52 protein-coding genes and 1 CRISPR repeat array (1 of these 53 running past the window's edge) are annotated in these 55,802 nt (G+C 72.7%); of the genes, 21 read left to right on the top strand and 31 right to left on the bottom strand.

The window, feature by feature from the left end; genetic code table 11:
- Positions 1 to 279 carry the 5' portion of a TIGR03086 family metal-binding protein gene (locus AB0J21_RS17120; protein WP_363146798.1) on the bottom strand. Its footprint begins 369 nt before the window's first position, so 279 of the gene's 648 nt are visible here — the first part of the coding sequence; its start codon is at positions 277 to 279; the stop codon falls past the left edge of the window.
- 132 nt (positions 280 to 411) lie between these two features.
- Here AB0J21_RS17120 and AB0J21_RS17115 point away from each other — a divergent pair, with 132 nt between their 5' ends.
- The 3 genes from AB0J21_RS17115 to AB0J21_RS17105 all read left to right on the top strand — a co-directional run bounded on the left by AB0J21_RS17115 (position 412) and on the right by AB0J21_RS17105 (position 1,852).
- A complete protein-coding gene (locus tag AB0J21_RS17115) occupies positions 412 to 747 on the top strand; it encodes a YnfA family protein (protein ID WP_363146797.1) in 336 nt (111 codons plus the stop codon).
- Positions 748 to 869: 122 nt separating this feature from the next.
- A complete protein-coding gene (locus AB0J21_RS17110; RefSeq protein WP_363146796.1) occupies positions 870 to 1,643 on the top strand; it encodes an SDR family NAD(P)-dependent oxidoreductase in 774 nt (257 codons plus the stop codon).
- Between the two features lie 5 nt (positions 1,644 to 1,648).
- Positions 1,649 to 1,852, top strand: a complete 204-nt coding sequence (locus AB0J21_RS17105) for a hypothetical protein (protein ID WP_363146795.1) — start codon at positions 1,649 to 1,651, stop codon at positions 1,850 to 1,852.
- Between the two features lie 58 nt (positions 1,853 to 1,910).
- Here the strand turns inward: AB0J21_RS17105 and AB0J21_RS17100 are convergent, their stop codons facing one another.
- A complete protein-coding gene (locus AB0J21_RS17100; RefSeq protein ID WP_363146794.1) occupies positions 1,911 to 3,275 on the bottom strand; it encodes an MFS transporter in 1,365 nt (454 codons plus the stop codon).
- Positions 3,276 to 3,772: 497 nt separating this feature from the next.
- Here AB0J21_RS17100 and AB0J21_RS17095 point away from each other — a divergent pair, with 497 nt between their 5' ends.
- Positions 3,773 to 5,071 carry an ester cyclase gene (locus AB0J21_RS17095; protein ID WP_363146793.1) on the top strand — a complete coding sequence of 433 codons (1,299 nt, stop codon included), beginning with the start codon at positions 3,773 to 3,775 and terminating at the stop codon, positions 5,069 to 5,071.
- A 237-nt stretch (positions 5,072 to 5,308) separates the two neighbouring features.
- Positions 5,309 to 6,091 carry a DeoR/GlpR family DNA-binding transcription regulator gene (locus AB0J21_RS17090; RefSeq protein ID WP_363146792.1) on the top strand — a complete coding sequence of 261 codons (783 nt, stop codon included), beginning with the start codon at positions 5,309 to 5,311 and terminating at the stop codon, positions 6,089 to 6,091.
- A gap of 44 nt (positions 6,092 to 6,135) precedes the next feature.
- Here AB0J21_RS17090 and AB0J21_RS17085 read toward each other — a convergent pair whose 3' ends face one another.
- The 4 genes from AB0J21_RS17085 to AB0J21_RS17070 all read right to left on the bottom strand — a co-directional run bounded on the left by AB0J21_RS17085 (position 6,136) and on the right by AB0J21_RS17070 (position 11,979).
- Positions 6,136 to 7,431, bottom strand: coding sequence for an FAD-dependent oxidoreductase (locus AB0J21_RS17085; RefSeq protein ID WP_363146791.1), 1,296 nt, complete (start codon positions 7,429 to 7,431; stop codon positions 6,136 to 6,138).
- 5 nt (positions 7,432 to 7,436) lie between these two features.
- Complete coding sequence (locus AB0J21_RS17080) at positions 7,437 to 8,987, bottom strand: NAD(P)/FAD-dependent oxidoreductase (protein WP_363146790.1); 1,551 nt, start codon at positions 8,985 to 8,987, stop codon at positions 7,437 to 7,439.
- Positions 8,984 to 10,444, bottom strand: coding sequence for an FGGY family carbohydrate kinase (locus AB0J21_RS17075; RefSeq protein ID WP_363146789.1), 1,461 nt, complete (start codon positions 10,442 to 10,444; stop codon positions 8,984 to 8,986). The genes AB0J21_RS17080 and AB0J21_RS17075 overlap by 4 nt, the downstream gene beginning before the upstream one ends.
- Before the next feature lie 341 nt (positions 10,445 to 10,785).
- Positions 10,786 to 11,979, bottom strand: coding sequence for an RtcB family protein (locus tag AB0J21_RS17070; protein ID WP_363146788.1), 1,194 nt, complete (start codon positions 11,977 to 11,979; stop codon positions 10,786 to 10,788).
- Between the two features lie 310 nt (positions 11,980 to 12,289).
- On the opposite strand from AB0J21_RS17070, the gene AB0J21_RS17065 reads away from it, so the two are divergent.
- The 3 genes from AB0J21_RS17065 (at position 12,290) to AB0J21_RS17055 (ending at position 16,264) form a co-directional block, all read left to right on the top strand.
- Positions 12,290 to 13,285 carry a DUF3558 domain-containing protein gene (locus AB0J21_RS17065; RefSeq protein WP_363146787.1) on the top strand — a complete coding sequence of 332 codons (996 nt, stop codon included), beginning with the start codon at positions 12,290 to 12,292 and terminating at the stop codon, positions 13,283 to 13,285.
- 166 nt (positions 13,286 to 13,451) lie between these two features.
- Positions 13,452 to 14,447, top strand: coding sequence for a DUF3558 domain-containing protein (locus AB0J21_RS17060; RefSeq protein WP_363146786.1), 996 nt, complete (start codon positions 13,452 to 13,454; stop codon positions 14,445 to 14,447).
- A gap of 215 nt (positions 14,448 to 14,662) precedes the next feature.
- Positions 14,663 to 16,264, top strand: a complete 1,602-nt coding sequence (locus tag AB0J21_RS17055; RefSeq protein WP_363146785.1) for a DUF2637 domain-containing protein — start codon at positions 14,663 to 14,665, stop codon at positions 16,262 to 16,264.
- Between the two features lie 82 nt (positions 16,265 to 16,346).
- On the opposite strand, the gene lysS is transcribed toward AB0J21_RS17055, so the two are convergent.
- The gene (gene lysS, locus AB0J21_RS17050; RefSeq protein WP_363146784.1) at positions 16,347 to 18,107 is read right to left on the bottom strand and encodes a lysine--tRNA ligase; all 1,761 of its coding nucleotides are present in this window, start codon (positions 18,105 to 18,107) and stop codon (positions 16,347 to 16,349) included.
- Positions 18,108 to 18,346: 239 nt separating this feature from the next.
- Between lysS and argS the strand changes: the two genes are divergently transcribed.
- Positions 18,347 to 20,131, top strand: a complete 1,785-nt coding sequence (gene argS, locus AB0J21_RS17045; protein WP_363146783.1) for an arginine--tRNA ligase — start codon at positions 18,347 to 18,349, stop codon at positions 20,129 to 20,131.
- Positions 20,132 to 20,346: 215 nt separating this feature from the next.
- Here the strand turns inward: argS and AB0J21_RS17040 are convergent, their stop codons facing one another.
- Positions 20,347 to 21,129: an IclR family transcriptional regulator gene (locus AB0J21_RS17040; RefSeq protein ID WP_363146782.1), complete on the bottom strand. Its 783-nt coding sequence runs from the start codon at positions 21,127 to 21,129 to the stop codon at positions 20,347 to 20,349.
- A 265-nt stretch (positions 21,130 to 21,394) separates the two neighbouring features.
- Between AB0J21_RS17040 and AB0J21_RS17035 the strand changes: the two genes are divergently transcribed.
- Both AB0J21_RS17035 and AB0J21_RS17030 read left to right on the top strand, forming a co-directional pair.
- On the top strand, positions 21,395 to 23,053 hold the full coding sequence (locus tag AB0J21_RS17035) for an OPT/YSL family transporter (RefSeq protein WP_363146781.1): 1,659 nt from the start codon (positions 21,395 to 21,397) through the stop codon (positions 23,051 to 23,053).
- Between the two features lie 102 nt (positions 23,054 to 23,155).
- Complete coding sequence (locus tag AB0J21_RS17030; protein ID WP_363146780.1) at positions 23,156 to 24,220, top strand: DUF917 family protein; 1,065 nt, start codon at positions 23,156 to 23,158, stop codon at positions 24,218 to 24,220.
- A 197-nt stretch (positions 24,221 to 24,417) separates the two neighbouring features.
- On the opposite strand, the gene AB0J21_RS17025 is transcribed toward AB0J21_RS17030, so the two are convergent.
- A complete protein-coding gene (locus tag AB0J21_RS17025; protein ID WP_363147208.1) occupies positions 24,418 to 25,596 on the bottom strand; it encodes a PLP-dependent aminotransferase family protein in 1,179 nt (392 codons plus the stop codon).
- A 318-nt stretch (positions 25,597 to 25,914) separates the two neighbouring features.
- Positions 25,915 to 27,312: a helix-turn-helix transcriptional regulator gene (locus AB0J21_RS17020; RefSeq protein WP_363146779.1), complete on the bottom strand. Its 1,398-nt coding sequence runs from the start codon at positions 27,310 to 27,312 to the stop codon at positions 25,915 to 25,917.
- Between the two features lie 240 nt (positions 27,313 to 27,552).
- On the opposite strand from AB0J21_RS17020, the gene AB0J21_RS17015 reads away from it, so the two are divergent.
- Positions 27,553 to 28,365 (top strand): DUF4232 domain-containing protein, encoded by an 813-nt coding sequence (locus tag AB0J21_RS17015; protein WP_363146778.1) that lies wholly within the window; start codon positions 27,553 to 27,555, stop codon positions 28,363 to 28,365.
- 109 nt (positions 28,366 to 28,474) lie between these two features.
- Here AB0J21_RS17015 and AB0J21_RS17010 read toward each other — a convergent pair whose 3' ends face one another.
- On the bottom strand, positions 28,475 to 28,885 hold the full coding sequence (locus tag AB0J21_RS17010) for an ATP-binding protein (RefSeq protein WP_363146777.1): 411 nt from the start codon (positions 28,883 to 28,885) through the stop codon (positions 28,475 to 28,477).
- Positions 28,886 to 29,004: 119 nt separating this feature from the next.
- On the opposite strand from AB0J21_RS17010, the gene AB0J21_RS17005 reads away from it, so the two are divergent.
- From AB0J21_RS17005 to AB0J21_RS16990, 4 genes are all read left to right on the top strand, one after another.
- A complete protein-coding gene (locus tag AB0J21_RS17005; protein ID WP_363146776.1) occupies positions 29,005 to 29,919 on the top strand; it encodes a helix-turn-helix transcriptional regulator in 915 nt (304 codons plus the stop codon).
- Positions 29,920 to 30,034: 115 nt separating this feature from the next.
- Entirely contained in the window at positions 30,035 to 30,232 is a 198-nt protein-coding gene (locus tag AB0J21_RS17000; RefSeq protein WP_363146775.1) for a DUF397 domain-containing protein, read from the top strand.
- A gap of 32 nt (positions 30,233 to 30,264) precedes the next feature.
- A complete protein-coding gene (locus AB0J21_RS16995) occupies positions 30,265 to 30,795 on the top strand; it encodes a hypothetical protein (RefSeq protein ID WP_363146773.1) in 531 nt (176 codons plus the stop codon).
- Positions 30,796 to 30,824: 29 nt separating this feature from the next.
- Positions 30,825 to 31,175 (top strand): VOC family protein, encoded by a 351-nt coding sequence (locus AB0J21_RS16990; protein WP_363146772.1) that lies wholly within the window; start codon positions 30,825 to 30,827, stop codon positions 31,173 to 31,175.
- A gap of 22 nt (positions 31,176 to 31,197) precedes the next feature.
- Here the strand turns inward: AB0J21_RS16990 and AB0J21_RS16985 are convergent, their stop codons facing one another.
- Positions 31,198 to 31,509, bottom strand: coding sequence for a DUF4190 domain-containing protein (locus AB0J21_RS16985; RefSeq protein ID WP_363146771.1), 312 nt, complete (start codon positions 31,507 to 31,509; stop codon positions 31,198 to 31,200).
- Between the two features lie 233 nt (positions 31,510 to 31,742).
- A CRISPR array of direct repeats spans positions 31,743 to 32,136; the repeat unit is 28 nt; unit sequence GGACCATCCCCGCACGCGCGGGGAGCAG.
- Positions 32,137 to 32,231: 95 nt separating this feature from the next.
- Positions 32,232 to 32,618 carry a type I-E CRISPR-associated endoribonuclease Cas2e gene (cas2e, locus tag AB0J21_RS16980; RefSeq protein WP_363146770.1) on the bottom strand — a complete coding sequence of 129 codons (387 nt, stop codon included), beginning with the start codon at positions 32,616 to 32,618 and terminating at the stop codon, positions 32,232 to 32,234.
- Between the two features lie 141 nt (positions 32,619 to 32,759).
- On the opposite strand from cas2e, the gene AB0J21_RS16975 reads away from it, so the two are divergent.
- Positions 32,760 to 33,062: a hypothetical protein gene (locus AB0J21_RS16975; RefSeq protein ID WP_363146769.1), complete on the top strand. Its 303-nt coding sequence runs from the start codon at positions 32,760 to 32,762 to the stop codon at positions 33,060 to 33,062.
- A gap of 105 nt (positions 33,063 to 33,167) precedes the next feature.
- Here the strand turns inward: AB0J21_RS16975 and AB0J21_RS16970 are convergent, their stop codons facing one another.
- Positions 33,168 to 33,797: a histidine kinase gene (locus AB0J21_RS16970; protein WP_363146768.1), complete on the bottom strand. Its 630-nt coding sequence runs from the start codon at positions 33,795 to 33,797 to the stop codon at positions 33,168 to 33,170.
- Positions 33,798 to 33,977: 180 nt separating this feature from the next.
- On the opposite strand from AB0J21_RS16970, the gene AB0J21_RS16965 reads away from it, so the two are divergent.
- On the top strand, positions 33,978 to 35,795 hold the full coding sequence (locus AB0J21_RS16965) for a BCCT family transporter (RefSeq protein ID WP_363146766.1): 1,818 nt from the start codon (positions 33,978 to 33,980) through the stop codon (positions 35,793 to 35,795).
- Between the two features lie 66 nt (positions 35,796 to 35,861).
- On the opposite strand, the gene AB0J21_RS16960 is transcribed toward AB0J21_RS16965, so the two are convergent.
- The 9 genes from AB0J21_RS16960 to AB0J21_RS16920 form a co-directional block, all read right to left on the bottom strand.
- Positions 35,862 to 36,365 (bottom strand): GNAT family N-acetyltransferase, encoded by a 504-nt coding sequence (locus AB0J21_RS16960; protein WP_363146765.1) that lies wholly within the window; start codon positions 36,363 to 36,365, stop codon positions 35,862 to 35,864.
- Between the two features lie 96 nt (positions 36,366 to 36,461).
- Positions 36,462 to 37,445, bottom strand: coding sequence for a hypothetical protein (locus AB0J21_RS16955; RefSeq protein WP_363146764.1), 984 nt, complete (start codon positions 37,443 to 37,445; stop codon positions 36,462 to 36,464).
- Positions 37,442 to 37,801, bottom strand: a complete 360-nt coding sequence (locus AB0J21_RS16950) for a hypothetical protein (protein WP_363146763.1) — start codon at positions 37,799 to 37,801, stop codon at positions 37,442 to 37,444. Before AB0J21_RS16950 ends, AB0J21_RS16955 begins: the two co-directional genes overlap by 4 nt.
- 322 nt (positions 37,802 to 38,123) lie before the next feature.
- Entirely contained in the window at positions 38,124 to 39,116 is a 993-nt protein-coding gene (gene hemB / locus AB0J21_RS16945; protein WP_363146762.1) for a porphobilinogen synthase, read from the bottom strand.
- Positions 39,113 to 40,777 carry a bifunctional uroporphyrinogen-III C-methyltransferase/uroporphyrinogen-III synthase gene (locus tag AB0J21_RS16940; protein WP_363146761.1) on the bottom strand — a complete coding sequence of 555 codons (1,665 nt, stop codon included), beginning with the start codon at positions 40,775 to 40,777 and terminating at the stop codon, positions 39,113 to 39,115. The genes hemB and AB0J21_RS16940 overlap by 4 nt, the downstream gene beginning before the upstream one ends.
- Positions 40,774 to 41,757 (bottom strand): hydroxymethylbilane synthase, encoded by a 984-nt coding sequence (gene hemC / locus AB0J21_RS16935; RefSeq protein WP_363146760.1) that lies wholly within the window; start codon positions 41,755 to 41,757, stop codon positions 40,774 to 40,776. The genes AB0J21_RS16940 and hemC overlap by 4 nt, the downstream gene beginning before the upstream one ends.
- Positions 41,754 to 43,124 (bottom strand): glutamyl-tRNA reductase, encoded by a 1,371-nt coding sequence (locus AB0J21_RS16930; RefSeq protein ID WP_363146759.1) that lies wholly within the window; start codon positions 43,122 to 43,124, stop codon positions 41,754 to 41,756. Before AB0J21_RS16930 ends, hemC begins: the two co-directional genes overlap by 4 nt.
- Positions 43,121 to 43,948, bottom strand: a complete 828-nt coding sequence (locus AB0J21_RS16925) for a redox-sensing transcriptional repressor Rex (protein ID WP_363146758.1) — start codon at positions 43,946 to 43,948, stop codon at positions 43,121 to 43,123. The genes AB0J21_RS16930 and AB0J21_RS16925 overlap by 4 nt, the downstream gene beginning before the upstream one ends.
- Positions 43,949 to 44,338: 390 nt before the next feature.
- Positions 44,339 to 44,626 (bottom strand): glutaredoxin family protein, encoded by a 288-nt coding sequence (locus AB0J21_RS16920; protein WP_363146757.1) that lies wholly within the window; start codon positions 44,624 to 44,626, stop codon positions 44,339 to 44,341.
- Between the two features lie 83 nt (positions 44,627 to 44,709).
- Between AB0J21_RS16920 and AB0J21_RS16915 the strand changes: the two genes are divergently transcribed.
- From AB0J21_RS16915 to AB0J21_RS16905, 3 genes are all read left to right on the top strand, one after another.
- Entirely contained in the window at positions 44,710 to 45,663 is a 954-nt protein-coding gene (locus AB0J21_RS16915; RefSeq protein ID WP_363146756.1) for an HAD-IB family hydrolase, read from the top strand.
- 451 nt (positions 45,664 to 46,114) lie between these two features.
- Positions 46,115 to 46,888: an ECF subfamily RNA polymerase sigma factor, BldN family gene (locus AB0J21_RS16910; RefSeq protein ID WP_363146755.1), complete on the top strand. Its 774-nt coding sequence runs from the start codon at positions 46,115 to 46,117 to the stop codon at positions 46,886 to 46,888.
- Between the two features lie 275 nt (positions 46,889 to 47,163).
- Positions 47,164 to 48,480, top strand: a complete 1,317-nt coding sequence (locus AB0J21_RS16905; RefSeq protein WP_363146754.1) for a DUF5667 domain-containing protein — start codon at positions 47,164 to 47,166, stop codon at positions 48,478 to 48,480.
- Between the two features lie 92 nt (positions 48,481 to 48,572).
- On the opposite strand, the gene AB0J21_RS16900 is transcribed toward AB0J21_RS16905, so the two are convergent.
- From AB0J21_RS16900 to AB0J21_RS16865, 8 genes are all read right to left on the bottom strand, one after another.
- Positions 48,573 to 49,622 carry a lysophospholipid acyltransferase family protein gene (locus tag AB0J21_RS16900; protein ID WP_363146753.1) on the bottom strand — a complete coding sequence of 350 codons (1,050 nt, stop codon included), beginning with the start codon at positions 49,620 to 49,622 and terminating at the stop codon, positions 48,573 to 48,575.
- A gap of 13 nt (positions 49,623 to 49,635) precedes the next feature.
- On the bottom strand, positions 49,636 to 50,703 hold the full coding sequence (locus AB0J21_RS16895; protein WP_363146751.1) for an NAD-dependent epimerase/dehydratase family protein: 1,068 nt from the start codon (positions 50,701 to 50,703) through the stop codon (positions 49,636 to 49,638).
- A 224-nt stretch (positions 50,704 to 50,927) separates the two neighbouring features.
- The gene (locus tag AB0J21_RS16890) at positions 50,928 to 51,026 is read right to left on the bottom strand and encodes an AURKAIP1/COX24 domain-containing protein (protein ID WP_003948845.1); all 99 of its coding nucleotides are present in this window, start codon (positions 51,024 to 51,026) and stop codon (positions 50,928 to 50,930) included.
- A gap of 153 nt (positions 51,027 to 51,179) precedes the next feature.
- Positions 51,180 to 51,392 (bottom strand): helix-turn-helix domain-containing protein, encoded by a 213-nt coding sequence (locus tag AB0J21_RS16885; protein ID WP_363146750.1) that lies wholly within the window; start codon positions 51,390 to 51,392, stop codon positions 51,180 to 51,182.
- Positions 51,393 to 51,520: 128 nt separating this feature from the next.
- Complete coding sequence (locus AB0J21_RS16880) at positions 51,521 to 52,354, bottom strand: phosphatase (RefSeq protein WP_363146749.1); 834 nt, start codon at positions 52,352 to 52,354, stop codon at positions 51,521 to 51,523.
- A 241-nt stretch (positions 52,355 to 52,595) separates the two neighbouring features.
- Complete coding sequence (locus AB0J21_RS16875) at positions 52,596 to 53,768, bottom strand: acetoin utilization protein AcuC (RefSeq protein ID WP_363146748.1); 1,173 nt, start codon at positions 53,766 to 53,768, stop codon at positions 52,596 to 52,598.
- Positions 53,737 to 54,945, bottom strand: a complete 1,209-nt coding sequence (locus tag AB0J21_RS16870) for an MFS transporter (RefSeq protein WP_363146747.1) — start codon at positions 54,943 to 54,945, stop codon at positions 53,737 to 53,739. The genes AB0J21_RS16875 and AB0J21_RS16870 overlap by 32 nt, the downstream gene beginning before the upstream one ends.
- Before the next feature lie 41 nt (positions 54,946 to 54,986).
- On the bottom strand, positions 54,987 to 55,640 hold the full coding sequence (locus AB0J21_RS16865; RefSeq protein ID WP_363146746.1) for an HAD family hydrolase: 654 nt from the start codon (positions 55,638 to 55,640) through the stop codon (positions 54,987 to 54,989).
- Between the last annotated feature and the right edge of the window lie 162 nt (positions 55,641 to 55,802).

The following is a 55,802-nucleotide window of genomic DNA, read 5'->3' as shown; positions in this document are numbered from 1 at the left end:
CTCACCCGTACGGTCGGGCGCGGGCGCGGCGAAGTCGACATCCCGCCGGGCGGCCATGGCCTGGAAGTCCACCGTCACGCGGTACAGGTGGTTGAGCAGCCCCCGCACGTCGTAGTCCCGGCACGGCGTCGGGTCCCCGAAGCGCGCCTCCCCGATCCCGCGCACCACGGGAACCGCCCGCTCGACGGCGCGCGCGAGCAGATCACTCACCGGCGAGTCCACGGTGTACGGCTCCCGCGTGTACGGATCGCCGGTCTGGGCTTCTGTCGTGTTGTCCATGGCGTCACGGTAGGGAGGAAGCACGGGCCGGGACGGGAGAGACGCGCGGTACGGCGGGACTACGGCGAGGCGGACGGGCCACCCCGGAAACCGCCTACCACAGGGCCCAACCGCCATGACAGGCTCTCCCCCATGTCCGTAGTGCGTTCCGTCCTGCTCTTCGTCGTCGCCGCCCTCTTCGAGATCGGCGGTGCCTGGCTCGTGTGGCAGGGCGTGCGCGAGCACCGGGGGTGGGTGTGGGCCGGGGCCGGGGTGATCGCGCTCGGCCTCTACGGCTTCGTCGCGACCCTTCAGCCCGACGCCGAGTTCGGGCGCATCCTGGCCGCGTACGGCGGGGTCTTCGTCGCCGGGTCGATCGCCTGGGGCGTCGTCGCCGACGGGTACCGGCCGGACCGCTGGGACATCACCGGGGCACTGGTCTGCCTGGCCGGAATGGCCGTGATCATGTACGCGCCCCGGGGGCACTGACCCGTCGGGCCCCGGGGACTGACCGGTCGGGCCCCGAGGGCACTGGCCCGTCGGCGAGCGCGCGTGCCTATCCTGAAAGTCCCGGCGCCGTCCGGCCGGGACCACCCTCAGGAGGACCGCTCATGACCGCCGCCGCCCCCACCGCCGTCGTCACCGGAGCGAGCGGGGGCATCGGCGCCGCCACCGCGCGGCAGCTCGCCGGGGCCGGGTACGACGTCGTGCTCACGGCCCGCCGCAAGGACCGGGTCGAGGCGCTCGCCGCCGAACTGCGCGCGGCCGGGCACCGCGCCGAGGCGCACGCGCTGGACGTCACCGACCGGGCCGCCGTCGACGCCTTCACCACCGCGCTGACCGCCGCCCACCCCTCCGTGGACGTGCTGGTCAACAACGCGGGCGGGGCGCTCGGCGCCGACCCCGTCGCGAGCGGCGACCCCGCCGAGTGGCGCGCGATGTACGAGGTCAACGTCCTCGGCACCCTCCACGTGACCCAGGCCCTGCTGCCCGCCCTCACCGCGAGCGGCGCCGGCACCGTCGTCGTCCTCACCTCGACGGCGGGCCACGGCACCTACGAGGGCGGCGCCGGGTACGTGGCCGCCAAGCACGCCGAGCACGTCCTCGCCGAGACCCTGCGCCTGGAGATCGTCGGCACCCCCGTGCGCGTCATCGAGATCGCGCCCGGCATGGTGCGGACCGAGGGCTTCGCGCTGACCCGTTTCCACGGCGACGAGGAGAAGGCCGCCAGGGTCTACGCGGGCGTCGCCGAACCCCTCACCGCCGAGGACGTCGCCGACACGATCGCCTTCGCGGTCACCCGCCCCGCACACGTCAACATCGACCTGCTCGTGGTCCGTCCCCGCGCCCAGGCCTCCAACACCAAGGTGCACCGGGAGCAGTGATCCGCATGACACCCACCGACCCGCCCGCCCACGACGCAGGGGACCCGCTCGCCGACCCCCTCGTCCGGCTCTCCAAGGAGTACGACGACGCACGTCTCGCCGAGGAGACGAAGAACGAGCGCTACATGTGGTGGTACCTCGCGTACTTCCTCTTCGGCATCCACCTCGTCGCCTTCGTCATGATCCTCGCGGTCGAGCACGCGAAGTGAGCGGCACGTGTAGTGAACGGCATGTGAGGACCGGCTCCTGAGGTGACCGGGGGCGGCCTCAGGAGGCCCCGACGGTCGCAGGAACGGTGCCCGCGACCGGCTCGCCCTCGCCCGAGAGGTCCTTGCCCGCGCTCTCCCGGTAGCCGAAAAGCACCGCGAAGAAGGAGACGACGGCGAGTCCGCCCAGGTAGCACCAGACCGAGTAGAGCGAGCCGGTCCAGCCGACGAGGGCCGTGGAGATCAGCGGGGCGGTGCCCGAGAAGAGCGCGAAGGGCACGTTGAAGCCGAGCGCCGTCGCCGTCACCCGCACCCGGGTGGGCACCATCTCGGGCAGGCTCGCGGTCGCCGGTACGGCGATGCAGAACTCCGGCACCAGGTAGACGAGTTGGGCGAGAACCGCCCAGCCCCAGGTGCCGTTCTGGGCGAGGCGGAAGGAGAGCGGGACGAGGACGACGCAGGCGACGCAGCCGGCGAGCAGCATCGGTTTGCGGCCTACCCGGTCGCTCAGCAGCCCGGCGAGGGCGAGCAGCGGCAGGTACGCGGCGAGCGAGAGCATGTTGCTGGAGAACGCCGCCGAGCGGCTGAGGCCGCCCTCGTCGCTGAGCCACTGCGGGAGATAGGTGACCCAGACGAACGAGAGCACCGCGTTGGTCATGGCGTACCCGCTGAAGGTGAGCAGCGGACGCCAGTAGCGGCGGATCGTCTCCATCACGGGCGACTCCTCGGGCACCGCGTCCCCCTCGACCGCCGCCAGGAAGGCGGGCGTCTCGGCGACCCGGCGGCGCAGCAGCAGGCCCCCGGCGGCGAGCGGGAGGGCGACGAGGAAGGGCAGCCGCCAGCCCCAGGAGGACATCTGGCCCTCGGTGAGCAGCGCGGTCACGAGGGAGGAGAGCGCGGCGCCGACGAGCAGCCCGCCGAAGACCCCCATCGAGGCGTAGCCCATGAAGAGCCCGCGCCTGCGCCGGGGGGCGTACTCGATGATGAAGGTGAGCGCCCCGCCGTACTCGCCGCCGTGCACGATGCCCTGCACCACCCGGATCAGGAGCAGCAGCACGGGCGCGGCCACGCCGACCTGGTCCCAGGTGGGCAGGACACCGACGCAGGCGGTGAAGACGCCCATCAGGCTGATGGTGAGGGTGAGCATGGCCCTGCGGCCCACCCGGTCCCCGATGCGCCCGAAGAAGACCCCGCCCAGCGGCTGCACGAGGATGCCGATCGCGAAGGTCGCGTAGGTACTCAGCAGCGAGAGCGTGTGGTTGCCGGACGGGAAGAAGGAGTCGGCCATGACCGGGGCGAGGAAGCCGTAAAGGCCGAGGTCGATCTGCTCGACGAAATTGCCGATGCAGCCGGCCACCACCGCCCGGGACATGCCCTGCGGGGGCGGGTCCTCGGCCTTGGCGGTGAGGGGCGCTGGAGGGGCCATGGTTCTCTCCTACGGGGAGGGAGGGCGGGACGGGGACGCGACCGCTGGGTGAGGACTGGACCGGGGGGCCGCGTCGGGGGCCTGCCGGGGCGTCGGCGGGCGGGACGGGGAGACAGGCCCCGGCAGACGGGGGCCCGCCCCGGAGCGCTGTCCGGTTCCCGGATGTGCATGCGTATGCACCGAGCCGTCAAGCTAGACCCGGGCTGCCCGTCCGTCAACATTTCTGACCAGAGGTGCCCGTTCTTGACCGGAACTCTTGCCGCGACGCCGGGCGCGGGCGTACGTTCCTCCGTGAGTCCCGCACCCGGCGAGCCGCGCCGGAGCAGTGCGGTCCCTTTCCGTACGGGGCCGCCGGGCCGGGCGTCCACCGCCCCGGGTGGTCCGCACCGGCCGCCGTGCCGAGGCGGCGTGCACCACGTCGGGAAGCGCCCGGCCGTGGCCCGCCCGCCGGCCGGCGCATCCCGGCCGGTCCCGTCTCCCCTAAGGAGTGCACCCTCATGAAGGAACCCGAGCTGCGGCCCGCGCCGGCGGCCGACGCGGTCGAGCGCGGCCGGGCGAGCGCCGGGGCCGAGGAGCGTGCCGAGTCCCGGCCGCCCTCGCCGGGGAGCGGGTCCCGCCCGCGGACCCCGGGGGCCGGCGGCCCCTTCGCCGGAGCCGGGCGCGTCCCCGCCGCCCGGCGCCACATGCCGTCCGACTTCTCCCTCGCCCTCGCCCCCGGCCGGGGCGCCGACCTCCCCGGGCTGCGGGGGCCCGAGCCGATACCGGGCTCCCGGGAGCGGCGGCAGTCGCTGCGCGGCTTCGAGGAGGGCTACAGCGACATCGTGGACTGGATCGTCCGGATCACCCATCGCATCTGGGAGGACCAGGACGTCGGCTACATCTACGACACGTACGCGCCCGGCGCGCGCATCCACGACGACACCGGACTGAAGACCGGCGTCGAGCAGCTCATCGGCAGCACGCTGCAACGTATCCACGCGTTCCCCGACTGCCGTCACTACGCCGACGACGTGATCTGGGCGGGCGACGACGAGCAGGGCTTCGTCACCTCGCACCGCGACGTGAACGTCGGCCACCACACCGGTCGCTGGAACTGGGGCGAGCCCACCGGCCGGCGGCTGGACACCTGGGTGATCGCCAACTGCGTGGTGCGCGAGAACGAGATCTACGAGGAGTGGGTGCTCTACAACACCGGCTCCGTGCTGCGACAGACGGGCTTCGACGTCCGCGAGGCGGCCCGCGCGCACGGCAACGCGCTCACCGGCCCCGTCCTCGACGACCGGCAGGCGGGCGAGGCGGAGCGGCTGCTCGGCGGGCGCAAGCCGCTGCCCTACCCGCCCGCGCCGGAGGGCTCCGGCTTCGACGTCGAGCACACCGTCCGGGCCCTCTTCCACCACCTCTTCAACCGCCGCGACCTGAGCGCCGTCGACCGCGCCTACGCGCCCACCGTGCGCTGGTACGGGGCCTCGGACCGTACGGCCTACGGGCGCGGGGAGGTCCGGGCCTGGTTCCGTTCGCTCGTCTCCACCTTCCCCGACCTCGGGGCGCAGGTGGACGAGGTGTACTGGATGGGCAACGACCGGGACGGTTACCGGGTGTCGGTGCGCTGGTCGGCGGTGGGCACCCACCGCGGCTGGGCGCTCTACGGCGAACCGACCGGGCGGCGGGTCCACCTGTGGGGCATCTCGCAGCTGTACTTCGTGGACGGGCTCGTCGTGGAGGAGTGGAATCTCTTCAACGAGTTCGCGGTGCTCGGCCAGTTGCTGCGGGACGAGCCGGGGAAGCTGACCGGCTGACGCGGGGAAGCTGACCGGCTGGCGGCCGGATGGACGGCGTGCCGACGGCGGCGGGCGCGGGAGGGCTCCGGGAGACCGGGGCGCCCGCGCCCGCCGCCGTCGTACCGCCGTCCGGGGGCGCGCGCCCCGCCGTACCGCCCGCAGGGCCCCGCTTGACCAGGGACGGGGGGCGGCCCACAGTTGCCGTCGAAAGCAGTCACGAGCAGTCACGGCCACAGAAGGAGCGAGAGCAGCGCGATGTTGCCCGCCGAGCGTCACCAGCGGATCGCCGCCGCCCTGCGGCAGACGGGGATGATCAGCACCGAGGAACTGACCGAGCGGCTCGGGGTGTCCGCCGAGACGGTGCGCAGGGACCTCGGGCTCATGGAACGCGAGGGGCTGCTGCGCCGGGTGCGCGGGGGCGCGGCGACGCCGGGCGCGGTCCGTGACCCGGCCGGTGAGGAGCCCTCGTTCTCGGAGCGTTCGCAGGCGCGGCAGACGGCGAAGCACGCGATCGGGCGGGCGGCGGCGCGGCTGGTGGAACCCGGGATGACCCTCGTCATCGACGTGGGGACGACGGCCGAACAGGTCGCGCGCTGCCTGCCGGAGGACTTCCGGGGCTTCGTGGCGACGCCCTCGCTGCTGGTGGCAGGGCTGCTGTCGGGGCGGGCGGAGATCGAGGTGATGGTGCCCGGGGGCCGGGTGCGCGCGGGTGACCAGGTGTGCAGCGGCCCGGGGACGGTGGCCTTCTTCGAGGACCTGCATCCCGACGTGGCCTTCGTCGGCTCGGGCGGTGTGGACGCGACGGCCGGGGTGACGGACTTCCACTTCGCCGAGGTCGCCACGAAACGCGCGATGGCCGCCCGCGCCGCGCGCTGCTGGGTGCTCGCCGACGCGGCGAAGCTCCAGTCCGTCGCCCCGCACCGGGTGTGTTCCCTGGACGAGGTGACGGGTGTGCTCACGGACGCCGCCCCCGCCGAGCCGCTGGCGCGGGCGGCCCGCGAGGCGGGGGCGGAGCTGGTGGTGGCGCCGGAGGGGTGAGGAGCCCCGCGACGCGGGGCGGGGCCCTGCCTCCCGCGGACCGCTCAGTCCAGGCCGATCGTGACCGGTCCCGCGTCCGGGCGGGCCTCGGCGACGAGGGACCAGGGGAGGCGGAAGACGCGGCCGGGGGCGGCGGGCCAGGGCAGGGTGCGGCGGTGGAGGACACGGCCGTCCTGGCGGGCGGTCACCTTGGGTGCGGCCACGAAGGTGTCCGTCCACAGCGAGAGGCGTTTACGCGGGGGCGCCGGGTCGCCGGGGTGCAGCAGTCCGGGCGCGATCCAGCGCAGCGGGGCCTCGGTCAGCAGCCGCACGCCGTCCCCCTCGGGCGCTCCGGCCCCCGTGCGCAGCCACGACTCGACCTGTGCGGCGACGTGTGCGCCGTCGAGGGCGGCGATGTCGGCGGTGTCCACGGGGTGCAGCAGGTTGCCCGCGGCGAACACGCCGGGGGCGCTGGTGCGCAGCGCGGTGTCCACGAGCGGGGCGCGACTGGCCGGGTCCATGGTGAGACCGGCCAGGCGGGCGAGTTCGTGGTCCGGGATCCAGTCGCCGGTGAAGACGACGGTGTCGCAGGCGACGCGGGTGCGGGCGCCGGTGTCGAGGTGGGTGAGTTCGACGGCCTCGACCCGCCCCTTGCCGATGACGCGGCTGACCTTGGCGCGCCGGGCGACGGGCAGGTTCAGCACGGTGCGCCCGGCGAGGTTGACCAGGCCGTAGGACTCCGGCCTGGGATGGGAGCTGACCATGAGCGCGGTGCGGCAGCCCGCCTCGCGCAGCGTCAACGCCGCCGAGTAGCTGACGAGTTCGGCGCCGACCACGACGGCCCGTTCGCCGACGGGCTGGTGGTGGAGGTGGACGAGGTTCTGCAACTGCCCGGTGGTGAGCACCCCGTGCGGTCGGTCCCCGGGTACGAGGCGGGCGCTGCGCGGGCGTTCGCGGGCGCCGGTGGCGAGGACGACGGCGTCGGCGGTGACCCGCGCGCGTCCCTGCGGGCCGGTGATCTCGACGGTACGCGGGCCGGCCCAGCCGGTGACGGTGGTGGCGGTGCGCAGGACGGCCCCGGCGGCGGTGGCGCGGTCGGCGAGGAGACGGGCGTAGGCGGGGCCGCGCAGGACGCGGCGCAGGTCACGCAGTCCGTAGCCGGTGTGGTCGCTGTGCCGGGGGATGCCGCCTGGCCGCTGCTCGCGGTCGAGGACGAGGACCTCGCCGGGCAGCCGGCGGGCGAGCCGTTCGGCGGCGGTGAGTCCGGCGGGCCCGGCGCCGATGACGAGGACCTGCGGGGTGTGGACGGGGAGGGTCACGGCCTCGTCGGGCGGGGCCGCGGGGTGGACGGGGATGGTCACGGAGGTCACCTCTGCTGTGCGGTCCCGGCGGGGCGGGCGGGGGCTGCGGCCTGGGCGGAGCCGGGGGCCGGGGTGGCGAAGCCGATGGCGTGCGCGGCGGCGGCCGGTACGTGCGGGGCCCGGTCCCCGGCGCTCTCGGCGCCCGCCGCCGCGCAGCGGGCCCGTACCTCGGCCCCGCAGTAGAAGCCCTGGCAGCGGCCGTTCATGGCGCGGGTGCGGCGGCGCAGCCCCTCGGGGGTGCGGGCGGGGACCTCGGAGTGGAGCGCGTCGCGGATCTCGCCCTCGGTGACGCGTTCGCAGAAGCAGACGACGGTGCCGTAGGCGGGGTCGGCGGCGATGAGCCCGGCGTCCTGGTACGGGCGGGTGCCCGCCTCGCCCAGGTTCGGCATCCTGGGCGGCTCGGGCAGGCCGGTACGCGGGGCCAGGGACAGGCCGGTGCCGGCGAGCAGGTCGCGGACGTGTTCGGCGAGGGCCATGCCGGAGGTGAGGCCGGTGGAGCGGATTCCGCCGACGAGGACGTACCGTCCGTCGGGCTCGGCCTCCACGAGGTAGTCGGGGTGGTCGACGGCGGCGCGCAGTCCGGCGTAGCTCGCGGTGACCTCTTCCTGGAGCAGGCGCGGCATGAGCTTCTCGCCCTTGCCGAGCAGGAAGGCGAAGCCGTCCTCGGAGGTGCCGGTGGCGCCCCGGTCGGTCAGGTTCTCGGAGGTGGGGCCGAGCATGACGTTGCCGTAGATGGTCGGCGAGATGAGCACGCCCTTGCCGCGTTTGCTGGGCACCGGCAGCACGATGCGCGGGGCGAGGGGCCGGGCGAGCTTGTCGTAGACGAGGAGTTCGCCGCGCCGGGGGGTGACGGTGAAGCGGTCGTGGCCGAAGAGCCGGTCGACGTGGTCGGCGCCGAGCCCTGCGGCGTTGACGACACGGCGGGCGCGGACGGGCCCGGCGGGCGTGTCCAGCACGGTGACGTCGCCCTCCTCGGTGCGTACGGCGGTGACCGGGTGGTCCAGGAGGAGTGTGGCCCCGCGGCGGACGGCGTCGGTGGCGAGGGCGAGGCTGGTGGTCCAGGTGCAGATGATCGACTCGTCGGGGACGGTGAGCCCGCCGCGTACGCCCTCGCCGAGGCCGGGCACGAGGTGCCTGACCTCCTCGGCGGAGATGATCCGGCAGTGCTCGTAGCCGTTCGCCCCGGCCTTCTCGCGCAGCCCCGGCAGGGCGTCGAGTTCCTCGTCGTTCCAGGCGACGAGGACGGCCCCGGTGCGTTCGACGGGGATGCCGGTCCGCTCGGCGTACGCGGAGAGCAGGGCGTAGCCGCGCCGGACGAGACGGGCTTCCAGGGTGCCGGGGGTCGCGTCGAAACCGGTGTGCAGGATCGCGGTGTTGGCCTTGCTCGTGCCGTCGCCGACGTCGGAGCGTGCCTCCACCAGGGCCACCGTCAGCTCGTGCCCGGCGAGTTCGCGGGCGATGGCGCACCCGACGATGCCGCCGCCGACGACGGCGACGTCGTGCACAGGCGTGTCCTGGCCCGGGGTGGTGGGGTGACCGGCCGGGATGGTGCTCATGCGGTTGCTCCTTGGGCGTACGGGGCCGGGTGCGGGGAGGCGGCCGAGGCGGCCCCGGCGGCGGCCTGCCAGCGGGCGAGGTGGTCGGCGGCGCGGTCGGCGCTCCAGCGCGGGGTGACGACGGCGGAGGGCGGCCCGGCGGGGGCGGCACCGGCCAGGCCCAGCCCCGGGTCGAGGGCGAGCCGGGCGAGCGCGGCGGCGCCCAGCGCGGTGGCGTGCTCGCTGGCGTGCACCTCGACCGGGATCTGGGCGAGGTCGGCCTGGGCCTGGAGCAGGGCGCGGCTGCGGGTGAGGCCGCCGTCGGCGCGCAGGCTGCCGATGGGGGCGCCGGTGTCCCGGGCGACGGTGGCGCACAGGGTCGCGACCTGGGCGGCGATGCCCTCCAGGACGGCGGCGACGAGGTGGCCGGGGCGGGTGGCGAGGGCGAGCCCTTCGAAGCGGGCGCCCGCCCCGGGGCTCCACCAGGGGGCGGCGAGCCCGGCGAAGGCGGGTACGCACAGGGCGCCCCCGCTGCCCCCGGCGGCTGCCGTGTCGAGGTCCGCGGCGGAGGCCAGCAGGCCCATGTCGGTGAGCCAGCGCACGGCCGAACCCGCGGTGTACACCTGCCCGTCAAGGCAGTACGCGCTCTCTCCCGCGGTCCGCCAGGCGCAGGACAGCGCGAGCCCGCCGGCCGAACGGACGGCCTCGGCCCCGGTGTTCGCGAGGAGGAAGGCGCCGGTGCCGTACGTGCACTTGGCGGTGGAGGGGGTGAGGCAGCCCTCGGCGAGGAGGGCCGCCTGCTGGTCCACGACGAGTCCGGCGACGGTGGCGGGCGGCCCGAAGGCGCTGGTGGTGCCGACGGGTTCGTCGCAGCGCACGAGGCGGGGCAGGCGTTCGCCGTCGAGCCCGAAGAGGCCGAGCAGGTCCTCGTCCCAGTCGAGCCGGTCGATGTCGAGGAGCAGGGAGCGGCTCGCGGTGGTGACGTCGGTGACGAAGGCCCCGGTGAGGTGGTGCAGGAGCCAGGAGTCGGTGGTGGTGACGACGCCCCCGGTGGTGACGTGGGCGCGCAGCCAGGCCATCTTCGGCGCGGAGAAGTACGGGTCGAGCGGCAGCCCGGTGCGGGCGGCGACCTCGGCGGCGCGCGGGGCGAGCGGCCCGGTCACGCTCCCGGCGCGCCGGTCCTGCCAGACGATCGCCGGGGAGAGCGGGCGGCCGGTGTCCGGGTCCCAGGCGAGCACGGTCTCACCCTGGTTGGCGAGGGCGACGACGTCGGGGGCGCGTCCCGCCTCGGCCACGGCCTGCCGCCCGGCGCCGAGCACGGAAGCCAGGAGCGCGGCCGGGTCCTGCTCGACCCCGCCACCGGGCAGGTAGCGGGGACGTACGTCGTGCAGGGCGACGGCGAGCGGTTCGAGCCGCTCGTCGGTGAGGACGGCCTTCGTCCCGGAGGTGCCCTGGTCGATGCTGAGGATGGTGGTCATGGCCGGGTCCTTCTGCGGTGCGGCTGGTGCGGGGCCGGTGTCCAGGGGTCGGTCGGCGCCGGTGCCGCCGCCCGGGGCACCGCCCCGGGGCCGTACCGCCGCACGCCGAACGAAGCGCTGACCGTAGATGACCGCTACTGTGGCTTTCTGACCGCACCCGAGTCAAGGGGGCGGGAGGAATTCGCACTCCACCGGCAGCCGGGACACCGGACGGCCCAACGCCCGGACAACCGAACGGCGGAGGCCCCAGACCCCCGCCGCTCCACCCGGCACGCGCACCGCACCACTCGGCCCGGCACGCGCACCACCCACGGGCGGCCCGCACACCGCCCCCTCGCCCCTCACCCCTTCACGCACACCACCTGCTTGAGCTTGGCGACGACCTCGACCAGGTCGCGCTGGCGCTCCATGACCTGCTCGATCGGCTTGTAGGCGGCCGGGATCTCGTCGACGACGCCCGAGTCCTTGCGGCACTCGACGCCCCTGGTCTGCTCCTCCAGGTCCTTCGCGGAGAACCGCCGCTTCGCCGCGTTGCGGCTCATGCGGCGACCCGCGCCGTGCGAGGCCGAGTTGAAGGCGGCGGAGTTGCCGAGGCCCTTCACGATGTACGAGGCGGTGCCCATGGAACCGGGGATGATGCCGAACTCCCCGGCCCCGGCCCGGATCGCGCCCTTGCGGGTCACGAGCAGGTCCACGCCGTCGTACCGCTCCTGCGCGACGTAGTTGTGGTGGCAGCTGATCTCCGCCTCGAAGGAGGGCTTCGCCTTCTTCAGCTCCTTGCGGACCGCGTCCTTGAACAGGGCCATCATCACGGCCCTGTTGTGCTTCGCGTACTCCTGCGCCCAGTACAGGTCGTTGCGGTAGGCCGCCATCTGCGGGGTGTCCGCGACGAACACCGCGAGGTCCCGGTCGACGAGCCCCTGGTTGTGCGGCAGCCTCTGCGCGACGCCGATGTGGTGCTCCGCCAGCTCCTTGCCGATGTTGCGCGAACCGGAGTGCAGGACGAGCCACACCGCGCCGGACGTGTCCACGCAGACCTCGGCGAAGTGGTTGCCCGAACCGAGCGAGCCCATCTGCTTCATGGCCCGCTCCTCGCGGAAGCGCACGGCCTCGGCCACACCGCCGAACCGGGACCAGAACGCGTCCCAGCCCGCCGTCGGGTAGCCGTGCAGCCGGCCGGGGTCGACCGGGCTGTCGTGCATACCGCGCCCCACCGGGATGGCCTGCTCGATGCGGCTTCGCAGGCGGGAGAGGTCGCCGGGCAGGTCGTTCGCGGTCAGTGAGGTGCGGACGGCCGACATCCCGCAGCCGATGTCCACGCCCACGGCCGCCGGGCACACCGCGTCGCGCATCGCGATGACCGAACCGACCGTGGCCCCCTTGCCGTAGTGCACGTCGGGCATCACGGCGAGGCCCGCGATCCACGGCAGGGTCGCGACGTTCTGCAACTGGCGCAGCGCCACGTCCTCGACCTGGGCCGGGTCGGCCCACATCCTGATGGGGACCTTGGCCCCCGGAATCTCCACGTACGACATACGTCCCCCATGAGCTGGAAATCGGCGACGGGCGGGCGGTGGGCGGACATCGATTCCTCGTCCACCACCCGTTTCCGCACAAAAACGAAAGCGCAAATACCGGATCCATGGTCAACAAAGCGGACAGCGGACCGGCATCCGGAGCGGCGCGTGCGGTACACATTGTCTGCATCGGCCGCATACCGGCGGCAACTGGATTACCGAGTCTCCGGACTACCGGACTACCGGACTACCGGCGGGAAGACCCGGCGGCGCGGTCTGCGCACCGCGCCGGCCGGCGGCGCGCGGCCACGAGGGGAGCCCTACCACCATGCGGCGAAAGGTCTACGTACCGGGCGCGGCGGCGCTCCTTGCCGTCGTCCTGTGCGGCTGTACCGGCGGGTCGGCCGACGAGGGCGGCGCCGCGGACGGCAAGCCCGGCACCCAGGACACGACGGCCGCGGCCGCGCAGCCCGGGAAGTACGGCACGCTGCCGGAACCCTGCGGGGTGCTCGACCACGGCACGCTGGACTCGCTGCTGCCCGGCCTCAAACAGCTGGACGAGGACGAGCGGGACAAGGCGTACCAGGGCACGATGTCGCTGACCTACGACAACGAGCGCCGGGTGGGCTGCCACTGGAAGGCCGAGGACACCGACGGTTCGGACGCCCTGCGGATCGACCTGGAGCGCGTCGTGTCGTACGACGCCGGCGTGAGCGACGACGAGAGCGCCACCTCCGTCTACGAGAAGCTGGAGACGGCCGCGGATCTGCCCACGGCCCCCGGCACGGCCCCGGTCGTCACCCCGTCCCCGACCGACGGCCGGAAGAGCACGGACAAGAGCACGGACGGGGACACGGGCGGGGACGAGGGCGCGGACTCGCGCTCGGGGAAGGACGCCGCGGAGGGCACCGGCCCGGACGGCGACAAGGGCCGCGAGGAGTCCCCGGACGCCTCCGCCACCGCCGGCTCCCCGTCCGCCCCCTCGGGAGCGGACGGGAAGAACACAAGCCCCTCTTCCACCACCAATCCCGGCAATGGTGACTCCGGGGGTGATTCGGGTGTTCCGGGCACTCCGCAGCCCGAGTTGCAGCCCCGGCTGCTCTCCGGACTGGGGAACTCCGCGTTCCTCGACGACCAGCTCGCGAAGGCCGGCGCGGCCACCGGGCGGCGCACCGTGACTGTGGTGTTCCGCACGTCGAACGTCGTGGTGAGCGTCGAGTACGAGCAGCAGCCGGCCCGGGCCGGGGAACTGCCCGACAGCAAGGAAATGCAGGACAAGGCGCAGAAAGTGGCCCGGTCGGTCGCCGGCTCCTTCGACGAGTGAGCGCCCCGCAGGCCCCCGGCCCCGGGCTGCGCGCGGGCTCCGGCCCGGTCCGGTGGGCGGCCGCTTCGGCGTACGGTGACTGACCGGACCTGTCGGCGGTGGCCCGCCGACACCTGCCCGGCCCGGGGCCCGTGGCCCCCGGCTGCACGACCTGAGCGAAGGAACCATGCACCGACCAGTACAGCGACTCTCCCGCATACTCGCCTGCGCAGCCGTTCCGGTGATCTTCGTGGCCGCCGGCTGCTCCTCGGACTCCGACGACTCCGCGTCCGCCGCGCAGAGCGGGAAGCAGAGCCCCTCGGCGTCCGGGGGCGCGAGCTCCGACGCCGGGAGCGGCAAGGCGACCGTCAAGGAGGAGCAGACGCCGAAGGCGAAGTTCGCGAAGCTGCCCGAGGCGTGCAAGGCCCTGTCGGAGAAGACGGTCGAGGACCTGGTCCCCGCCGCCAAGGACAAGTCCGGCACGGCGGGCACCTCGGACGAGGCATCGACGCGCGGCACCTGCTCGTGGAACGGTCTCAAGAGCAACGGGGTCGACGGTTCGCAGTACCGCTGGCTGAGCGTGTCCCTCGTCCGGTTCGACTCGGACCCGACGCTCGGCACGGGCGACAAGCGGGCCGCCTCGTACCAGGAGAAGCAGCTGCGCTCGACGCAGGCCACCGAGGGGGCGACCGGGCTGAAGACGGCGAGCGTCGCGGGCGTCGGCGACTCCGCCTCGGCGGTGCGCTACGACCTGAAGAAGAAGGAGGGCTCCTTCAAGCAGCAGACCGTCCTGGCGCGCACGGCGAACGCCGTGATCACCGTGGACTACAACGGCGCCGGCCTGGCGGGCGACAAGGCCCCGGACGCCGACAAGCTGCTGAAGGACGCCGAGAACGCCGCGAAGGAGGTGGCCGCCTCCATCGCCGCCGCCAACAGCTCGGGTTCGGGCGCGACGGGCTCCACCGGCTCCGGCGACAGCTCCGGCAAGGGCGGCGCGTCCGCCTCGCCGAGCCAGAAGTCCGACGACAAGTCCGGTGACAAGTCCGGCGATTCCAAGGCCGGAAGCGACGACAAGGCGAGCGAGAAGCCCTCGGACGAGAAGTCCTCCGACAGCAAGTCCTCCGACAGCAAGCCGGACGAGGACAAGCCCTCGGCGAGCGCCTCCGCCACCTCCGCCGAGTAGGCACCGCGTCTCCCCGGGCGCCCCGCGCCCGGCCCGCACCAGGCGTTTCCCGCCCGGTCCTGCGCCCCCACGGCCTCCGCCGTGGACCGCCGGGCCGGGCTTCTCGCTGTCCGCGCGGCCCCGCTCCCGTACGACCGCGTCCGTCACTCCCGTCCGCGTGTGCCAGTCTGGTGTCGCACGGAAATCGAACAGGGAGGGGATCGCGGGTGGCCGCGATGCAGTTGACACGGACTCACCGGATTCTGGTCGGTGTGGTCATCGCGGGCGCGGTGGTCATCGCCGGTATCGGTTTCGCGGGGTCCTACGCGGCGGTGCGCGAGCTCGCGGTCGAGAAGGGCTTCGGGAACTTCAGCTACGTCCTGCCGATCGGCATCGACGCGGGCATCTGTGTCCTGCTCGCCCTGGACCTGCTGCTGACGTGGATTCGCATACCGTTCCCGCTGCTGCGCCAGACGGCGTGGCTGCTGACGGCGGCGACCATCGCGTTCAACGGCGCGGCGGCCTGGCCCGATCCGCTGGGCGTGGGCATGCACGCCGTCATCCCGGTCCTGTTCGTGGTGTCCGTGGAGGCGGCGCGGCACGCGATCGGGCGGATCGCGGACATCACGGCCGACCGGCACATGGAGGGCGTGCGGCTGACCCGCTGGCTGCTGTCCCCCGTCCCCACCTTCGTCCTGTGGCGCCGGATGAAGCTGTGGGAGCTGCGCTCCTACGAGCAGGTGATCAAGCTGGAGCAGGAGCGGCTGGTGTACCGGGCGCGGCTGCGTTCCCGCTTCGGCCGGGCCTGGCGCCGCAAGGCCCCGGTCGAGTCGCTGATGCCGCTGCGGCTGGCCCGCTACGGGGTGCCGCTCGCCCAGACCGCCCCCTCGGGCCTCGCTGCGGCCGGTATCGAGCCGACGGTGATCCCGGGCCTGACGGGCGTGACCGGCACCGCCGGACAGCCGGCCGCCGTGGCACCGGCCGCCGCGGCACAGCAGGAGGTGGCCGCGCGGGAGACCCGGCCCGAACTGGCCCCGCCCGGCCTGCGGCAGCCCGCGCCGCGCCCCGCGCCCGGACCCGCGCAGCAGTCCCCGCCGCAGCCACCGCACGCGGAGGTGCAGGACCCGGCGGCGCACACCAGTCCGTGGTTCGCGGCGCCGCTCCAGCCCACCGAGGAGTACGCGGGCGGCTACGACCCGCAGTTCGAGCCGCCGTACGACCCGCGCGAGGAGCAGGGCGGCGAGGAGCGGGACGCCCGTTTCAACCCCCGTTTCGACGCCCCGTACCAGCCGCGCCAGTGGTACGAGCAGGAACCGCCGTACGATCCGGCCGCCGAGGAGGAGCAGGTCGCACTGGCCGACCGCGCCGAGGTCCGCGTCCCCTCCGGCCCGCACCGCACACGTCCGCTCGGCGAGGTCGGCGCCCAGGGCCGCATCCCCGGGCAGCGCACGGAGCAGAACCCGGCGGAGCAGAACCCGGCGGAGCAGCCCGGGGAGGCCGGACAGCCGGAGCAACTGCCGCAGGGCTACGGCGAGTACGGCGAGAACGAGGAGTTCCCCGGCCAGGACGAGGAGTCCGCGCCGGCCGGCCGGCAGGCGGCCCGCACCGGACTGCCGGAGGACATGTCGCGCGAGGACGCGTACTACGGGGCCTTCCGGCAGTACCGCAAGGAGGTGGGCGAGTACCCGAACGCGCGTCAGTTCGGCCTCTACCTGATGGAGATGTACGAGGTGACGGGCCGCTCCGGCGGTCCGCTCTCGGAATCGACACTCGTGCCCCAGCTCAAGAAGTTCCGGGCGCGCCACCAGGAGGAGCTGGACGCCGAGTTCTCGGCCTGAGCGCACCGCCCGCACCGCACGCGTGGGGCCCGCCACCCGGATCACCGGACGGCGGGCCCCACGTGTCGCGTACGTCCCCCGGTCAGTGCCCCAGCAGGGCGCGGACCCGGTCGGCGCCCACGGCGAGCAGCAGGGTGGGCAGGCGCGGGCCGGTGTCGCGGCTGACGAGGAGCCGGTAGAGCAGCGCGAAGAAGGTGCGCTGGGCGACCTTCAGCTCCGGGGTCGGCTTGGCGTCCGGTTCGAGTCCGGCCATGACCTTCGGCACGCCGTAGACGAGGGTCGTGAGCCCGTCGAGCGACCAGTGCTCGTCCAGGCCCTCCACGAGGCGGCGCAGCGACTCGCGGTCGGTCTCGCCGAGGGAGCCGAGCAGTTCGGCGTCGGGCTCGGCGCGTACGACGGTGCGCTGGTCGGCGGGGACGTAGGTGCCGATCCACGCCTCGGCGCGGTCGAGGCGGGGCCGCACCTCGTCCAGGGAGTCCAGCGGGTGCGCCGGGTCCAGTTCGCTGAGGATGCGCAGGGTCTGGTCGTCGGCTCCGGCGGTGATGTCGGCGACGGAGGCCAGGGTGCGGTACGGCAGCGGGCGCGGGGTGCGCGGCAGCTCCCCGGCGGCGGTGCCGACGGCCCGGGTGTACGCGGCGGTGTCGGCGGGCAGCGCGGAGCCCTCGGCGACCTTCGCGGCGAGCTTGTCCCACTCGTCGTAGAGCCGCTGGATCTCCTGGTCGAAGGCGATCTTGAAGGACTGGTTGGGGCGGCGGCGCGCGTACAGCCAGCGCAGCAGCGGCGCCTCCATGATCTTCAGCGCGTCGGCCGGGGTGGGCACCCCGCCCTTGCTGGAGGACATCTTGGCCATGCCGCTGATGCCGACGAAGGCGTACATGGGCCCGATGGGCTGCACCCCGCCGAAGATCTCGCGGACGATCTGGCCGCCGACGACGAACGAGGAGCCCGGCGAGGAGTGGTCGACGCCGGAGGGCTCGAAGACCACGCCCTCGTAGGCCCAGCGCATCGGCCAGTCGACCTTCCACACGAGCTTGCCGCGGTTGAACTCGCTGAGCTTCACGGTCTCGGCGAAGCCGCAGGCGGTGCAGGTGTAGGCCAGCTCGGTGGTGTCGTCGTCGTACGCGGTGACGGTCGTGAGGTCCTTGCCGCAGGCGCCGCAGTACGGCTTGTACGGGTAGTAGCCGCCGGCGCCGCCGCTGCCGTCGTCCTCGGCGGCCGCCCCGGAGCCCTCGGCGGCCTCCAGCTCGGCCTCGTCCACGGGCTTCTGCGACTTCTTGGCCTGCTGCTTGGGGTCCTTCTTGGTGCGGTACTGGTCGAGGATCGCGTCGATGTCCTTGCGGTGCCGCATCGCGTGCAGGACCTGCTCGCGGTAGACGCCGGAGGTGTACTGCGCGGTCTGGCTGATGCCGTCGAACTCGACGCCCAGCTCGGCGAGCGCCCCGGTCATCGCGGCCTTGAAGTGCTCGGCCCAGTTCGGGTACGCGGAGCCGGCCGGAGCGGGCACGCTGGTGAGCGGCTTGCCGATGTGCTCGGCCCAGCTCTCGTCGACGCCGGGGACACCGTTCGGGACCTTGCGGTAGCGGTCGTAGTCGTCCCAGGAGATGAGGTGGCGCACGGTGTACCCGCGCCGCCGGATCTCGTCGGCGACCAGGTGCGGGGTCATGACCTCGCGCAGGTTGCCGAGGTGGATGGGCCCGGACGGGGACAGCCCCGAGGCCACCACGACGGGGGCGCCCGGCTCCGTTTTCGCGCCCTCGGCACGACGCTCCGACTCGGCGATGACCTCGTCCGCGTAACGGGAGACCCAGTCGGTGGTCTCTGTGCTCTGAGCCACGATCGGCACGTCCTTCTTCCGGGGGTGGGGTGTGGTTACCGTCCTCCCATTCTCCCAGTTCCGTGAGGAACCACGAAAACGGGTTTGAGCGGGCCGGGCGGCGGGGTCCGGGAGCGCGCGGGGCGCGGCCGGGCGGCGGGGGCGGGGAGGAGGCCCGGGGCGCCCGATATCCGTTTTACGGACGGCACAGCCCGGATGGGATACTGGGCGGAGTCTCTGCACCCACGAGGAGAACGGCTCCCACCCCTATGGCCTCGGTCACGTCCCTCACCGCTTCCGTCGAGCAGCAGCTCAAGAACGCCCTCGTGGCCGCCCTGCCGGGTGCCGAGGGGGCGGACCCGCTGCTGCGCCGAAGCGACCGGGCCGACTTCCAGGCCAACGGGGTCCTCGCGCTCGCGAAGAAGGCCAAGGCCAACCCGCGGGAGCTGGCCGCCCAGGTCGTCGAGGCGCTGCCGGACGGCGAGGTGATCAAGGACATCGAGGTCTCGGGCCCCGGCTTCCTCAACATCACGCTGTCCGACCGGTCGATCCTCGCCAACCTCGCGGCCCGCGCCGAGGACGGCGCCCGGCTCGGCGTCCCGTTCACCGGGCACCCCGGCACGACGGTCATCGACTACGCCCAGCCGAACGTGGCGAAGGAGATGCACGTCGGCCACCTGCGGTCCGCCGTCATCGGGGACGCCGTGATGCGGCTCATGGAGTTCACCGGCGAGAACGTCGTGCGGCGCCACCACATCGGCGACTGGGGCACCCAGTTCGGCATGCTCATCCAGTACCTGATCGAGCACCCCGACGAGCTGTCCGGCGGCCACGGCGACGTGTCCGAGGAGCAGGCCGGCGAGGAGGCCATGTCGAGCCTCAACCGGATCTACAAGACCTCGAAGCTGGCCTTCGACCAGGACGAGGAGTTCAAGGACCGGGCCCGGCGGCGGGTCGTGGACCTCCAGGCCGGCGACGAGGAGACGCTGCGCTACTGGCACCGGTTCGTGGACGAGTCGAAGATCTACTTCAACTCGGTGTTCGGCAGGCTCGACATGGACATCCGGGACGAGGACGTCGTCGGCGAGTCCGGGTACAACGCGATGCTGGAGGAGACCTGCCGGCTCCTGGAGGAGTCCGGGGTGGCCGTGCGGTCCGAGGGCGCGCTGTGCGTGTTCTTCGAGGACGTGCTGGGCCCCGACGGCAACCAGGTCCCGCTGATCGTCAAGAAGTCCAACGGCGGTTACGGCTACGCGGCGACCGACCTGTCCGCGATCCGCGACCGGGTCTTCCACCTGAAGGCCGACACCCTGCTGTACGTCGTGGACGCGCGGCAGGCCCTGCACTTCAGGATGGTCTTCGAGACGGCCCGGCGGGCCGGCTGGCTGGGCGAGGACGTCCGGGCCGTGCAGCTCGCCTTCGGCACGGTGCTCGGCGCCGACGGCAAGCCGTTCAAGACCCGGTCCGGGGAGACGGTCCGGCTGGTCGACCTCCTGGACGAGGCCGTGGAGCGGGCCACCGCCGTGGTCCGCGAGAAGGACGTCAAGGGGCAGCTCGGCGAGGCCGAGATCGTGGAGCGGGGCGCCCAGGTGGGCATCGGCGCGGTCAAGTACGCCGACCTGTCGACCTCCGCGAACCGGGACTACAAGTTCGACCTCGACCAGATGGTGTCCCTCAACGGCGACACCAGCGTCTACATCCAGTACGCGTACGCCCGTATCCAGTCGATCCTGCGGCGCGCCGAGGGCCAGTTCACCCCCGCCGCCCACCCCGAGCTGGAACTCGCCCCCGCCGAACGGGCCCTGGGCCTGCACGCGGACGCGTTCGGCGAGGTGGTCCGGGAGGCGGCCACGGAGTACGCCCCGCACAAACTGGCCGCGTACCTCTACCAGTTGGCCTCGCTGTACACGACGTTCTACGACCAGTGCCACGTGCTGAGCGAGGACAACCCGCCGGCCGTGGTCGAGAACCGGCTGTTCCTGTGCGACGTGACGGCCCGCACCCTGGCCAAGGGCCTGTCCCTGCTGGGGATCAGGGCGCCGAAGTCGCTGTAGTGACGCGTCACCACCGCACGCACGGCCCCTCGGCCGTGGTGTCGTAGCCGTAGCCGCGCCCGTGACCGCCCGGCCCTCGTGGCCGTCGCGCTCACGGGCGCGGCTACGCCGCTTCGGAACCCGTGTCCATAATCCGGAACTCCGCCGGAGCGCCGGACCGCTGACGTGACGCCGGGTGCGCGCACCGGCCGCCCTCCGGCCCGGCTGAGTGCGCGTCAGCGGCCGTCGCCGGTCTCCGCGTAGCGCAGCCAGTACGGGTCGCCGATGCGTTTGCCGACGCGCAGGGCGGTGTCGCGGACGGCCCGGCCGTAGCGGGCCGCGTTGTCGTCGCGCACCTCGGGGGCGGGCAGCGCGATCCCTATGCCGAAGACCTGGCCGGTCTCGCCGTCGAGGACGGCGGCGGAGATGCCGGCGACGTTCGGCACGTACTCGCCGCGTGAGGACTCCCAGCCGTCGGCCCGCACCCGGGCCAGTCCCGCGACCAGTTCGCCGGGGGTGCGCGGCGCGGTGCCCGTGCTCTGCGCGAGATGGGGGCCGACGAGCCGCAGCACCTGCGCGTCATCCAGCCGGGCGAGCAGCACCCGGCCCATGGAACTCGCGTAGGCGGGCGCCCGGGTACCGGCCGGGGTGTACACCTGGAGGGCGCCGACCGTGCCGATCCGCATGTGGAGCACGAGCGACTCGGCACCGTCGAGCACGTCCACGTACCCGGTGTGGCCGAGGTCGGCGACCAGCCTGCCCAGCTCCTCCTCCAGGAGGGAGGCGGTGCCGCGCGAGGCGCGGAAGTGGTACGAGGCCTCCATGACGAGCCCGCCGGGGCGGTAGGCGCGGCTCACCGGGTCGCGGTCGAGGAATCCGTACTCGGCCATCATGCTCAGCGTCCGCGAGACGGAACTCTTGGGCAGGCCCAGCCCTCCTGCGACATCCGTCACGGTCAGGTCGCGCTGCATGCGCGCCATCAGCCGCAGGACGTCACGCGCGTTGGCGAGTGTGCTCACTGTTCTCCCGCCTCCCCCAGGCTCCCCCGAGTCGTCTCGCTCGATCGTAAGGGGCGGCCGACGCCCCCTGTGCGGGCCCCTCACCCCCTGTCCACGGCTGCCCGCATGGTGAGATGCCGGGCCTCACCCTTGACGGCACGGTACGCCGTATGGATGATCCGAGTGGTCCATATATTCACACATGGTTCCAGATTATGGAACTCCTCGCGGCGTCAAAGACACCGGATCCGCACAGGAGCACAGGAGTACGGGAGCACCACAGACCATGAGTACCGACGCCGCGCCCCGGGCGGGCACCGAGACCTCGCACCCCGCGGGCGAGGGAGGCCGCCATCCGCGCGCCCTCGCGCCCGGCAACCTGATCCTCACCGTGGTGCTCAGCGTGTTCGGCGCCGTCGTGGGGGTGCAGTTGCTCGCCACGCTCGGCGTCACGCCCAGCACCTCGCTGATCGGCGCGCTCGCCGCGATGACGCTGGCCCGGGTGCCGCTGCTGTGGTTCCGCGGCTTCCGCTCGGTGCACGCCCAGAACCTGGCGCAGACCAGCATCTCCTCGGCCACCTTCGGCGCCGCGAACAGCCTGTTCCTGCCCATCGGCATCCCGTTCCTGTTCGGGATGGACAACATGATCATCCCGATGCTGATCGGTGTCGCCGCCGCGATGCTGGTGGACGCCTGGCTGCTGTACCGGATGTACGACACCCCGGCCTTCCCCGCGAAGAACCCCTGGCCGCTCGGGCTCGCCGCCGCCGAGGCCATCAAGGCGGGCGACGAGGGCGGCCGGCGCGCGAAGGTCCTCGGCCTCGGACTGCTGACCGGTCTGGCCGGCTCCGTGCTCACCCTGCCGATGTCGGCCTTCGGCGTGGCCCTGATCGGCGGGTTCGGCGCGATGGCCGCCTTCGGCATCGGCCTGCTGTGCTCGCAGTACGCCGACCCGCTGTTCGGCCTCGACATCAACTCGATGTACCTGCCGCACGGCATGATGATCGGCGCCGGCCTGGTCGCCCTCGTCCAGGTCGCCCGTACCATCCTCGCGGCCCGCAGGACCGCGGCCGACGAGGCCCGCGCCGCGCGGGCCGCCGCGCCCGCCGGTACGCCCGAGGACACGCAGGACGGCGCGCGGCGCCTGGGCCGCTCGATGCGCCTGGGCTTCGGCGCCTACCTCGTGATCTCGGTCCTGCTGGCCTTCGGCACCGGCGCCGCCACCCACATGAGCCCCGGCATGCTGATCGGCTTCCTCCTGTACGCGACCGTCGCCGCGTTCCTGCACGAACTGCTCGTCGGCATCGCCTCCATGCACTCCGGCTGGTTCCCGGCCTTCGCCATCGCCCTGATCACACTGCTGCTCGGCATCCTGATCGGCTTCCCGCCCGAGGCGCTCGTCGTCCTGTCCGGCTTCACCGCCGCGACCGGCCCGGCCTTCGCCGACATGGGCTACGACCTCAAGGCGGGCTACCTGCTGCGCGGCGAGAACGCCGACCCGGCCTTCGAGCTGGAGGGCCGCCGCCAGCAGCTGATCGCCGCGATGATCGGCTTCGGCGTCGCCATCGTCGTCGTCCTCGTCTCGTACCGGATGTTCTTCGACAACGGGCAGACCGCCCCGATCGACGCCGCGTACGTCGCCGCGATCAAGGCGGGCCCGTCCGTGGAGACGGCCCAGCACCTCGCGCTGTGGGCGATCCCCGGCGCGATCGTGCAGTTCCTCGGCGGCTCGAAGCGCCAGCTCGGCATCCTGCTCGCGACCGGACTGCTGATCACCACGCCGATGGCCGGCTGGATGGTCGTCGCGGGCCTGGCCGTACGGGTCCTCGCCCCGCGCGTGCTCGGCCCGAAGGTCAAGGACGACCTGGAGATCTTCGCCGGCGGCGCGATCGCGGGGGACGCCCTCTACTCCTTCGGCAACGGCGTCTTCAAGGCGGTCAAGTGACCGCTCGCCGCGGCCCGGGGCGCCGCCCCGCCGTCGGGTGACCGGCCGAGCCGCCCCCTTCCCTCGTACACACCCCCCACAGACCCACCCTGGGAGACCCCCGTGAAGCGACAGTTGACCCATGACGACATCCGCGCGGCCGTGTACGGCGGTGCCGTGCTGGGCGGGGGCGGCGGCGGGTTCGTGGAACGGGGACTGCGCACCGCCGAACTGGCCCTCCAGGTCGGCACGCCCGAGCTGTGGACCGCCGACGAGTTCGCCCCCGAGGACCTGACCGCGACCGTGGCCCTGGTCGGCGCCCCCGCCGCGCCCGACCCGCAGGTGCTGCCGACCCACCTGCTGCGCGCCCTCGAACTGCTCCGCCGCGACCTGCCGCGCCCGCTCGTCGCGCTGCACACCAACGAGAACGGCGCCGAGACGACGGTCAACGGCTGGTTCCACTCGGCGATGACCGGCCTGCCCGTCATCGACCTGGCCTGCAACGGCCGCGCCCACCCCTCCAGCGTGATGGGCGCGATGGGCCTGCACCAGGAGGCGGACTACCGCTCCTACCAGGGCTACGCGGGCGGCAAGCCGCACGCCTACGTCGAGGGCTCGGTCTCCGGCCGCCTGGAGGCCACCTCGAACGTGGTGCGGCGCGCCTCGGTCGAGGCGAACGGCTGGGTCGGCGTGGCCCGCAACCCCGTCGAGGTCGGCTACGCGGTGAAGAACGGCGCCCCCGGCGCCATCGGTTTCGCCATCGAGCTGGGCCACCGTTTCCTCGCGGACGGCCCGGTGGGCGCCGCCCAGCAGCTCGGCGGCGAGATCACCACGACCGGGACGGTGCGCGAGTACCGCTGCGAGCAGCGCGAGGGCCTGGACGTCGGCGTCGCCGTCCTCGACGACGCGGCCGGCACCACGCTGCACTTCGTCAACGAGTACATGGCGCTCGACCTGGCCAGTGGCCGCCGGGCGGCGTTCCCCGACCTGATCACGACCTTCGACGCGGCCGGGCAGCCGCTGGCCTCCGCCGACGTCGAGGTCGGCAGGCGGATATCCGTCCTGGTCGCCCCCGCCGCGAACCTCCTGCTCTCCACGACGATGTACCAGCCCGAGGTGTACGCCCCGGTGGAGGACCTCCTCGGCCTCACGTTCGCCCCGGAGGCGAAGGTGCTCGCCGACGCGTGAGCGGTTGAGGGCTCAGTGGACTGACGGCTCAGCGCGCTGACGGCTGAGCCGGCTGACGGCTGAGCCGGCTGACGGCTGAGCGGGCCGCGCCCCGGCCGGGCGCCCGGTGTCCAGCACCCGGCGCCCGGCCGGGGCGCGGCCCCTTGCGACACCGCAACAACACCGCCTCAGCGGGCGGAAGCTGAGGACAGGAGCGGCTAGGCCACGGCCGCGAACCCCTCGGCCAGCCTCCGCAGCCCCTCCCCGATCACGCCTTCGTCCTCGGTGACGAAGCACATCCGCAGCGTGCGCGGGTCGCCCTCCCCCGCGTAGAACGGGACGCCCGGCACGTAGGCGACGTCGTGCCGCACCACCTCCGGCAGGAGCCGCGCCGCGTCGAAGCCCTCGGGCAGCCGGACCCACACGAACATCCCGCCCTCGGGCCGCGTCCACTGCGATCCGGCCGGAAGCGCCCCGGGCAGGCCCGCGAGCATGGCGTCGCGCCGCGCCCCGTAGACCCGCGCGACGGAGGCGACCCGCTCGTCGAGGTCGTGGTCGGCGAGGTACCTCGCGGCGGCGAGCTGCGTCACGGTCGGCGTGTGCAGGTCCGTGGACTGCTTCACCACGGCGCAGGCCCGCCGCAGCGCCGCCGGTGCCCGCAGCCAGCCCAGCCGCAGCCCCGGCGCCAGCACCTTGGAGAAGCTGCCGAGCAGGACGGAGCGGTCGCGGGCACCCGGGAAGGACGCGATCCACGGCACCCGTTCCCCTTCGTAGCGCAGCTCGCCGTAGGGGTCGTCCTCCACGATCCACAGCCCGCGCCGCGCGGCGATCCCGGCGAGGGCCGCGCGCCGCTCCCCCGGCAGGGTCCGCCCGGTCGGGTTCTGGAACGTCGGCACGGTGTACAGCAGTTTGGGCCGCTCGCGGACGACGATCTCGTCCAGTGCCTCGGGCACGATGCCGTGTTCGTCGCAGTCCACGGGCACGACACGGGCCCCGGTGAACGCGAACACCTGGAGGGCCGCGAGATAGCAGGGGTTCTCGACCACGACGACGTCGCCGGGTTCGAGCAGCGCGGTGGCGACGAGGTGCAGCGCCTGCTGCGAACCGGTGGTGACGAGCAGGTCCTCGGGGGCGGTCGGCAGTCCGCGCGCGGTGGCCCGGGCGGCGAGCGCGGTGCGCAGGAGCGGTTCGCCCTCGGTGGTCGAGTACTGGAGGGCCTGCGCGCCGCTGTCCCGCAGCACGGCGGCGAACGCCTCGGCGACCCCTTCCGCGTCGAAGAGTTCGGGCGCCGGCAGCCCTCCCGCGAAGGAGATCACCTCGGGCCGCGCGGTGAGCGCGAGGATGTCCCGTACCGGCGAGGACTCCACGGACCCGGCCCGCCCGGCCAGCGGCGGCAACGGCGCCGCCCCGGACGCCGGAAGACCGGACGCCGTCGGACGACCGGACTCCGCGGGACCGGACGCCGGATGAGGTGCGGGCGAGGGCTGGACGGCTGAGGACACGGCGGCAACTCCTGACCGGCCGCCGGGCACCACCGCCCCGGGGTGTGCCGACGGCGCATCGGATGAGACGGGGACCTGCGCGCAGGGTATTCCGGCGGGCCCGAGCGAAGACAGGGGTTTCACCGTCCGGACACCGGCCCCCGCCCGGGCACGCGCCACCGGACCGCCGCCACGTACGTCCCCGGACCGCCGCCACGTACGTCTGCGGACCGCTCAGTACGTCTCCGGCCTGCCCCATCCGCTGTCGCCCGGCGGCCACTGCCACTGCGGCCGCCCCTTCGACCCGCTCGTACGGAACGGCTTCCCGCCGTCGTCGATGCTGAGCGTGCCGTGCCGGCCGCCGCTGGACCAGTCGAGTTCGAGGGTCCACAGCACGTCGTGGGAGAGCGCGTGCGCCGTGACGTAGAGGACCTCGGGGTCGCTGTCGCTCACCCGGTACGGGAAGTCACGCTGCCCGGACAGGGGCGCGGTCCGGGGCCGGGCCGCGTCGAGGTTCACGTCGAAGGACGCGGTCGGCACGCCGCCCCCGCAGCCGACACCCATCGTGTACGAGTTCCAGGGCAGCGGCGCACTCGTACCGACGGTCCGCACGTGCAGTCCTTCGAGGACGACGGTTTCGCTGCCCGATCCCTGCACGGTGACGGCGATCCGCTGGTAGTCGGCCGATACGGCACCCATGGCGCGCACCCACCCGGCCGCGTCCTGCTCGCTGGGCGGCGGCGACACCTTGTCCGGCCCGTCCTGCACGAGGTAGTGCTGCGTACAGGGGTCGTCCCACACGTAGGGCCGGACGTGCACGGTGACCGGGTCGACGCGGGGCGCGGGGGCCTCCTGCGCACCGGCGCCGCCGCCGCCGGACGCCGAGGGGGACTTGGCGGCGGGATCGCCGGGGGCCCCGGGAGTTCCCTTCGCGGAGGGGGACGCGCTCCGCGAGGCGGACGGGGACGCGGAGGACTTCGCGCTCGCGTGCGGCCCCTTCCCGGACGCGGACGGCCCCGCCGTACGGGAGGCGTCGCGCGCCGCGTCGACGGCACGGGAGGAGGACACGTCCTCGCCCCCGTTCCCGCCCCCGATCCGGGTCAGCCCCACCGCACCCCCGGCGACGAGGACGACGGCGACCGCGGCGGCGAGCAGAGTACGACGCCGAGGGGGCCGGGCGGGGTCGGCGGGCCGGACGGATCGCGCCCCGGAGTCGTCGTCCGGCTGCGGCGCGGGAGCGGATTCCGGCTCGGGGGCTTCGGGGGCGGGCCCCGGCTCGGGGGCGAGGACGGGCTCCGGGACGGGGCCGGAAGCAGGAGCAGGGGGCGGACCGGCCTCGGGGGTGTCCTCCGGAACGGACGACCGCCCCTTGTCGCCGCGCCCCCGGGCGGCGTCCGCGAGGAGCCAGCGCCGGTGAAGGTCCATCAGCTCCTCGGGCCGGGCCTTGCAGAGCCGGGCGAGGCGGTCGACGGGCGCGAACTCGGCCGGTACGGCGTCCCCGTTGCAGTACCGGTGCAGCGTCGAGGTGCTGAGGTGGAGCCGCTTCGCGAGCACCCCGTAACTGAGCCCCGACCGCTCCTTCAGCCCCCGCAAGCACTCCGCGAACGCGACACTCTCAGGTCCCGCAGCCACCCGTCGTCCCCCTCCGTACGTCCCCGTACGTCTCCCAACAGCTCCGGAACGTCCCGGGCGGGCGTTCCAGGCTCCCCATGTTCTCGCAGGTCAGAGGCGTGGAACCGTTCCAGCGTCCCGACCTGGCCTTGTCCGCTACCGCCTGGGACGCGAACCGGCACAAGCTGTTGTCATCCAAGCACGCCGCCCCGGCAGCCCGCCGGGCGGTCGGCTCGCACCACTGAGTGAAGGAAGATCCTGATGCGCCGTCACCTCACCTCCCGCCGCTTCGCCCTCCGTACCGCGGCGGCCTCGCTCACCGCCCTCGCCGGTCTCTCCCTCACGGCCTGCTCGGGCGCCGAGGACACCGTCGGCAAGGTCAAGGACAGTACGTACAGCTCCTCCGTGAACACGAAGTCGGCGACGCCCAGCGCCGACAAGCCGGCCGCTTCGACGCAGAACACCGGAGCGAAGGACACCGGGGCGCAGGACACCGGGGCGAAGGACACCGGGGCGAAGGACACCGGGGCGGGGGAGACGGGAGCGAAGGCGGCGGCGCCCGTCAGCCACACGCAGGACGTCGCCGCCAAGCCGGTGGGCAAGGCCGACGCGACCCAGGCCCCGGCCGCCGCCGCACCGGCCGGGAAGGCCGCCGCAGCCGTCACCTGCACCGTGGCCAACAGCAAGATCCGCATGTCCGTCCCCTCCCGCCCCATCAACCACCTGCTGCTGACGCTGACGAACGAGTCGGGCAAGCGCTGCTACGCGTACGGCGCCCCGTACCTCGGATTCGACGGCGACCAGAGCACCGCGCAGTGGATCGAGGACAGCCGGCCGCAGGCGGTCGTGACACTGGAGCCGGGCGAGCACGCGTACGCCTCGGTCCTCCTGTCGGGTGACGGCGACCACGGCCGCCAGGCCAAGGAGATGAAGCTGTCGATGTCGGGCCGGGCCATGGCGGGCAGCGTCGGCGGCCTCGCGACCACCCCGGTCCCCGGCGGCAGCGTCCACGTGGACGACGACCTCGCGGTCTCCTTCTGGCAGACGGACGCGGCGAGCGCGCTGACCTGGTAACCGCCGACCTGGTAACCACCGACCTGCTGACGACGGTCGCGGACACCGAGGCGGGCCCCCAGCGGAGGAGGGGCCCGCCTCGGTCGTCCTGCGGACGGTCACAACGACATCAGAACGACAACCGCCACACGCACCACACGATCTTCCCGGGGTTCCGCTCCCCGACCCCCCAGTCGTCGGAGAGCCGCGACACGAGGAACAGCCCCCGCCCACCGTCCTCGTGCGCCCCGGCCCGTCCGATCTCCGGCATCCCTCCCCCGCTGTCGTGCAGTTCGAGCCGCAGCACGTCATCCGTGTCGCACCGCAGAAACAACTGGAACCCACGTCCGGGCGGTACGCCGTGCAGCAGCGCGTTGGTGGCGAGTTCGGAGACGCAGAGCAGAACATCGTCCCCGCGTTCGGCCTGCACCCCCCAGTCACGAAGGGCCTCGGCGACGAATCGCCGGGCGGCGGGAACGGAGGACCGCGAACGACGGTAGAAGCGCTCACGGGAACGGGGTTCGTGGGGTGCCTGATTCACGCGACGAGAGTCGCGGAGAGTGACTAGGCTGTTCCAGCGAGCACACTCGTACATCTCCTTTGTACGAGTCCGGGTGCCGCCGTGTTGTCCGTCTCCCCACGGATGGGAAGTCAGCCTCCATGCCACTGGCCAAGCCGCGCAGGGCCACACCGCTCGGTCTCTACGGCGGGAACGAGGGTCCCGCTGCGAGGTCCCGTACCCCGCTGGACATGATCGGCGCCCTGCTCGCCCACTTCCGCCGGGCCGCCGGTCATACACAGGAGGGCCTGGCCGAGCTGGCGGGGATCAGCCGGGACACCATCGCCTCGATCGAACAGGGCCGCCGTCTGCTCCAGGGGGACACGGCCCGCAAACTGGACGCCCTGCTGGACACCAAAGGGGCGTTGAGCGTCGCGGTCGACAACTTGCCGTCCGTCGAGACGGTCGTCTTCCATCCGGTGGCTTACATGGAGGTCGAGGCGCTGGCCATCGCAGTCGACGCCTTCGAGAACCAGGTACTTCCGGGACTGCTCCAGACGGAGGCGTACGCGACGGGCGTGCTGAGGGCCCACGCACCCGCCTTCCCGGAGGACGTGTTCGCGCATCACCTGGCCGTCCGCATGGGGCGCAAGGAAATCCTGCGCCGCCCGGCCCCGCCGAACCTCACCTTCATCATCTGGGAGCCCGTCCTGCACGCCCCGCACACCGCCGAAGCCGAACACGCGGCGCAGCTCCGCCACTTGCTCGACTGCGCCAGGCTTCCCCGAGTGACCGTGCAGATCCTCCCGCTGTCCAGCCGTCGCCACGCCGGGCTGGGCGGGGCCTTCAGCGTGCTGGAGATGCCCGACCACCGTCAGCTCGCGTACGTCGAGACGCAGCGCAGAAGCACCCTGTCCGACGAGCCGGAGAACCTCAGCATCCTGAAGCACAAGTACGCGATGCTGCGCACCCAGGCGCTCAACGTGGACGACTCCCTCGCGCTGATCGCGCAGGCGTGCCAGGACGACGCGCCCGCCCAGGAACACTTCGACACCACAGCCGCCGGAAACCGTTGACCCGTCCCCGACGCCGGGCGGGCTCGGCGTTCTCCCCCTGGGATATGCAAGGCTGCGGACGCGGGCTCTCACCGCCGTGGAGATGAGGGTGCCTTCCGAATCGCCTGGGAGAGTAATGCGTACGGAACTACAGTGGTTCAAGTCGAGCTACAGCACTAGCGAGGGTGGGCAGTGCCTCGAAGTCGCGCACGAACCCGCCCCGCATGACGTGCAGTCCGCCGTACACGTCCGCGACTCGAAGAACCCCACCGGTCCGGTCCTCACCCTCGCCCCCACCGCATGGGCAGCCTTCGCCGCGACCGCCAGCCGCTAGGTACGCCGACACGGAGACACGGAGACACGGAGATGCCCCAGGGCCCCCGCCCCCTGACCAACCTCCCCAAGGCCCTCTCCGAGAGCGACCCGGCCGAGGGCGGTGCCGTATGGCGACTGGCCGAGGCCGGGCGGGAGCTGGACGCCAACCTCGTACGGCTGCCGCCGGGCGAACAGGTCGGCGAACACCGCGAGGACACCCTCGACATCCTCCTCCTGACGGTGGAAGGAACGGGCACGGCGGGGCCCGGGCCCGCAGCCCCCGGGGAACCGGCAGACGCACAACTCGCCCTCACCCCCGGCACCGTCCTGTGGCTGCCGCGCGGAGCGCCCCGCAGGCTGGAGGCCGGCCCGCAGGGCCTCGCCTACCTGACGGTGCACCGCCGCCGCCCCGGAATGTCGGTGGGAGGGACAACATCGCTGGCCGCCCCGGACCCCGCCGGAGGCGAAGCGGCCTGCCTGCTGCCCCTGGTGTGCGACGCGTGTGGACGCGTTTCCGCCGACCCCCGCCCGAGGTACTGCTCCCAGTGCGGGGAACCGTTCCCCAGCGGCGCAGAAACATGATCACGAGAGGGAAGAAGAGGTAACCGCCGATGTCCGTCCGTAGAATCGTCCCCGTACTGCCGTCGTCCTCACTCCCGCAGAGCCGCGCGTTCTACGAACTACTGGGCCTGGAACAGGTGATGGACCACGGCTGGATCGCGACGTTCGCAGAGCCGGAGAGGCCCTCGGTACAGCTCAGCGCGATGACGCAGGACCGTACGGCCCCGGTGTCCCCGGACGTCAGCATCGAGGTGGACGACGTGGAGGCGGCGTACGAGACGATGCGGGAGTCGGGGGCGGAGATCCTGGTGCCGCTGCGGGACGAGGAGTGGGGCGTGCGCCGCTTCTTCGTACGAGAGCCCGGCGGCAAGGTCGTCAACGTCCTTGGCCACCGGGCCTGATCGCCTCCGTACGGGGACGGCGTCAGCCACCGACGTACCAGTGGAACCCGCCGGAGCCGGCCGCGAAGGCGAGCAGCGCGCCGAACAGCAGCAGGTCGAAGACGCCGAGCACGATGGCGGCGGTGGACATACCCTTGCCGCCCTTGGCGGGAACGCTGCGCCGGCTGACCGCACCGAAGATGATCGCGAGCGGCCCGAGGATGATGTTGAAGACGAACACCCCGACGACGCCGCAGACAAGCCCGGCCACAGCGAGCCCGTTGGTCCCGGTACGGGCCTGCTGACTCGGGTAGGCCTGATGCGACGTGTGCGTGGAATCCTGATAGCTCGACATGACTTCTCCCCAATGAGTCGATGTAGCGGGCTTGTGATGACATGCCGGTGCCCCTGCGGGGACCGCGTACGCCTGTTCACGGGGGAGAGGAAGCGGAGGAACGCCCTCCGTAGCGCGACTCACAGGCAAGGGAGCGGCCGGACGAGACCAGCTCACCTTCTCACCGGAAGCCGCCGAACCCCCGCAAACCGGAGCCGAGTCGGACACCCCGGCCGCAGCTGATGTGGCGGAGAGGCCCACCCCCGCACACGCGGGGAGCAGTTCCACCATTCCTTCGACGCGTCGCCGAATTCGGGACCATCCCCGCACGCGCGGGGAGCAGTCGATCAAAGCGGCGACCTCATGAATCCTCACGGGACCATCCCCGCACGCGCGGGGAGCAGGACCTCGCGAAATCCGTCGGCGTTTTCGGTGGGGGACCATCCCCGCACGCGCGGGGAGCAGCGACGCGGCTCTCGTCCTCGGCATCGACGCTGGGGACCATCCCCGCACGCGCGGGGAGCAGCCCATCTCGGTGGGGTGGTTCTGGGTGAACCTGGGACCATCCCCGCACGCGCGGGGAGCAGGACGTCGAGCGCATGGATGAGCTGCCCATGGATGGACCATCCCCGCACGCGCGGGGAGCAGTCTCCGTGACCTGCGGTTTTACCTGGGCCGGAGACCTGTTTTTGCAACTTTCACCGACTCGGATAAAACGTACTCAAAGTTCACGAAGTTAACCATCAGCACCCAAATCGGCGTCGTTTGGAGTCCCTGCTCCACCCCCATGGCGGAGCGCTGGAAGAAGAAGCTACAGGAGGGCCCGCAGTCGCGCCGGGCGTCGGCGGGCGCGGGGACCGGATGGGGCGGTGGATCAGAGTCGCTCCCTCGTAGTCGGCCGGGTGCCAGGCGTGATCGTGGGTGCGGAAAGTGAAGCCCTGCTCGTTGTTTGTGGTGTGGGCCAGTAAGGCGCGTCCCTGTCCCGCGTACTGTCGCACCTCTTCCCAGAGCACGTCGCGGACCCAGGCGGAGGGGTTGCCCACGAAGACCCCAGCCGAGATCTCCTGTAGCCAGCGGGTCAGGAATCCCCGCAAGCCGGCGGGGCAGTTGGTGAGGACGATGACAGTCACCAGGTCACGGCTCCGAAGTCCTCGGACCCGAAGTCCCCGGGCCCGTCGTAGTTGACGCCCGAGGCGACCTGTTGTCGCCGTCGGTCCGGAGGGTGACCACGTCCAGGTCCTCGGTAGCGGTGCCGGTCTCCGTCGCTGTCGATGCCTGTTCCGACTCGGGCAGGACGAGGGCTGGGCCCGGAGGCCGGACGGGTGTGGGCCGCCGTCGGCGACTCCTTCCTCGACGGCATGCGCCTGTGCCTGATCGTCGCCGCCGCGCTGACCTTCCTCGCCGCCATCCTGGCCTTCGCCCTCCTGCGCGCCCCACGCCGGGCGGGGACACCGGGCGGGCAGGCCGTACGGCAGGGAGGTGCCACGGGCACACCCGCCGCGCACGACGAGACCGTCACCGGCCCGGCCACAACCCCGGCACCGGCACCCGCACCCACACCGACCGAGAGCTGACCGCCGGGCGCCGCCCCCGGCCGGGAACGCCGTCCGCACCCGCGACACACACGTCACGGGTACGGACGGCGTCCGCGCTCAGGAGGACCGCCCACCGGCCTCCGCTCAGGAGGACCGCCCCCCGGCTCCCTTCCCATGATGGTGCCCCCCGAAGAACGCCGTGACCCGCTCCCTGAAGTCCTCCGCCTTGTCTCGGACCTCGTCCTTGCGCTCCGCCCGTACCTTGGCGCGGGCCTCGCGGGTGGCCTCCTCGGCGGCCGCCTGGGCCGAGCGGACCTCCTCCTGCACCACTCCGGCCGGGATGCGCAGGACGGAGCCGCCGTACTTCGCGGCGAGCGCGTCGGCGGGGGCCGGGTCCTGCTCGTCGTTGACGGCGACGACGAGGACGTTGCCGCCGTCGGGGACGCCCCGGCTCAGGACGGTCAGCGCGTCCACGTCGCCCGCCTCCTCCTCGCCCTGCGCCGCGAGGCCGAACAGCGTGCCCGCCGTCCAGCCGAACAGCACGCCGACCGGGCCGGCCAGGACGCCGAGCAGCGCGCCCACCGCGCCGCCCGCGCCGAGGGTCAGGCCGCTCTCCGGCACGTAGGTCTCGGTCACCGAGAGGGTCCCGTCGCCCGCGCGCTCCAGGACCGCCGCCCGGCTGGTCTGCTCCGTCTCCTCCGCGTCGTGGAAGGCCGCGTAGGTGTCGCTCGGGTCGGGGAAGCTGAAGAACAGGACGTTCGCGTTCCATGCCATGGCCTGGGGCTCCGTTTCGTTCCGCTCGGCGGCCGCCGCTCCCCCTCGACGGTAGTCAGCGCGGGCCCGGCCCGCCCCCGGAGCGGGCCCGCGTGGCCCTCCGGCCGCGCATCCGCTCCCGGCGTGGCGGAAGGCGACAGGTCCGGGCATCACCGGCATACCCGGCCATAGTGGGACGTCATGAGCACCGATACGCGTCCCGCCGCCGATCCGGCCGCCCCCGAGCCCCCGGAACCGGGGCTGGACTCCTCCCCCGACCGGGTGGTCGTGGCGATCGGGGTGGCCGGGATCCTCGCGGTCGTCCTGTGGGCCTCGCTCGCGCAGGGCTCCTTCGAGTCCGCCTCGGACGCGGCCCTGCCCTGGGTCCTCGACAACTTCGCGTGGCTCTTCGTGATCGCCGCCGACGTGTTCCTCGTCCTGTGCGTGATGCTCGCGTTCAGCCGCTACGGCCACATCAGGCTCAGCCGCGACGACTCCCCGCCCGAGTTCCGCAACTTCTCGTGGATCGCGATGATGTTCAGCGCGGGCATGGGCATCGGGCTGATCTTCTACGGCGTCGGCGAACCCGTCGCGCACTACCTGAGCCCGCCGCCGTCCAGCGGGGCGCGGGCGCAGACCGACGCGGCGGCCTCGGCCGCGATGCAGTACTCCTTCTTCCACTGGACGCTCACCCCGTGGGCGATCTACGGCATCGCGGGCCTCGCCCTGGCCTACGCGAGCTTCCGCAAGGGCCGCGGCAACCGCCTCAGCGCCGTGTTCGTCCCGCTCATCGGGCAACGCGCGGCAAACGGGGTCCTCGGCAAACTCCTCGACCTGCTCGCCGTCTTCGCGACCGTCTTCGGCACCGCGACGAGCCTGGGGATCGGCGCGCTCCAGATCGCGAAGGGCCTCGACCTGACCGCCGGGGTCGACGACTCGACGGCCGTCGAACTGCTCATCATCATCGTGCTGAGCGCGGCCTTCGTCGTGTCCGCCTTCACCGGACTGCACGGCGGGGTGAAGTGGCTCAGCTCGATCAACCTTGTCATCGCCGCGCTGCTCATGGTCTTCGTGTTCTGCGCGGGGCCCACGGTGTACGTCCTCGACGCGCTCCCCTCCTCCGTCGGCGGCTACCTCGACCAGCTCGTCCCGATGGCCTCGCGCACCGGCGCCTTCGGGGACGAGGCGTGGCTCGGCACCTGGACGATCTTCTACTGGGCGTGGTGGCTGTCCTGGGCCCCGTTCGTCGGCACCTTCATCGCGCGCATCTCCCGGGGCCGTACGATCCGCGAGTTCCTGCTCGCCGTCCTCCTCGTGCCGAGCGGGGCGACCGCCGTGTGGTTCGTGGTGCTGGGCGGCACCGGCATCCGCCAGGCGCAGACCGGGGCGGTCGACATGGCCGCGAAGGCGAAGGAGGGCACCGAGGCCACGCTGTTCGCGATGCTCGACGGGCTGCCGATCGGGGCGGTCACCGCCTGGGTCGCGATGGTCCTGATCATGATGTACTTCGTGACCAGCGCCGACTCTGCGTCCCTGGTGATGGGTTCCCTGACCAGCCGGGGCGCCCTGCATCCGCGCCGCTGGCTCGTGGTGACCTGGGGCATCCTCATGGCGGCGGTCGCCGCGGCCCTCCTGGTGGCGGGCGGCCTCGCCTCGCTCCAGAGCGCGACGATCCTGGTCGCGCTCCCCTTCGTCGTCGTGATGGTCTTCCTGTGCTGGTCGCTCCTGCGCGAACTGCGCACCGACCCCGGAGCCGGGCCCAAGCGCAGCGAGGGCCTGCACGGCATGCGCGACGCCGTCCGCGTCATGATCGGCCAGGAACTGGGAAACCGCCCGGCCCCACGCCACCACCACCTGCGCCGCGCGGCGGAGAGCAGGACGGAGAGCACAACGAGGACGGACGAGACCGGCGAGAGCGACGAGACCGGCGAGAGGGACGCGCCCGGCGAGCGAAACGCGCCGGACGGGACCATCAGGCAGGAGGACAGCGGAAAGGGCGACCACCGCGACGAGACGTGACTCGGGCCGCCGCCGGCCGCCGCGCGCCGGAACCGGGACAACCGGAACCGGAACCCCGGGGCCCGCTCACTCCACCAGCGGCGCCCGGTAGAACCGCAGCGCCCCCTCCTCGCGGTCGAAGACGAACCCGGCGGCCAGCAGCACCCGCTGCGAGGCCACGTTCGCGAGGTCCGTGTCGGCCCGCACCCCGGCCGCGCCACTCTCGCGCGCGAAGACCAGCAGCCCGCGCACGGCCTCCGAGGCGAAGCCCTGCCCGCGCACCGACTCGATCAGGTCGTACCCCAGCTCGACCCAGCCCTGGTGGTCGGCCGGCCCGTGGAAGCCGATCCCGCCCACGGCGGCCCCGTCGGTGCGCCGCCGTATCTCGTACGCCGGGAAGTCCGGCGGGTACCCGTACTTGTCCAGCGCCAGCAGGTAGTGCCGCGCCCCGACCTTCGACCCCGGCGCCGGATACCCCTCGGCCCACGGCACGGCGGAGGGCCCCTCCCCCGGCACCCCGGCCGCGATCCGCTCCGCCTCGGCCACCGTCAGCGGATGCAGCAGCAACCGCTCCGTCACAAGATCATCCATGGGTATGGCTTACCAGAGGCCGGGAGGCGGGCGCGCCCCCTTTCCCCTATCGCAACAGCAGGGAGACCTCGGGAGAAAGGGGCCGTACGGCTCTGCTCAGGACCCCTGATCCGGCTCCCGCAGGGAGAGCACCGCGTAGACCCGCCGCTCCCGGCCGGCCGACAGCACCCGGGTGACCTCGGTCTGCGCCTCCACGCGTCTACCGAGGAACTCGGGCAGGCGTTGGGACCAGTCCTCGTCGACGCTGGCACGGACCCGCTCGGCAGCCTCCGTCACGATCTCCACAGAACCGCGCAGCATGTCGGCAGCGGCGAGCCTGCCGGTCACCGTCACCTGTTCCGCCTCGGCGAACTCGCTCTGCTCACAGATCAGCCGTACCCGCTGCATGGCACCCGGCGACCACTCGGCGAGGCGGGCCCGCCCCTCACGCGGACGCCACGAAAGACGCAGCCCCAGCCCCTCGTCCGAAAGCGCACCGGTCAGCGCACCGAGATGCTTGAGCGCACGCCGCCCGAGGCCGACCAGTTCCTCCGCCAGATCATCGTCCAGCGCCCGCCGGCTTCCGGAGAGTTCCGCCAGGTCGAGGAGCACCCGTAAGGCGTCGTCAAGGGTCACCTCGGCCCGGGGGAACAGGGCCTGCTGTTCGGGCGCGGCCTCGCGTTCCCCGGGCCCGTACAAGGTCAGCCCGAACGACGAGGGGAACACGGCCGCGGCGCTCAGGGCCGTCTCCTCTTTGATCCACCGCGGCACGGAGGCAAAGCTGGTCGGACGACCGGTGAGGGCTTGGGCGACCGCTTGTACGGATTCCTGAAGGTTCTCCAGAAAGGGGCCCAGTACGCCGATTCTCACCGTGTGCGTCTCGGTCGCCGGTCCCGTGAGGGCCACGTCGAGACGCTGCGCGGGGACGTCGTCCACCTCCGCGCCGAAGCTGCGCAGCAGCTTCACGCGCTGAGCGGCCGCGAACTCGGCCGCACTCGCGGGGACGGGCCGGTCCTCGCTGCGCTCACCACGGTGAGCGCGCAGCCAGGCCCGCACCGCTTCCCGGTCGCCCCTCTCCGGGAAGGGGGTAGCAGCTGTCACAGCAGCACCTCCACATAGCCTCGGCGTCCTTCGGGGACCGAACCCAGGGACCGGCGCGGACGCTGCCACACCTCGTCGTACAGACCGATACCCCGCAACGAGTCTTCCTCAGCGGCGGACAGCGCGCCTTTCGTCATCCGGCCATAGGGCGTGCCGTCCAGCAAGGGAACCAGATAGGCGTCGACCCGCATCCCGTGCGCGCGGCACCACGCGACCTCGGTGAACTCCACGAGGTCCGCGACATCCGCCCGGCTCAGCTCGTCGTACCTGCCCAGGCCGATGAAGTAGGTGACGTCGACGTCACGGGGATCGGGCTCCGCGCTGACGAAGCTGCCCGCCAGCCAGATCCGGTCCACTCCCCCCCGCGGTCAGTTCGATGACGGCACGGTGGCGTTCCCACTCCTCCCACAGGTCCCGTCACGTACGAGACGCGCCGAACACCGGAGCATGAACGAACTCGTCCGCCAGCTCCTCCAGGCTCGCGCCGTAACGCCCTGGTGGAAGCAGGCCCGTCCGCTGGTCCAGGCAGCCAAGTAGCCGCATCCCCGTCCCTCCCGAACGGCATCGTAGGGACTGGATGGCCGCCGCGACAGCCGCTTCACCCCATCCAGTGACCGCCTCATGACCAAAGGGCCCGGCTCCCCCAAGGGAACCGGGCCCGGCATCACGACGGGAAAGTCACCTCAGCTTCCGGGCGACCTCCACCGCCCAGTACGTGAGGATGTTGCGCGCCCCGGCCCGCTTGATGCCGAGCAGGGCCTCCAGGATCGCGCTGTCGCGGTCGATCCAGCCCTTCTCGGCGGCGGCCTCGATCATCGCGTACTCGCCGGAGATCTGGTACGCGACGACCGGTACGTCACTGGCCTCGGCGATCTTCGCGAGGATGTCGAGGTAGGGGCCGGCCGGCTTGACCATGACCATGTCGGCGCCCTCCTGGAGGTCGAGCGCCAGCTCCCGCAGGGACTCCGCGACGTTCGCCGGGTCCTGCTGGTACGTCTTGCGGTCGCCCTGGAGGGAGGAGCCGACGGCCTCGCGGAACGGGCCGAAGAAGGCCGAGGAGTACTTCACGGTGTACGCGAGGATCGACACGTCCTCGTGGCCGGTCTGGTCCAGCGCGTCCCTGATGACGCCGACCTGGCCGTCCATCATGCCGCTCGGGCCCACCACGTGGGCCCCCGCGTCGGCCTGGACCTGCGCCATCTCCGCGTACCGCTCCAGGGTGGCGTCGTTGTCGACCCGGCCCTTCGCGTCGAGGACCCCGCAGTGGCCGTGGTCGGTGAACTCGTCCAGGCACAGGTCGGACATGACGAGCAGCTCGTCGCCGACCTCCGCGCGCACGTCCCGCAGCGCCTGCTGGAGGATGCCGTCGGGGTCGGTCCCGGCCGAGCCCGTCGCGTCCTTCTTCGACTCCTCCGGCACCCCGAACAGCATGATCCCCGAGACGCCCGCCTCGACCGCCTCGACGGCGGCCTTGCGCAGGGTGTCGCGGGTGTGCTGGACGACGCCCGGCATCGACGCGATCGGCACCGGCGCGTCGATGCCCTCACGGACGAAGGCCGGAAGGATCAGGTCCGCGGGGTGCAGCCGCGTCTGCGCGACCATGCGGCGCATCGTCGCCGTCGTCCGCAGCCGGCGCGGCCGCACCCCGGGGAAACTTCCGTACTCACTCATGACGTGCTGCGCCTCCTGCGTGAGCCCGGGCGCCGCTCGCTCGGGCGAGTGACCGTTTCACCGGCCTCGACGGCGGCGAGCCTGCGCCGCGTCCCGAAGTCCGCGAGCGCCGCCGCGAGCTTCGCCACCGAGGGCTCCGGCGCCATGACGTCGACCCGCAGCCCGTGCTCCTCCGCCGTCTTCGCGGTGGCCGGGCCGATACAGGCGATGACGGTGACGTTGTGCGGCTTGCCCGCGATGCCGACCAGGTTGCGCACGGTGCTCGACGAGGTGAACAGCACCGCGTCGAAACCGCCGCCCTTGATCGCCTCCCGCGTGTCGGCCGGCGGCGGCGAGGCGCGCACCGTCCGGTACGCGGTCACGTCGTCGACCTCCCAGCCCAGCTCGATGAGCCCGGCCACCAGCGTCTCCGTGGCGATGTCGGCGCGCGGCAGGAACACCCGGTCGATCGGGTCGAAGACCGGGTCGTAGGGCGGCCAGTCCTCCAGCAGCCCCGCGGCCGACTGCTCACCGCTCGGCGTCAGGTCCGGCTTCACACCGAAGGCGATGAGCGCGTCCGCGGTCTGCTCGCCGACCGCCGCGACCTTGATCCCGGCGAAGGCCCGCGCGTCGAGCCCGTACTCCTCGAACTTCTCCCGCACCGCCTTCACCGCGTTGACGGAGGTGAAGGCGATCCACTCGTAGCGCCCGGTGACCAGGCCCTTGACGGCCCGCTCCATCTGCTGCGGGGTGCGCGGCGGCTCGACCGCGATGGTCGGCACCTCGTGCGGCACCGCGCCGTAGGACCGCAGCTGGTCGGACAGCGACTGCGACTGCTCCTTGGTGCGCGGCACCAGGACCCGCCAGCCGAACAGCGGCTTCGACTCGAACCACGACAGCTGATCGCGCTGCGCGGGCGCCGAACGCTCCCCGACGACGGCTATCACCGGCTGGCCGCCGTCCGGCGAGGGCAGCACCTTCGCCTGCTTGAGGACCTGCGCGACCGAACCGAGCGTCGCCGACCAGGTGCGCTGCCGCGTCGTCGTACCGGCGATGGTCAGCGACATGGGGGTGTCCGGCTTGCGGCCGGCCGCCACCAGCTCCCCGGCGGCCCGCGCCGCCGAGTCCAGCGTCGTCGAGACGACGACCGTGCCGTCGCTCGCGCCGACCTCGGTCCAGCAGCGGTCCGAGGCGGAGGCCGCGTCCACGAAGCGGACGTCGGTGCCCTGCGCGTCCCGCAGCGGCACCCCGGCGTAGGCAGGGACCCCGACGGCGGCCGCGATGCCCGGCACCACCTCGAAGGGGATGCCCTCGGCGGCGCAGGCCAGCATCTCGTCGGCGGCGTTGGTGTCCAGTCCCGGGTCCCCGGTGACCGCGCGCACCACCCGCCTGCCGCCGCGGGCGGCCTGCATGACAAGATTGGCGGCGTCACCGATACCGGGCACACCGGCGGCGGTTGACGCCTCGTCAGACAGGTGCGGTGCGTCCGCGTCGCCGCGCGCGTGCACCCGTACGACATCGAGTACCCGCGGTTCGGCGATCAGTACGTCGGCCGCGGCCAGCGCCTCCACGGCGCGCAGTGTCAGCAGTCCCGGGTCACCGGGACCGGCACCGAGGAAGGTGACGTGCCCGGATGCCGCCTGTACGGAGGCGACCGGAAGTGCGGAGGTGGTGGGGCTCAAAGTGCTCGCTCCCCCATCAGGCCGGCCGCGCCCTTCGCCAGCATCTCGGCGGCGAGTTCCGCGCCGAGCGCCGTCGCCTCCTGATGCGTGCGGGGGACGGGACCGGTGGTGGTCAGCTGCACCAGCTCGGAGCCGTCGGTCGTGCCGACGACGCCGCGCAGGCGCATTTCGGTGGCAGTGGTGGTGGTTTGCTGCCCGTCGGCCAGCAGGTCGGCCAGCGCGCCCACAGGGGCGCTGCAACCGGCCTCCAGGGCGGCGAGCAGAGCGCGTTCGGCGGTCACGGCGGCCCGCGTGAACGGGTCGTCGAGCCGCGCCAGCGCGTCGGGGAGCGAGAGACCGTCCACCGTGTGGCCGGTCACGCACTCCACCGCGAGGGCCCCCTGGCCGGGGGCGGGCAGGAGGGTGTCGGCCGGCAGGTAACCGGTCACGTCCCCGGACCTGCCGAGCCGGTGGAGTCCGGCGGCGGCGAGGACGACCGCGTCCAGTTCCCCGCTGCGGACGTATCCGATCCGCGTGTCGACGTTGCCGCGGATCGGGACCGTCTCGATCGTGAGGCCGTGGCTGCGCGCGTAGGCGTTCAGCTGGGCCGCGCGGCGCGGCGAGCCGGTACCGATCCGCGCACCGCGCGGCAGCTCGTCGAGGCCGAGTCCGTCGCGGGCCACCAGCGCGTCGCGCGGGTCCTCCCGCTTCGGCATCGCCGCGACGACCAGGCCGTCCGGCTGCGTGGTCGGCAGGTCCTTCAGCGAGTGCACGGCGAAGTCCACGTCACCGCGCAGCAGCGCGTCGCGCAGCGCGGTGACGAAGACCCCCGTACCGCCGATCCGCGCGAGATGCTCGCGCGAGGTGTCGCCGTACGTCGTGATCTCCACGAGTTCGACGGGCCTGCCCGTCACCTCGCGCACGGCATCGGCCACAAGTCCGGACTGGGCCATGGCGAGTTTGCTTCGCCTGGTGCCGAGCCGGAGTGGCTTGTCGGTCATGACCGCCCTCGATTCGGGTCGTCTGTACTGCTCGCGTCGGCCCGGCTGACGGCGGCCACCGTCTGCGGGTCGAGGTCGAAGAGCGTGCGCAGCGCGTCCGCGTACCCGGCGCCGCCGGGTTCGCTCGCGAGCTGCTTCACCCGCACGGTGGGTGCGTGCAGGAGCTTGTCGACGACGCGGCGCACGGTCTGCGTGATCTCCGCGCGCTCCTTGTCGTCGAGTCCGGGCAACCGGCCGCGCAGACGCGCCATTTCGGCGTCCACGAGATCGGCGGCCATGGTGCGCAGCGCCACCACGGTGGGCGTGATGTGCGCGGCTCGCTGGGCGGCGCCGAAGGCGTCCACCTCGTGCGAGACGATGGAGCGGACCTGTTCCACGTCGGCGGCCATCGGGGCGTCGGCGCTCGCCGCGGCGAGCGACTCGATGTCCACGAGGCGGACGTGGTCGAGGCGGTGGGCGGCCGCGTCGATGTCCCGGGGCATGGCCAGGTCGAGCAGGGCGAGGGGCCGCGTGGCGCGGCCGGCCGTCGCGGCCTCGATGGCCTGCGCGGGCAGTACGAGCCCGGTGGCCCCGGTGCAGGAGACCACGACGTCGACCCGGGAGAGTTCCTCGACGGCCTCGGCGATGGGCACGGCGCGGGCCGAGACCCCGGTGGAGCCGGGCTCGGTGAGGATCGCGACGAGCCGTTCTGCGCGCCCCGGCGTCCGGTTGGCGACGACGACCTCCTCGACCCCGGCCCGGGCCAGGGTCGCGGCGGCCAGCGAGGACATCGATCCGGCGCCGATGACCAGCGCCCGCTTGCCCTTCGCCCAGTCGGCCACGGCCTGGCCCGCCGGGTCCCCGGCCGCGAGCTGTTCGAGGCCGAAGGTCACGAGGGACTGTCCGGCGCGGTCGATCCCGGTCTCGCTGTGGGCCCGCTTGCCGACCCGGAGCGCCTTCTGGAACAGGTCGTTGAGCAGCCGGCCCGCGGTGTGCGTCTCCTGGGCGCGCGCGAGGGCGTCCTTGATCTGCCCGAGGATCTGCCCCTCGCCGACCACCATGGAGTCGAGGCCGCAGGCCACCGAGAACAGGTGGTGGACGGCCCGGTCCTCGTAGTGCACGTAAAGATAAGGAGTCAGCTCGTCCAGGCCCACGCCGCAGTGCTGAGCGAGCAGCGTCGACATCTCGGCGACGCCCGCGTGGAACTTGTCCACGTCGGTGTACAGCTCGATGCGGTTGCAGGTCGCGAGGACGGCGGCCTCACCGGCCGGTTCGGCGGCGAGCGCGTCCTGGAGCAGCTTCGACTGGGACTCGGCGTTGAGCGAGGCGCGTTCCAGCACGCTGACGGGAGCGCTGCGGTGGCTCAGTCCGACGACGAGGAGACTCATGCCGGCATCACGGCGGGTACGTCCCCGTCGGGTCCCTTGCGGTCGGCGTCCTCGTCCACCGGGGCGGAGGAGGGGCGGGTCTCCTTGGCGGCGACCCCGCTGACCGCGGTGGTGGCCCCGCTCTGCACGGCGGCCTCGACGCCCTCCCCGTCGGCGTTCTCCTCGCCGGCCTTGCGCTGCTCGTGGAAGGCGAGGATCTGCAGCTCGATGGAGAGGTCGACCTTGCGTACGTCGACGCCCTCGGGGACGACGAGCACGGTGGGCGCGAAGTTGAGGATGGAGGTCACTCCGGCGGCGACGAACCGGTCGCACACCTGCTGGGCCGCGCCGGCCGGGGTGGCGATGACACCGATCGAGACGCTCTGGTCCCGGACGATGGACTCCAGTTCGTCGATGTGCTGCACCGGCATCCCGGCGACCGGCTTGCCGACCAGGGCGGCGTCGGCGTCGACCAGGGCCGCGACCCGGAACCCGCGCGAGGCGAACCCGCCGTAATTGGCGAGCGCGGCGCCGAGGTTGCCGATGCCGACCATCACGATCGGCCAGTCCTGGGTGAGCCCCAGCTCACGGGAGATCTGGTACACGAGGTACTCGACGTCGTACCCGACCCCGCGGGTGCCGTAGGAACCGAGGTACGAGAAGTCCTTGCGCAGCTTCGCGGAGTTGACCCCGGCCGCGGCGGCCAGTTCCTCGGAGGAGACCGTGGGTACCGAGCGTTCCGACAGTGCGTTGAGCGCTCGGAGGTACAGCGGAAGCCTGGCGACGGTGGCCTCGGGAATTCCTCGGCTGCGGGTCGCCGGTCGGTGAGTTCGGCCAGTTGCCACGGTGCTCCTGCGGGTAGAGCGGGGCTCTGGGCGGTCAGATGTCCCAGGACCGCCCCGTCGACAGCAGGCTATGTCTTTGTGAACGCGTGCACAAAGATGGTGTCCGTTTTGTCCACCCAAAGTGATGGGGGTCACGCACCGGTTCCGCCCGCGAAGGGAACCGGTGGTGCGCGGGCGCACCGAGGGACCGAGGGGGGCCACGACCGACACCTTTCCGCAGGATTCGTGCGTTTTGTACCCCCGAGCCAAACGTATCCATGGTACCGGCAGCACCGCCCTCCACCGCCCCATCGCTTCCTCCCCAGTCCGTCCGGCGGCCGGGGACGCGGGAGGGGGGCGCGGGGCCCGTCCGGCGTTCGAGGGCACGGCCGTGGCCGTGATGGTGCCCCTCTACCCCAGCGCCCGCCGCAACCGTTCCGCGTCCACCTTCCAGAACGTGTGCTGCTCGCCGTCCACCAGCACCACCGGAATCTGCTCCCAGTACTTCCGGTACAGCTTCTCGTCCTGAGAGATGTCCCACGTCTCCCACCGTGCCCCGCTCTGCGCGCACACCCGCGCGACGACCGCCTCGGCGTCGTCGCACAGATGGCACCCCGGCTTCCGCACGAGGGTGACCACGCGCTCGGCGGCGGGACGGGAGGGGCGCGGACGGCCGGAGCGGCTGAAGAGGGGGCTCATGCCCTCCATTCTCACCGCCGTCCGCGGCACCCCCGCTTCTCCCCGTCGGCGTGACACCCGCGCGACTGGCTATGCTCGACGGCATGGCCGCTTTCGGATGGCTCACCCCTCGCAGGCGCCCCGCCACGGCCCGCAGCGTACTGGCGGGCGAGGCCGCGGCCGAGGCGGCGCGCAAGAACGAACAGGCCGCCGAGCAGGCCGAGGCCGCCGCCCGCGAGGCGGCGGCACAACCCGCCCCGGACGAACCCGTCTTCCCGGTCGTCGGCGACGAGAAGGCCGCCGCGTTCTTCGACCTGGACAACACGGTGATGCAGGGCGCGACGCTCTTCCACTTCGGCAAGGGCCTCTACAAGCGCCGCTTCTTCGAGCGCCGCGAACTCGTCCGCTTCGCCTGGCAGCAGGCGTGGTTCAGGCTCGCCGGCGTCGAGGACGCGGGCCACATGCAGGACGCCCAGGACAGCGCGCTGTCCATCGTCAAGGGCCGCCGCGTGGCCGAACTCACCTCCATCGGCGAGGAGATCTACGACGAGTACCTCGCCGACCGCATCTGGCCCGGCACCCGCGCGCTCGCGCAGGCCCACCTCGACGCGGGCCAGAAGGTGTGGCTCGTGACGGCCGCCCCGGTCGAGACCGCCACGATCATCGCGCGCCGGCTCGGCCTGACCGGCGCCCTCGGCACCGTCGCGGAGTCCGTGGACGGCGTCTACACCGGGCGCCTGGTCGGCGAACCCCTGCACGGCCCGGCGAAGGCCGAGGCGGTGCGCGCCCTGGCCGCCGCCGAGAACCTCGACCTCGACCGCTGCGCCGCGTACAGCGACTCGTACAACGACGTCCCGATGCTCTCGCTCGTCGGACATCCGTATGCGATCAATCCTGACGCGAAACTGCGCAAGTACGCCCGCGAGCACGAGTGGCGACTGCGTGATTACCGCACCGGCCGCAAGGCCGTGCGCGTCGGCATTCCCGCGGCCGCCGGAGTCGGCGCGGTGGCCGGCGGAACGGCCGCCGCGATCGCCCTGCACCGCCGCCGCGCCTGACCCGGCACGCCGCCACCGGCCCCCGGAACCCACCCCCGCCCCAAGAGCCCCGCACGTCAGAGGCGCTTTTCCGGGCGGCACCCGGCATCGTCACGGAGCGTGAAGCCCGCCCCGGAGCAGGCCAATCGGACGTCATACCCCCGCCCGTTGCCGGGCAGTCACCGCACGCCGACTCGGCCACAACACGAACCCGGCCCTGACCGAAAACGTGCCGCTTCTGTCAACAACCGTGCAATTTATGGCCATTGACCGGTGCCAACTCGGTAAGAGAAACGACGTAACCGATGATTTGAGCAACTCGGTGTAGCGCCGCCTGTACGAAGCGTTATTCTCCTCAGACGCAAACCGGGCCCCTGCCACCAGCACGCTGAGTGAAGAGACTGAGTGACGGATGACGCTGACGACAGGGCCCCGGACTGCACGTGATGGAAGCTCTGCCTCTGGGAGTCCCGTGTACCCACACGTCGGGGTTGACGCCTCGGGCCTGGCTACGCTCCGCGCCTCGGTCGTCGACCGTCTGCGCGGTTTCGTCCCCACCGCGTTCGCCGCGCCCGTCTTCGCCACCCCAGCGCCCGCCCGCCCGTGCTACGCCCTGGCCGAGGGGAGCACCGCCGTCGGGAGACGAGGCCGGTCCGCCGCCCCGAGCGCCACCGCCCGGCGCCCCGCGGCCGACAGTGACAGTGCCCGCATGATGGAGCTGGTGGAGCGCGCCCAGGGAGGGGAGGCCGACGCCTTCGGACGCCTCTACGACCAGTACAGCGACACCGTCTACCGCTACATCTACTACCGCGTCGGAGGCAAGGCGACCGCCGAGGACCTGACGAGCGAGACCTTCCTGCGCGCCCTGCGCAGGATCGGCACCTTCACCTGGCAGGGCCGCGACTTCGGCGCCTGGCTCGTGACGATCGCCCGCAACCTGGTCGCCGACCACTTCAAGTCCAGCCGCTTCCGGCTGGAGGTGACGACCGGCGAGATGCTCGACGCCAACGAGGTGGAGCGCAGCCCCGAGGACTCCGTCCTGGAGTCGCTCTCCAACGCCGCCCTGCTGGACGCCGTGCGCCGCCTCAACCCGCAGCAGCAGGAGTGCGTGACCCTGCGCTTCCTCCAGGGCCTCTCGGTCGCCGAGACCGCCCGGGTCATGGGCAAGAACGAGGGCGCGATCAAGACGCTCCAGTACCGTGCCGTACGCACCCTCGCCCGCCTGCTCCCCGAAGACGCCCGCTGACCCGGCCCCCGGGCCACCTCCAGGACCGTGACCCCTCACCCCCGGCGGCCCGGCGACCACGCTCGCCGCACACCCAGGGCGATCGCTCCGGCACGTTCGGTGATACTTGCCGATTCGGGGCCGCAGGTTCGCGCTCCGTCCGTAACCCATGTGCCGAGACCGTCGTTGTCCGGGATGCAGGCTCCCCGCGGTCACGCCGCCTCCGCACCCGTGGAGGCAGCCCCCACCAGGACCTCCTGGGGAGCCGATCGTCATGACGAGAGGAGGTGCCGCCAGTGATCGCGAACGTATCGGCGCATCGGCGGGCGAACGCCTTCGCCCAGGCTCTGGACGAGCGGCCCGACCCGGGCCTCGCGGCACAGCAGGGCACCGATCCGGCCGAGACGGGCGAGCGGAGCCGGATGCTCACGCTCGCCACCGGACTCGGCGAGCTGCCGTCCCCCGAGATGGACCCGGAGGTCAAGGTCGTCCAGCGGGCGCAGCTCGTGGCCGCGATGGAGGCCATGCTGCGCGAGGGCACCGTCCCCGAGGCGCGCGGCGCGAGCCCCTCGGTGCCCGGGCAGCGTTCCCGCAAGGGCGCCCACCGGGCGAACCCGCTGAGCAAGCTCAAGCCCCGCACCCGGCTCTCCAAGCGGCTCGCCGCCGGAGGGCTCACGGTCGGGGTGGCCGCGGGAGCCTTCGGCGGAGTCGCCGCGGCGAGCGGCGACGCCCTGCCCGGTGACTCGCTCTACGGGCTCAAGCGCGGCATGGAGGACCTCCAGCTCGGACTCGCGGGGGACGACGCCCGGCGCGGCGAGCTGCTGCTCGGCCAGGCGTCCACCCGGCTCTCCGAGGCCCGCAGACTCATGGAGCGCGACCGTGCGGGCCGCCTCGACCACGAGCAGCTGAGCGAGGTCAGACGCGCCCTGTCGGGGGTGAGGTTCGACGCCGGTGAGGGCCACCGGCTGCTCAGCAGGGCCTACGCCGAGGACAAGTCGATCGGCCACATGCAGGCCCTGTCCTCGTTCACCCGCTCCCACCGCGAGGCGTGGAGCGCGCTGCGCGACCGGCTGCCCCCGCAGCTGCTCGACGTCAGCGACGAGGTCACCTCGGTCTTCGCCGCCATAGACGATGCGGTCGACCCCCTGCGTTCACTGCTCCCGCAGTCCCCCGACGAGAAGCGCGGCACCCCCGAGCAGCCGCGCTCCCCGTCCGGCCGGACCAGCGGCGGCGCCGCCGAGGAGTCCGGGCGCGGACCGTCCTCCCCCGAGGAGTCCGGCAAGGGTCCGGCCGAGGCGGGCGGCGGGCCCTCGGGTTCGGCGGACGCCTCCGAGCCCTCCGGCGGCTCCCGGAAGGACAAGGACGGCGGTCTGCTGGGCGGCGGCGGTCTGCTCGACCCGCTCGGCAACGACCAGCACGGGTCGAAGGAGTCCCCCTCCAAGGGCTCGGAGGGTTCCTCGGGCGACGAGAACGGCGGCCAGGGCGCGGAGGGCGGCGGCTCCGGCCGGGGCCCGCTCGACAGGGCGCCCTCGGTCCCGGAGGTCACCCTCCCGCCGCTCCTGCCCGGCATACTGCCGGGGCTGGGCGTCAGCGCCGAGGACGACGACTCCTAGGCGCCCGGTCAGCAGTTCCCGTACGCGGGCGAGGGCCGCACCGATCCACTCGGTGCGGCCCTCGTCGGCGTACCGGCGCCGGCGCGGAGGGTTCAGAAGAACACCGAGCGTCGTTGCACGAGCAGCTCGTACAGCGTGTGCTGGATCTGTTCGCGGACCTGGTCGGTGAGGTTGAACATGAGCATCGGGTCGTCGGCGGCCTCGGGCGCGTAGCCGCTGGTCGGGATGGGCTCCCCGAACTGGATCGTCCACTTCGTGGGCAGCGGTACGGCGCCGAGCGGACCGAGCCAGGGGAAGGTGGGCGTGACGGGGAAGTACGGGAAGCCGAGCAGCCGGGCCACGGTCCGCGCGTTGCCGACCATGGGGTAGATCTCCTCGGCGCCGACGATCGAGCACGGCACGATGGGCACCCCGGCCCGCAGCGCCGTGGACACGAAACCGCCCCGCCCGAAGCGCTGGAGCTTGTACCGCTCCGAGAAGGGCTTGCCGAGGCCCTTGAACCCTTCGGGCATCACCCCGACCAACTCGCCCGCGTCCAGGAGCCGTTCGGCGTCCTCCGCGCAGGCGAGGGTGTGCCCGGCCTTGCGGGCCAGTTCGTTGACCACGGGCAGCATGAAGACGAGGTCGGCGGCGAGCAGCCGCAGGTGCCGGGCGGCGGGGTGCTCGTCGTGGATCGCGACCTGGAGCATCAGCCCGTCCAGCGGCAGCGTCCCCGAGTGGTTGGAGACGATGAGCGCGCCGCCCTCGGCCGAGATGTTCTCGATGCCCTTGACCTCGACCCGGAAGTACTTCTCGTACACCGGGCGCAGCAGCGACATGAGTACCTGGTCGGTGAGTTCGGCGTCGTAGCCGAAGGCGTCGACCTCGTACTCACCGGTGAGCCGGCGCCGCAGGAAGGCGAGCGAGCCCGCGAGCCTGCGCTCCCAGCCACCGGCCCGCCCCGCGTCCTCCTCCTGCGCGCGCACGGGTCCGGGCTCCGGCGCGGGCTCCGCCCGCCTCGGCGGCAGGACCGGGGCCGTCTCGCGGGACTCCGCGGCGGGCGTCGGCCGCCGGTGGGGCGGGCCGTTCCTGCGCCGTCCGGAGCGGGCCGGGCCGCCGCGCGAGCGGTCGTCGTCGAAGGGGATGACCTTGGCGTCCGCCATCGTGCTGCGCTCCTCAGGTGTTCTCGCGGCCGGCGGGGCCCCGGCCGCGTACGAGCCGGTTGCCGACGCCCGCCACCCCGTCCACGGCCCGGCCCACGACCTCGGGCGGCAGCAGCCCCGGGCCCCGCACCCGTACGTAGTCCAGGAAGGTCTCCAGGGAGGAGTACGCCGGGGCGAACCCCAGTGTCTCGCGCATCAGCGCGGTCGCGGCGACCCGGCCGTGGGTGAGCAGCCGGATCTGCTCGGGCGAGAAGTCCGTCACGCCCACCGTACGCAGCGCGGAGCCCACCCAGTTCACGGCGGGCAGCAGCACCGGCACGGTGGGGCGCCCCAGGCGCCGCGCGCACTGCGAGAGCAGGACCACGCCGTCCCCCGCGATGTTGAAGGTGCCGCTGCCGCGCGCCGATCGCTGCGGCTCCCGGCTCGCCAGGCGCAGTACGGCGACGACGTCGTCCTCGTGCACGAACTGCAGGCGCGGGTCGTAGCCGAGGACGGTGGGCAGCACCGGCAGCGCGAAGTAGCCGGCCAGCGGGGAGTCGGCGCTCGGGCCGAGGATGTTCGCGAAGCGCAGCACGCACACGGCGACGTCGGGGCGGCGCCGCGCGAAGCCGCGCACGTAGTTCTCGACCTCGACGACGTCCTTCGCGAAGCCGCCGCTGGGCAGCGACTTGGGTGGGGTCGACTCGCTGAACACGGCCGGGTCGCGGGGCGCCGAACCGTACACGGTGGTCGAGGACTTCACGACGAGCCGTCGCACGGTCGGCGACTTCTGGCAGGCGCCGAGCAGCTGCATGGTGCCGATGACGTTGGTCTCCTTGACCCCGGCCCGGCCGCCCCCGGTGAGCGCCGTCCCCGTCACGTCCATGTGCACGACGGTGTCCACGGCGTGCTCGGCCAGCACCCGCCCGATCGAGGGGCGCCGCACATCGGCCCGGACGAACTCGGCGCGGCCCAACGGGTGCTCGGGCTCCACCGCGTCGACCGCGACGACCCGCTCCACCGCCGGATCGCGCTGTATCCCGCGCACGAACCGGCCGCCGAGCCGCCGCGCCGCCCCCGTCACGAGCACGACCTTGCCCACCTTGAGCCCCGCCTGCCTTCCCGCGCCGCCGAAAAAGCCTGTGGGCGCCACCGTAGCGGGTGGGACCGGGGAGGAGGGCCGCAGGCGGACAGCGGACACACCTCGGCCCTCCCACCGCCAAGACGGTGGGAGGGCCGGGTTCACGCTTCGGCGCGTGCCGCCTCAAGTGACGGGAGCCGCCGCGCGGGCGGCCCCCGGACGTTCCCCGCTCACGCGGGGCACGCTCACTTCTTGTTGCGACGCTGAACGCGCGTGCGCTTCAGCAGCTTGCGGTGCTTCTTCTTCGCCATCCGCTTGCGCCGCTTCTTGATAACAGAGCCCACGACAACCCTCGCTCACTTCTCGGATCACCCCCGCAAAAGGCGGGGGCACTTGGTGCGGGGCTGCATGGGCCCACACGACCTACGTCGGCCTAGCCTACCCGTACCGGCTCCGAGGCCGTAATCGAGGCTGCCGGGACCGCTCTCAGGCGGTCCTCAGGCTGTCTCCACCCCCACATAGGACTCGCGAAGGTACTCGTGGACCGCCTGCTCGGGGACCCGGAAGGACCTCCCGACCCGGATGGCGGGCAGATGACCGCTGTGCACCAGGCGGTACACGGTCATCTTCGACACTCGCATCACCGAGGCGACCTCGGCGACCGTCAGGAACTGGACCTCGTTCAGAGGCCGCTCGTCAGCAGGAGCCATCACTCACCTGAACCTTCCGCACGGGACGGGCACCGGCTTCCCCTCCGGTGACTCCTCGTCGCTATGCGCTCACTCCCCAGACTAGGGGCGGGTGATGCGAGTGGGGAAGAGGAGATGTGATCCGCCGTTTACTGTGACAGACACGCTTGATTGAGTACATAGCGCGTCAGCGGTCGGTAGTAAGCGGACCGCACAGCGTCATCGAGAGGGACGGCCACGGACACCAGCCCCTCGGCCTCCCCGACGAACAGCGCGGGATCGTCGGCATCCGCCGGGCCCATGGCCTCGCACCCCAGCTGACCTGCGCCGCACACCCATCCGTGGTCCCCGATCACCAGCCCGGGAGGCGGCCCGCCGGCCTCGGCGAGCGCCGCCAGAACCGTCCGTACGGGCAGCGGGGAATGGGTGTGTACGCCCGGCTCACCACCGGCGTGCGGGGCGGTCGCGTCCCGCAGCGTCGCGACGCCCCCGACGTAGTCGAGGTGGTGGGTACGTAGACCGAACCGGGTCGTTATGTCGACACGTCTCCCCTGCGCGGGGGTGAGGACTTCACATCCCGCCGCCGACAGGGCACTCGCCAAAGTGACGTAGAACTCCAGCAACCGGTGCGGGTGCCCGGTCCCGATGAGTACCGGAATCCGCCGGTCTGCGGCTTCCCGCAGCCGCCCGGCGAAGGCCCGCAACGCGGCGAGCGTACGGTCCGGGTCGATGGTGTCGGCGCCCTCCGTGTACGAGGGATCGGCGCGCACCCCGCAGCGTTCGGCCATCAGCGCCAGGATCTCCGGCACCCCCCACCGCCCCCGCGGATCGAGCCCGAGCAACGCCCGCGGGTCCCGCGCGGCGAACTGCCGGTACCGCCGCAGACTCCCCTCCCGCCCGGTGGCCACCACTCCGGCCAGCCGCACCCGCACCAGATACTCCCGCAGCCACTCCTCCTCCCCCGGCCCACCCGCACGAGGCAACTGCCGCGGAATGAACGGCCACCCGGAAAACGACGAGGAGGACGAGGAGATCGACACCCCCCGATGCTCCCGCAGGCCCACGCCCCACGCCGGAGATAACGGAGCCCGTCCCCCGCATGGCCCAGTGACAGACGACGGCCACAAATCCAGCCCCTCCGGCGTTTGAGGAGCGGGGCCCGGGGCGGAGCCCCGAGACGCCGGCCACCCCGGACCCGCACGGCCCCGCTGAATCGGCCTCACCTCAAGGCAAAAGCCCCCGCAGGGGAAACGCCGCCCCCCGAACAGCCCGCACCGCCTGATCGATCCGGTCGGCCGGGTCGTACCCCTCCTCCCACGGCCGCCACCGCACCGGCCACCGCCCGTCCGTCATCCGCACCGGCCCGGCCTGCCGCGTCGCCGCGTACACCTGGTGCCGCCACTCCTCCGGCACCGGCTCGGCCGGGTCCACCGGCCGCCCCGCCGCGATCGCCGTCAGGTGCGCCCAGGAGCGCGGAACGACGTCCACGACCTCGTACCCGCCGCCACCGAGCGCGATCCATTTCCCGTCCGCGCAGGTGTGCGCCAGGTCGTGGCAGGCCACCTGCACGGCGCGCTGCGCGTCGAGGGAGACGGCGAGATGACCGAGCGGGTCCTCGAAGTGCGTGTCCGCCCCGTGCTGCGAGACGAGGACCTGCGGCTGGAAGTCGGCGAGCAACTCCGGTACGACGGCGTGGAAGGCCCGCAGCCAGCCCGCGTCCCCGGTACCGGCGGGCAGCGCCACGTTCACGGCGGACCCCTCGGCCTCGGCCGCCCCGGTCTCCTCGGGCCACCCGGTGTGCGGGAACAGGGTGCGCGGATGCTCGTGCAGCGAGATCGTCAGCACCCGGGGGTCCTCCCAGAACGCGGCCTGCACCCCGTCCCCGTGGTGCACGTCGACGTCGACGTACGCGACCCGTTCGGCACCCAGCTCCAGCAGCCGGGCCACGGCGAGTGCCGCGTCGTTGTACACGCAGAACCCGGAGGCCGCGCCCGGCATGGCGTGGTGCAGCCCCCCGGCGAAGTTCACGGCGTGCAGCACCTGCCCGCCCCACACGGCCTCGGCGGCCCCCACGGACTGCCCGGCGATGAGCGCGGACACCTCGTGCATCCCGGCGAAGGCCGGATCGTCGAGGGTGCCGAGTCCGTACTCGCCGCGGGCGGAACCCGGGTCGGCGGACGCGGCCTTGACCGCGTCGAGGTAGTCCTGCCGGTGCACGAGCCGCAGCGTGGACTCCCCGGCGGCCTTCGCCGCGACGACGTCGAGCCCGCTGTCGACGCCGAGGGCGGAGACGAGCTTGCGGGTCAGCGCGAGCCGTACGGGGTCCATCGGATGGCCCCGCCCGAAGTCGTAGCCCGTGACTGCGTCATCCCACATCAATTGCGCGCGGCCGCTCATGCCCGTCACCGTACCGGGCGGGGCCGGACGCGAAGGAACGGGCGTAGCCCAGCGTCAGCAGCACCAGGACGAGCGGGACGAGCATCGCGCCCCGGTAGCTCCACGCGTCGCCGAGCGCCCCGACGAGCGGGGAACCGACGAGGAACCCGACGTAGTTGAAGATGTTGAGCCGGGCCACGGCCGCGTCCGAGGCCTGCGGGAACATCCGTCCCGCGGCGGCGAAGGTCTGCGGGACGAGGACGCACAGGCCGAGGCCCAGCAGGGTGAAACCGGCCATCCCCGTCCAGGCGCCGGGCGCGAGCGCCACCACCCCGAAACCGCACGCGGCGAGCAGCGTGCCGGCCCGCACCACGAGGACCGGCCCGAACCTGCGCACCCCGAAGTCCCCGAGCGCCCGCCCGATCAGCGTCGTCACCATGTACACGTTGTAGGGGACGGTGGAGAGCTGCTCGGAGCTGCCGAGCACGTCCTGCAGGTACTTGGCGCTCCAGTTGGAGACGGTGGAGTCGCCGATGTACGCGAAGGACATGACGAGGCACAGCGGAAGCAGCATCCGGAACACCACGGCCTGCCCGCCCCCGGCCGCCTCCGCGGTGGGCGGCTGGTCCTTCGCACCGCGCGCGTCCCGGTACCAGTGGCTCGCGACGATCACGGCGGGGACGGCGACCGCGACGACCGGCAGGTACGACACGGCGAGACTGAGGTGCCAGTGCGCCCCCGCCCAGGCGAGCGAGGCCCCGAGGATGCCGCCGAGGCTGTAGACGGCGTGGAAGCCGAGCATGATGCTGCGCCCGTACTCCCGCTGGAGGCTCACCCCGAGCATGTTCATGGACGCGTCGAGGGCACCGACGCTCAGCCCGAATGCGGCCAGGCACACGGCGACTTCGGCCATCGTGTCGCCGAGGCCGACACCGAGGAGGGCGAGCAGGGCGGCCGGCTGGGACCAGCGCAGGACCCGGCTGGGCCGTACGCGCCTGACGAGCTGCTCCGTCGCGACGCTGCCGAGCCCCGCGAGGACGGGCACGGCGGCGAGGAACACCGGCAGCAGCCCGTCGGAGATCCCGTAGCGGTCCTGCACGGCGGGTATTCGTGTCACGAGAAGAGCGAAGGCGGCGCCTTGCGTGAAGAAACTGAACGCGAGCGAGGCCCTGCCGTACCGCATCCCTGCATCCGTCATGGCGGGAGCGTAGGCGGCCGGGCTACCCACCGGTAGACGGATCAGCCGAGCAGTCCGAGCAATGTGGGAAGTTCTTCCATCCGCGAGAACAGGCCGGTAACGCCAGGCAGTTGACTGCCGGGAGTCATCGCCGTAAATCCGTATACGTCCATCCCGGCGGCCTGTGCGGCCTGGACGCCGAGGGGACTGTCCTCGATGACGACGCAGCGGCCGGGGGCGACGCCCATACGTGCGGCGGCGTGCAGGAAGAGGTCGGGAGCGGGTTTGCCGCGGCCCACGTCCTGGGCGCTGAACACGAGGTCCTCGCCGAACCACCGGTCGAGCCCGGTCTTGCGGTGACCGACGCGGATGCGTTCGTGGCTCCCGGAGGAGGCGACGCAGTAGGGGGTCCCGTCCTGGTTGAGCCGCTTCAGTACGTCGACCACTCCGGGGACGGGTTCGAGCTCGCGGCGGAACGCCTCGAAGACACGGGCGTGGTACTCGTCGTCGAACCCCTCGGGCAGCCGCCGGCCCGTCCGCTCGTGCACGAGGTCGTGGACACGGTGGACGGCCCCGCCCATGTAGTCGCGCAGGGAGTCCTCGTAGCTCGTGGGATGCCCGAGTTCGGTGAGGTAGCCGGCGAGGACGGTGTTGGACAGCGGCTCACTGTCGACAAGCACCCCGTCGTTGTCGAAGATGACCAGGTCGTAGCGCATTCCGCCACCCTAAGGCGAAGGCCGACGCCGCTTTCCTGGCTTTCCCGAATCACCCCTGGAACCGAAAGGTCCGGAACGCGGAAAAGCCCCGCACCATAAAGGTGCGGGGCTTCCCCAGCAAAAATTGTTCGGCGGCGTCCTACTCTCCCACAGGGTCCCCCC

Source organism: Streptomyces sp. NPDC049954 (genome assembly GCF_040656295.1).
Taxonomy (GTDB): domain Bacteria; phylum Actinomycetota; class Actinomycetes; order Streptomycetales; family Streptomycetaceae; genus Streptomyces.
The sequence above is the reverse complement of the archived record's forward strand: the minus strand, read 5'-3'. Positions and strand labels throughout refer to the sequence as shown.

What these genes read in the sequence shown, in the direction of transcription:
- hemB (WP_363146762.1), bottom strand. Translation starts at nt 39,116, where the DNA reads ATGAGTGAGTACGGAAGTTTCCCCGGGGTGCGGCCGCGCCGGCTGCGG.
- AB0J21_RS16975 (WP_363146769.1), top strand. Translation starts at nt 32,760, where the DNA reads ATGCCTGTTCCGACTCGGGCAGGACGAGGGCTGGGCCCGGAGGCCGGA.
- argS (WP_363146783.1), top strand. Translation starts at nt 18,347, where the DNA reads ATGGCCTCGGTCACGTCCCTCACCGCTTCCGTCGAGCAGCAGCTCAAG.
- AB0J21_RS17005 (WP_363146776.1), top strand. Translation starts at nt 29,005, where the DNA reads ATGCCACTGGCCAAGCCGCGCAGGGCCACACCGCTCGGTCTCTACGGC.
- AB0J21_RS16900 (WP_363146753.1), bottom strand. Translation starts at nt 49,622, where the DNA reads ATGGCGGACGCCAAGGTCATCCCCTTCGACGACGACCGCTCGCGCGGC.
- AB0J21_RS17060 (WP_363146786.1), top strand. Translation starts at nt 13,452, where the DNA reads ATGCACCGACCAGTACAGCGACTCTCCCGCATACTCGCCTGCGCAGCC.
- AB0J21_RS16915 (WP_363146756.1), top strand. Translation starts at nt 44,710, where the DNA reads ATGGCCGCTTTCGGATGGCTCACCCCTCGCAGGCGCCCCGCCACGGCC.
- AB0J21_RS16985 (WP_363146771.1), bottom strand. Translation starts at nt 31,509, where the DNA reads ATGTCGAGCTATCAGGATTCCACGCACACGTCGCATCAGGCCTACCCG.
- AB0J21_RS17080 (WP_363146790.1), bottom strand. Translation starts at nt 8,987, where the DNA reads ATGAGCACCATCCCGGCCGGTCACCCCACCACCCCGGGCCAGGACACG.
- AB0J21_RS17100 (WP_363146794.1), bottom strand. Translation starts at nt 3,275, where the DNA reads ATGGCCCCTCCAGCGCCCCTCACCGCCAAGGCCGAGGACCCGCCCCCG.
- AB0J21_RS17055 (WP_363146785.1), top strand. Translation starts at nt 14,663, where the DNA reads ATGCAGTTGACACGGACTCACCGGATTCTGGTCGGTGTGGTCATCGCG.
- AB0J21_RS17110 (WP_363146796.1), top strand. Translation starts at nt 870, where the DNA reads ATGACCGCCGCCGCCCCCACCGCCGTCGTCACCGGAGCGAGCGGGGGC.
- AB0J21_RS17115 (WP_363146797.1), top strand. Translation starts at nt 412, where the DNA reads ATGTCCGTAGTGCGTTCCGTCCTGCTCTTCGTCGTCGCCGCCCTCTTC.
- AB0J21_RS16965 (WP_363146766.1), top strand. Translation starts at nt 33,978, where the DNA reads ATGAGCACCGATACGCGTCCCGCCGCCGATCCGGCCGCCCCCGAGCCC.
- AB0J21_RS16930 (WP_363146759.1), bottom strand. Translation starts at nt 43,124, where the DNA reads ATGAGTCTCCTCGTCGTCGGACTGAGCCACCGCAGCGCTCCCGTCAGC.
- AB0J21_RS17105 (WP_363146795.1), top strand. Translation starts at nt 1,649, where the DNA reads ATGACACCCACCGACCCGCCCGCCCACGACGCAGGGGACCCGCTCGCC.
- AB0J21_RS17015 (WP_363146778.1), top strand. Translation starts at nt 27,553, where the DNA reads ATGCGCCGTCACCTCACCTCCCGCCGCTTCGCCCTCCGTACCGCGGCG.
- AB0J21_RS17075 (WP_363146789.1), bottom strand. Translation starts at nt 10,444, where the DNA reads ATGACCACCATCCTCAGCATCGACCAGGGCACCTCCGGGACGAAGGCC.
- AB0J21_RS17035 (WP_363146781.1), top strand. Translation starts at nt 21,395, where the DNA reads ATGAGTACCGACGCCGCGCCCCGGGCGGGCACCGAGACCTCGCACCCC.
- AB0J21_RS16990 (WP_363146772.1), top strand. Translation starts at nt 30,825, where the DNA reads ATGTCCGTCCGTAGAATCGTCCCCGTACTGCCGTCGTCCTCACTCCCG.
- hemC (WP_363146760.1), bottom strand. Translation starts at nt 41,757, where the DNA reads ATGACCGACAAGCCACTCCGGCTCGGCACCAGGCGAAGCAAACTCGCC.
- AB0J21_RS17095 (WP_363146793.1), top strand. Translation starts at nt 3,773, where the DNA reads ATGAAGGAACCCGAGCTGCGGCCCGCGCCGGCGGCCGACGCGGTCGAG.
- AB0J21_RS16885 (WP_363146750.1), bottom strand. Translation starts at nt 51,392, where the DNA reads ATGGCTCCTGCTGACGAGCGGCCTCTGAACGAGGTCCAGTTCCTGACG.
- AB0J21_RS16870 (WP_363146747.1), bottom strand. Translation starts at nt 54,945, where the DNA reads ATGACGGATGCAGGGATGCGGTACGGCAGGGCCTCGCTCGCGTTCAGT.
- AB0J21_RS16970 (WP_363146768.1), bottom strand. Translation starts at nt 33,797, where the DNA reads ATGGCATGGAACGCGAACGTCCTGTTCTTCAGCTTCCCCGACCCGAGC.
- AB0J21_RS16995 (WP_363146773.1), top strand. Translation starts at nt 30,265, where the DNA reads ATGCCCCAGGGCCCCCGCCCCCTGACCAACCTCCCCAAGGCCCTCTCC.
- AB0J21_RS16875 (WP_363146748.1), bottom strand. Translation starts at nt 53,768, where the DNA reads ATGAGCGGCCGCGCGCAATTGATGTGGGATGACGCAGTCACGGGCTAC.
- AB0J21_RS16920 (WP_363146757.1), bottom strand. Translation starts at nt 44,626, where the DNA reads ATGAGCCCCCTCTTCAGCCGCTCCGGCCGTCCGCGCCCCTCCCGTCCC.
- AB0J21_RS17070 (WP_363146788.1), bottom strand. Translation starts at nt 11,979, where the DNA reads ATGTCGTACGTGGAGATTCCGGGGGCCAAGGTCCCCATCAGGATGTGG.
- AB0J21_RS16960 (WP_363146765.1), bottom strand. Translation starts at nt 36,365, where the DNA reads ATGGATGATCTTGTGACGGAGCGGTTGCTGCTGCATCCGCTGACGGTG.
- AB0J21_RS17000 (WP_363146775.1), top strand. Translation starts at nt 30,035, where the DNA reads ATGCGTACGGAACTACAGTGGTTCAAGTCGAGCTACAGCACTAGCGAG.
- AB0J21_RS17065 (WP_363146787.1), top strand. Translation starts at nt 12,290, where the DNA reads ATGCGGCGAAAGGTCTACGTACCGGGCGCGGCGGCGCTCCTTGCCGTC.
- AB0J21_RS16865 (WP_363146746.1), bottom strand. Translation starts at nt 55,640, where the DNA reads ATGCGCTACGACCTGGTCATCTTCGACAACGACGGGGTGCTTGTCGAC.
- AB0J21_RS17090 (WP_363146792.1), top strand. Translation starts at nt 5,309, where the DNA reads ATGTTGCCCGCCGAGCGTCACCAGCGGATCGCCGCCGCCCTGCGGCAG.